This window comes from Pseudomonas simiae (assembly GCF_900111895.1).
Classification (GTDB): domain Bacteria; phylum Pseudomonadota; class Gammaproteobacteria; order Pseudomonadales; family Pseudomonadaceae; genus Aquipseudomonas; species Aquipseudomonas simiae.
This window is the reverse complement of the sequence record NZ_FOKB01000004.1, coordinates 683,482-740,389: the sequence shown is the minus strand read 5'-3', so window position 1 is coordinate 740,389 and position 56,908 is coordinate 683,482. Positions and strand designations below refer to the sequence as shown.

The 56,908-nt window shown below is 60.7% G+C and carries 51 protein-coding genes and 1 pseudogene (1 of these 52 cut by a window edge); 23 read left to right on the top strand and 29 right to left on the bottom strand.

Annotation, left to right across the window (positions count from 1 at the left end; translation table 11 throughout):
• A protein-coding gene (locus BMZ57_RS16795) for a DUF4174 domain-containing protein (RefSeq protein WP_010211560.1) crosses the window boundary here: on the top strand, positions 1-348 show its 3' portion. Its footprint begins 228 nt before the window's first position; only the last 348 of its 576 coding nucleotides appear in the window; its start codon lies off the left edge, out of view; it ends in the stop codon at positions 346-348.
• Between the two features lie 26 nt (positions 349-374).
• Here the strand turns inward: BMZ57_RS16795 and BMZ57_RS16790 are convergent, their stop codons facing one another.
• The 15 genes from BMZ57_RS16790 to BMZ57_RS16720 all read right to left on the bottom strand — a co-directional run bounded on the left by BMZ57_RS16790 (position 375) and on the right by BMZ57_RS16720 (position 20,283).
• Entirely contained in the window at positions 375-1,421 is a 1,047-nt protein-coding gene (locus BMZ57_RS16790) for an acyltransferase family protein (protein ID WP_074900561.1), read from the bottom strand.
• A gap of 85 nt (positions 1,422-1,506) precedes the next feature.
• Positions 1,507-2,916, bottom strand: coding sequence for a murein biosynthesis integral membrane protein MurJ (gene murJ / locus BMZ57_RS16785; protein ID WP_021492076.1), 1,410 nt, complete (start codon positions 2,914-2,916; stop codon positions 1,507-1,509).
• Positions 2,916-4,343, bottom strand: coding sequence for an O-antigen ligase family protein (locus tag BMZ57_RS16780; protein ID WP_010211556.1), 1,428 nt, complete (start codon positions 4,341-4,343; stop codon positions 2,916-2,918). Before BMZ57_RS16780 ends, murJ begins: the two co-directional genes overlap by 1 nt.
• A gap of 2 nt (positions 4,344-4,345) precedes the next feature.
• A complete protein-coding gene (locus BMZ57_RS16775; RefSeq protein WP_045792337.1) occupies positions 4,346-5,449 on the bottom strand; it encodes a glycosyltransferase family 4 protein in 1,104 nt (367 codons plus the stop codon).
• Positions 5,440-6,657: a glycosyltransferase family 4 protein gene (locus tag BMZ57_RS16770; protein WP_044286938.1), complete on the bottom strand. Its 1,218-nt coding sequence runs from the start codon at positions 6,655-6,657 to the stop codon at positions 5,440-5,442. The genes BMZ57_RS16775 and BMZ57_RS16770 overlap by 10 nt, the downstream gene beginning before the upstream one ends.
• Before the next feature lie 8 nt (positions 6,658-6,665).
• Complete coding sequence (locus tag BMZ57_RS16765) at positions 6,666-7,994, bottom strand: GH39 family glycosyl hydrolase (RefSeq protein ID WP_042571013.1); 1,329 nt, start codon at positions 7,992-7,994, stop codon at positions 6,666-6,668.
• Positions 7,984-9,174: a glycosyltransferase gene (locus BMZ57_RS16760; protein WP_045792335.1), complete on the bottom strand. Its 1,191-nt coding sequence runs from the start codon at positions 9,172-9,174 to the stop codon at positions 7,984-7,986. Before BMZ57_RS16760 ends, BMZ57_RS16765 begins: the two co-directional genes overlap by 11 nt.
• Positions 9,174-11,165 carry a GumC family protein gene (locus BMZ57_RS16755; RefSeq protein ID WP_069672729.1) on the bottom strand — a complete coding sequence of 664 codons (1,992 nt, stop codon included), beginning with the start codon at positions 11,163-11,165 and terminating at the stop codon, positions 9,174-9,176. Before BMZ57_RS16755 ends, BMZ57_RS16760 begins: the two co-directional genes overlap by 1 nt.
• Before the next feature lie 14 nt (positions 11,166-11,179).
• Positions 11,180-11,956 (bottom strand): polysaccharide biosynthesis/export family protein, encoded by a 777-nt coding sequence (locus BMZ57_RS16750; protein WP_010211550.1) that lies wholly within the window; start codon positions 11,954-11,956, stop codon positions 11,180-11,182.
• Positions 11,957-11,985: 29 nt separating this feature from the next.
• Positions 11,986-12,897 carry a glycosyltransferase family 2 protein gene (locus BMZ57_RS16745; RefSeq protein WP_010211549.1) on the bottom strand — a complete coding sequence of 304 codons (912 nt, stop codon included), beginning with the start codon at positions 12,895-12,897 and terminating at the stop codon, positions 11,986-11,988.
• Position 12,898: 1 nt separating this feature from the next.
• Entirely contained in the window at positions 12,899-14,359 is a 1,461-nt protein-coding gene (locus BMZ57_RS16740; protein ID WP_021492068.1) for a mannose-1-phosphate guanylyltransferase/mannose-6-phosphate isomerase, read from the bottom strand.
• Positions 14,359-15,798 carry an undecaprenyl-phosphate glucose phosphotransferase gene (locus tag BMZ57_RS16735; RefSeq protein ID WP_010211547.1) on the bottom strand — a complete coding sequence of 480 codons (1,440 nt, stop codon included), beginning with the start codon at positions 15,796-15,798 and terminating at the stop codon, positions 14,359-14,361. Before BMZ57_RS16735 ends, BMZ57_RS16740 begins: the two co-directional genes overlap by 1 nt.
• 443 nt (positions 15,799-16,241) lie before the next feature.
• A complete protein-coding gene (locus tag BMZ57_RS16730) occupies positions 16,242-18,725 on the bottom strand; it encodes a TonB-dependent siderophore receptor (RefSeq protein ID WP_069672728.1) in 2,484 nt (827 codons plus the stop codon).
• Between the two features lie 105 nt (positions 18,726-18,830).
• Positions 18,831-19,781 carry a FecR domain-containing protein gene (locus BMZ57_RS16725; RefSeq protein WP_069672727.1) on the bottom strand — a complete coding sequence of 317 codons (951 nt, stop codon included), beginning with the start codon at positions 19,779-19,781 and terminating at the stop codon, positions 18,831-18,833.
• Positions 19,768-20,283, bottom strand: a complete 516-nt coding sequence (locus tag BMZ57_RS16720; protein WP_010211544.1) for a sigma-70 family RNA polymerase sigma factor — start codon at positions 20,281-20,283, stop codon at positions 19,768-19,770. The genes BMZ57_RS16725 and BMZ57_RS16720 overlap by 14 nt, the downstream gene beginning before the upstream one ends.
• A 160-nt stretch (positions 20,284-20,443) precedes the next feature.
• On the opposite strand from BMZ57_RS16720, the gene BMZ57_RS16715 reads away from it, so the two are divergent.
• Positions 20,444-21,061 (top strand): LysE family translocator, encoded by a 618-nt coding sequence (locus tag BMZ57_RS16715; RefSeq protein WP_069672726.1) that lies wholly within the window; start codon positions 20,444-20,446, stop codon positions 21,059-21,061.
• A 362-nt stretch (positions 21,062-21,423) separates the two neighbouring features.
• Here BMZ57_RS16715 and inhA read toward each other — a convergent pair whose 3' ends face one another.
• Positions 21,424-22,104, bottom strand: coding sequence for an isonitrile hydratase (gene inhA / locus BMZ57_RS16710; protein ID WP_047542862.1), 681 nt, complete (start codon positions 22,102-22,104; stop codon positions 21,424-21,426).
• A 90-nt stretch (positions 22,105-22,194) separates the two neighbouring features.
• On the opposite strand from inhA, the gene BMZ57_RS16705 reads away from it, so the two are divergent.
• Positions 22,195-23,199, top strand: a complete 1,005-nt coding sequence (locus BMZ57_RS16705; protein ID WP_038453072.1) for a GlxA family transcriptional regulator — start codon at positions 22,195-22,197, stop codon at positions 23,197-23,199.
• On the opposite strand, the gene BMZ57_RS16700 is transcribed toward BMZ57_RS16705, so the two are convergent.
• From BMZ57_RS16700 to BMZ57_RS16685, 4 genes are all read right to left on the bottom strand, one after another.
• The gene (locus tag BMZ57_RS16700) at positions 23,133-24,047 is read right to left on the bottom strand and encodes an alpha/beta fold hydrolase (RefSeq protein WP_069672725.1); all 915 of its coding nucleotides are present in this window, start codon (positions 24,045-24,047) and stop codon (positions 23,133-23,135) included. The genes BMZ57_RS16705 and BMZ57_RS16700 overlap by 67 nt on opposite strands.
• Positions 24,048-24,121: 74 nt before the next feature.
• A complete protein-coding gene (locus BMZ57_RS16695) occupies positions 24,122-24,595 on the bottom strand; it encodes an isochorismatase family protein (RefSeq protein WP_021492061.1) in 474 nt (157 codons plus the stop codon).
• A gap of 48 nt (positions 24,596-24,643) precedes the next feature.
• Positions 24,644-26,470 carry a glycoside hydrolase family 15 protein gene (locus BMZ57_RS16690; RefSeq protein ID WP_010211538.1) on the bottom strand — a complete coding sequence of 609 codons (1,827 nt, stop codon included), beginning with the start codon at positions 26,468-26,470 and terminating at the stop codon, positions 24,644-24,646.
• Entirely contained in the window at positions 26,463-27,263 is an 801-nt protein-coding gene (locus BMZ57_RS16685) for a glucose 1-dehydrogenase (protein WP_045792329.1), read from the bottom strand. Before BMZ57_RS16685 ends, BMZ57_RS16690 begins: the two co-directional genes overlap by 8 nt.
• A gap of 253 nt (positions 27,264-27,516) precedes the next feature.
• On the opposite strand from BMZ57_RS16685, the gene BMZ57_RS16680 reads away from it, so the two are divergent.
• The 15 genes from BMZ57_RS16680 to BMZ57_RS16610 all read left to right on the top strand — a co-directional run bounded on the left by BMZ57_RS16680 (position 27,517) and on the right by BMZ57_RS16610 (position 42,105).
• Entirely contained in the window at positions 27,517-28,239 is a 723-nt protein-coding gene (locus BMZ57_RS16680; RefSeq protein ID WP_010211536.1) for an HAD family hydrolase, read from the top strand.
• A 25-nt stretch (positions 28,240-28,264) separates the two neighbouring features.
• Positions 28,265-29,488: a transaldolase family protein gene (locus BMZ57_RS16675; protein ID WP_010211535.1), complete on the top strand. Its 1,224-nt coding sequence runs from the start codon at positions 28,265-28,267 to the stop codon at positions 29,486-29,488.
• Positions 29,485-30,213: a sulfotransferase-like domain-containing protein gene (locus BMZ57_RS16670; protein WP_042571005.1), complete on the top strand. Its 729-nt coding sequence runs from the start codon at positions 29,485-29,487 to the stop codon at positions 30,211-30,213. The genes BMZ57_RS16675 and BMZ57_RS16670 overlap by 4 nt, the downstream gene beginning before the upstream one ends.
• Positions 30,214-30,223: 10 nt before the next feature.
• Positions 30,224-30,949: an SDR family oxidoreductase gene (locus BMZ57_RS16665; protein ID WP_010211533.1), complete on the top strand. Its 726-nt coding sequence runs from the start codon at positions 30,224-30,226 to the stop codon at positions 30,947-30,949.
• The gene (locus BMZ57_RS16660; RefSeq protein WP_021492059.1) at positions 30,946-32,082 is read left to right on the top strand and encodes a Rossmann-fold NAD(P)-binding domain-containing protein; all 1,137 of its coding nucleotides are present in this window, start codon (positions 30,946-30,948) and stop codon (positions 32,080-32,082) included. Before BMZ57_RS16665 ends, BMZ57_RS16660 begins: the two co-directional genes overlap by 4 nt.
• A gap of 7 nt (positions 32,083-32,089) precedes the next feature.
• Positions 32,090-32,860, top strand: coding sequence for a class I SAM-dependent methyltransferase (locus BMZ57_RS16655; protein WP_010211531.1), 771 nt, complete (start codon positions 32,090-32,092; stop codon positions 32,858-32,860).
• A gap of 10 nt (positions 32,861-32,870) precedes the next feature.
• Positions 32,871-34,100 (top strand): MFS transporter, encoded by a 1,230-nt coding sequence (locus BMZ57_RS16650; protein ID WP_010211530.1) that lies wholly within the window; start codon positions 32,871-32,873, stop codon positions 34,098-34,100.
• Positions 34,097-34,711: an adenylyl-sulfate kinase gene (gene cysC, locus BMZ57_RS16645; protein WP_010211528.1), complete on the top strand. Its 615-nt coding sequence runs from the start codon at positions 34,097-34,099 to the stop codon at positions 34,709-34,711. The genes BMZ57_RS16650 and cysC overlap by 4 nt, the downstream gene beginning before the upstream one ends.
• 96 nt (positions 34,712-34,807) lie before the next feature.
• A complete protein-coding gene (locus BMZ57_RS16640) occupies positions 34,808-35,491 on the top strand; it encodes a CGNR zinc finger domain-containing protein (protein WP_021492057.1) in 684 nt (227 codons plus the stop codon).
• A gap of 45 nt (positions 35,492-35,536) precedes the next feature.
• Entirely contained in the window at positions 35,537-36,037 is a 501-nt protein-coding gene (locus tag BMZ57_RS16635) for a sigma-70 family RNA polymerase sigma factor (protein WP_010211526.1), read from the top strand.
• A 17-nt stretch (positions 36,038-36,054) separates the two neighbouring features.
• Positions 36,055-37,005: a FecR family protein gene (locus tag BMZ57_RS16630; RefSeq protein WP_010211524.1), complete on the top strand. Its 951-nt coding sequence runs from the start codon at positions 36,055-36,057 to the stop codon at positions 37,003-37,005.
• 97 nt (positions 37,006-37,102) lie between these two features.
• Positions 37,103-39,508, top strand: a complete 2,406-nt coding sequence (locus tag BMZ57_RS16625; protein ID WP_069672724.1) for a TonB-dependent siderophore receptor — start codon at positions 37,103-37,105, stop codon at positions 39,506-39,508.
• 224 nt (positions 39,509-39,732) lie between these two features.
• Positions 39,733-40,542 (top strand): hypothetical protein, encoded by an 810-nt coding sequence (locus BMZ57_RS16620; protein ID WP_137206149.1) that lies wholly within the window; start codon positions 39,733-39,735, stop codon positions 40,540-40,542.
• Positions 40,499-40,699, top strand: coding sequence for a zinc finger domain-containing protein (locus BMZ57_RS30190; protein ID WP_420820064.1), 201 nt, complete (start codon positions 40,499-40,501; stop codon positions 40,697-40,699). Before BMZ57_RS16620 ends, BMZ57_RS30190 begins: the two co-directional genes overlap by 44 nt.
• 494 nt (positions 40,700-41,193) lie before the next feature.
• Positions 41,194-42,105, top strand: coding sequence for a hypothetical protein (locus BMZ57_RS16610; RefSeq protein ID WP_080662772.1), 912 nt, complete (start codon positions 41,194-41,196; stop codon positions 42,103-42,105).
• 58 nt (positions 42,106-42,163) lie between these two features.
• Here the strand turns inward: BMZ57_RS16610 and BMZ57_RS16605 are convergent, their stop codons facing one another.
• Positions 42,164-43,315, bottom strand: coding sequence for an MFS transporter (locus tag BMZ57_RS16605; RefSeq protein WP_021492053.1), 1,152 nt, complete (start codon positions 43,313-43,315; stop codon positions 42,164-42,166).
• A gap of 474 nt (positions 43,316-43,789) precedes the next feature.
• Between BMZ57_RS16605 and BMZ57_RS16600 the strand changes: the two genes are divergently transcribed.
• The 5 genes from BMZ57_RS16600 to BMZ57_RS16580 all read left to right on the top strand — a co-directional run bounded on the left by BMZ57_RS16600 (position 43,790) and on the right by BMZ57_RS16580 (position 50,858).
• Complete coding sequence (locus BMZ57_RS16600; RefSeq protein WP_038453077.1) at positions 43,790-44,764, top strand: diaminopimelate epimerase; 975 nt, start codon at positions 43,790-43,792, stop codon at positions 44,762-44,764.
• Between the two features lie 305 nt (positions 44,765-45,069).
• On the top strand, positions 45,070-47,088 hold the full coding sequence (gene tssI / locus BMZ57_RS16595; RefSeq protein ID WP_021492051.1) for a type VI secretion system tip protein TssI/VgrG: 2,019 nt from the start codon (positions 45,070-45,072) through the stop codon (positions 47,086-47,088).
• Positions 47,088-47,924, top strand: coding sequence for a DUF4123 domain-containing protein (locus tag BMZ57_RS16590; protein ID WP_044286951.1), 837 nt, complete (start codon positions 47,088-47,090; stop codon positions 47,922-47,924). The genes tssI and BMZ57_RS16590 overlap by 1 nt, the downstream gene beginning before the upstream one ends.
• Positions 47,917-48,693: a hypothetical protein gene (locus BMZ57_RS16585; RefSeq protein WP_044286952.1), complete on the top strand. Its 777-nt coding sequence runs from the start codon at positions 47,917-47,919 to the stop codon at positions 48,691-48,693. The genes BMZ57_RS16590 and BMZ57_RS16585 overlap by 8 nt, the downstream gene beginning before the upstream one ends.
• Before the next feature lie 14 nt (positions 48,694-48,707).
• Positions 48,708-50,858 (top strand): lipase family protein, encoded by a 2,151-nt coding sequence (locus BMZ57_RS16580; RefSeq protein ID WP_069672723.1) that lies wholly within the window; start codon positions 48,708-48,710, stop codon positions 50,856-50,858.
• Positions 50,859-50,866: 8 nt separating this feature from the next.
• On the opposite strand, the gene codA is transcribed toward BMZ57_RS16580, so the two are convergent.
• From codA to queD, 8 genes and pseudogenes are all read right to left on the bottom strand, one after another.
• Positions 50,867-52,102, bottom strand: a complete 1,236-nt coding sequence (gene codA, locus BMZ57_RS16575; protein ID WP_010211502.1) for a cytosine deaminase — start codon at positions 52,100-52,102, stop codon at positions 50,867-50,869.
• A gap of 27 nt (positions 52,103-52,129) precedes the next feature.
• A complete protein-coding gene (locus BMZ57_RS16570; RefSeq protein ID WP_042570997.1) occupies positions 52,130-53,335 on the bottom strand; it encodes a PucR family transcriptional regulator in 1,206 nt (401 codons plus the stop codon).
• Positions 53,332-54,600, bottom strand: a complete 1,269-nt coding sequence (codB, locus tag BMZ57_RS16565) for a cytosine permease (protein ID WP_047542825.1) — start codon at positions 54,598-54,600, stop codon at positions 53,332-53,334. The genes BMZ57_RS16570 and codB overlap by 4 nt, the downstream gene beginning before the upstream one ends.
• 191 nt (positions 54,601-54,791) lie before the next feature.
• Positions 54,792-55,415, bottom strand: coding sequence for an NUDIX hydrolase (locus BMZ57_RS16560; RefSeq protein ID WP_010211495.1), 624 nt, complete (start codon positions 55,413-55,415; stop codon positions 54,792-54,794).
• A gap of 3 nt (positions 55,416-55,418) precedes the next feature.
• Positions 55,419-55,592 (bottom strand): annotated as a pseudogene (locus tag BMZ57_RS16555) (N-acetyltransferase); the annotation flags it as partial.
• 25 nt (positions 55,593-55,617) lie between these two features.
• Positions 55,618-55,815 carry a helix-turn-helix transcriptional regulator gene (locus BMZ57_RS16550; protein ID WP_010211493.1) on the bottom strand — a complete coding sequence of 66 codons (198 nt, stop codon included), beginning with the start codon at positions 55,813-55,815 and terminating at the stop codon, positions 55,618-55,620.
• Positions 55,812-56,186 carry a hypothetical protein gene (locus tag BMZ57_RS16545; protein ID WP_021492045.1) on the bottom strand — a complete coding sequence of 125 codons (375 nt, stop codon included), beginning with the start codon at positions 56,184-56,186 and terminating at the stop codon, positions 55,812-55,814. Before BMZ57_RS16545 ends, BMZ57_RS16550 begins: the two co-directional genes overlap by 4 nt.
• A gap of 127 nt (positions 56,187-56,313) precedes the next feature.
• Complete coding sequence (gene queD / locus BMZ57_RS16540; protein ID WP_003190259.1) at positions 56,314-56,670, bottom strand: 6-carboxytetrahydropterin synthase QueD; 357 nt, start codon at positions 56,668-56,670, stop codon at positions 56,314-56,316.
• Positions 56,671-56,908 lie beyond the last annotated feature (238 nt).

Here is a 56,908-nt window from a genome sequence, read left to right as displayed (position 1 = left end):
TTTGGCAGCATCGGCGCCGAAGGCGAGAAGTTCGCCAAGGACCCCAAGGACAATAAAAAGCTCACGCCCCCGGAAACCAACGCACTGATCCGTGCCCTCAAACTGGGTGCCGGCAGTGGCACCAAAGTGATACTGGTGGGCAAGGACGGCGAGAAGAAAGTCGAGAAGACCGTGCCACCGGATACCCTCGACTTGAAGGAATTCTTCACTGCCATCGACCAGATGCCGATGGCCGAGAAAGAAACCGCCGCCGCCCCGGAGCCTGAACCTGCGGCCCCTGCGCCAGCCAAGGGCGCCAAGCCTGCCAAACATGGCAGCAAGCCTGCACCGCAACAGCTGGATGACTGAACCCAAGACCCTGTAGGCATGAGTGCCTACAGGGTTTTTTGTGGTTTTCGCACCGGAAACGGAAAGTAGAAAAAACGCAGGAACGCCACCCGCTTGATCACTTCCCCGATCAACAACGGCGCCACCACCGCCACCACAAAACCGATGCAGGCCGCGACAAACGCGTGCAGCCCCAGGCGCTCCATCAGGTCGAAGGTCTTGTGCTGGATTTCACCATGGAAGATCAGCAGGATCAGGGTGTTCTGGCCGATGTAGGTCATAGCCCGCGTGACCCAGGCCGAGACCATCAGCACCTTTGCCAGCGCCCAGCACGCGTATACACCGATCACGGCGGGCAGGGTGGTCCATAACCAGTGGTCGTAGCGCCGCTGCGCCAGGTCCATGGTGTCCCAGGTGAAGGTGAATACTGCGATAAACAGCGCGACGGAGACCACCAGCGTCAGCCAGGAGCCCGAGTGGGCGCGCAGCCAGTCGCGCAGCAGGTAGCCGACAATGAAGTAGGTGCTGCTGATCAGCGTGATATCCAGGCTGAACGGCAGGCCCGGCAGGACCCAGGTGTGCCCGCCCAGCGTGACCGGCAGTTGCCAGAACCAGGGCAGCATCCACACGCCCACGATCAATTGCAGCGTGACCAGTGCGCAACTCAGCAACAGCGACAGCTTCAGGCGCTGGATCAGCCGCAGCATCAGCCAACTGAACAGGATCGCCACCCAGAAGTGCGGCAGAAACCACAGCGCCTGCCATGGGATGGTGTCCACCGAGGCATACAGCACGCCGCCGATATCCGGCAGCAGCGGCTGGCCCCGCAGGAGGCTGCGCACGATCACGTAGATAAGCATGGTGAAGAAAAACGGCTTGAGCAGGCCGTCGGCCTTGCGCACCGCCATCTCCACGAAGGGCTGCTCAGGCTTGAAAAACACCCCGGACAAAAAGAAAAACAGCGGCAGGATGAACGACGCCAACACCGGATACAGCAGGTCCGGCGAGGTGGCGACGAACCAACTGTGGGCGAATACGATCACCAGGATGCCAATGCCCTTGGCAATGTCCATTTGAATCCAACGATGTTTCACCTGAACCCCTCCCTCTAAAAAAAACACCGCCCTTGTAGGAGCTGGCTTGCCAGCGAAAATCGTCAACGGGAATGCGCGGCATGAGTCATGCCTTGCGCCACGGCTTCAACCACAGCCCCATGCCCAGCAACACCACTGCACCGGCCAGGGTGCTCAGCCCCAGTTGCAGCCACACGCCTTCAATCCGAAACAGCGCCAACGCCGCCACACCCATCAGCACGGCACTGAGCAGCCAGCTCCGAGCCCAGGGCAGGGCGCTGAGCAAGGCCTGGCGTTGCATCAGCAGCAGCGCGGTGCAGATCACCCCGGCCAGCGCCGCCAACGGAATGCCTGCCAGGCCAAACACAAACGGCAGGACGCCCAGCAACAGCACATTGACCAGGCTGCCGAGCAGTTCGCAGCGCAGCGGCTGGCGCGTATCCCCGGCCGCGTAGGCATAACGCGCGAGCAAGGCGTTCCAGGCGCCGAATACCAGCGGCACGGCAAACCACGCCAGCAGCAGCGGCAACGGCGAGTCCAGCGATTGCGCGGGCAGCAGCAACGCCACCAGGCTCGGGGCCGCCGCCACCAGGCCGACACCGGCGGGCAGAGTCAGCACGCTGGCGGTTTCCAGGCCGCGCTTGAGCAGGGCCAGGCGCTCATCGCCCTGACGACGGCTCATCATGCCCAGCAACACCTGGTTGAGGCTCATCAGCGCAATCAGCGGCAGGTTCATCAGCTTGCGCGCCAGGTTGACCCAGGTCACCGCGCCTTCACCCAACAGCGATGCCACCAGCCGTTCAATCAGCGCCAGGCCCTGGCTGGCGCCGTTGCTCAGTAACAATGGACCGATGCGCTGCCCCAATTCCCGCAGCGGCGCCCACGGCAATTGCCAGCACCACGGCCGCCAGCCCTGGCGCCACATCGATGGCAGTAGCGCCAACGGCATCAACAAGCTGCCGGCCAGGCAGGCCAGGGCCAGGGCGTGCGGTTGGGTGGCGGTGCCGGCGAGGGCGAGGTAGGTCACCGGTGGCAAATTGAACAATAACGAACCCAAGCCAGCCAGCACGAAACGTTCACTGGCCTGCAACGGGATGCTAAACAGTGCGTGCAGCATCAACCCCGGCACGCACCAGGCGACGATCTGCAAGTTACTGCTGGCGAGCGCCGTGGCACTCGCCGCCAGGCCTGGCCCGAGCAGTTGCACCAGCCACGGCGCCAGCAGCGTCAGCAACAGGCTGGTGACCAGGGCGATCAGCAACAGTGCGGGGAACAACGCGGCCAACCAGCCCAACCGCTCGTCGTCCTTGCGCGCCAGATACAGCGGCAGCGCCGCGGCACTCAGCACGCCGCCGGCCAATGACATGCGCAGCGCCTCCGGCAAAAACAGTGCGATCAGGAATGCATCACTGCGTTCGCCCGCGCCCCAGGCCGCCACCAGCAGCCATTCACGGGCAAAGCCCAGGCACAGGCCCAGCAGCGTCGCCAGTGTCAGCCAGGCGGCGGAGCCCAGCATCAGGGCTGTGCGCCATCAAGCACGGGTTTGCCGAACACCACACGTTTCACCTGGGGCAGGCGTGCCGGAAACAGTCGACGTGCCTCCAATACGTTGATGCCGACCATCAGCCAGAACAGCGCGACCATCACCACCGCAAAGCTGAAGTAGTGGTCGAACAGGCCGCTGACCAGCGCCGAGAGAATTCCGGCTGTGGTGCCCAGCCACAGCGCGTTGTCCTTGGTCAGGCGGATCGGGCCGCTTTCCGGGCGGGCTTCACGCCACCAGCGCACGGTGACCGCGATAAAGAACAGCATGCCGACGATGCCGGTCTTGTAGATGTAGTTCAGCCACAGGTTGGAGATGCCCAGCAAGGGCGTGCCAGGCACGGGCGGATCGACCTTGAAGCCGATACCGAACGGGTACGACACCATCGCCTGCGGAAACATGCGGTACTCGTCGAAACGCACTTCGGTACTGGCGTTGCTCGAAGAAAAAATCGTCGCCAGGCGTTCCTGCAGCGGTGGATAAGCCATCACCAGCACGGCGGTCAGCGCCGCGCCGATCATCAGCAGACGTCCGGTGTAGGGCACCCGGCGCGTGGCCATCCATAGCAGCACCAGCGCCAGGCTGACCATTGCCCCACGGCTACTCGCCAACAGCAAGGCCGCCGCGCCCAGGCACGCCACGCCCAGTCCCAGTGCGCGTTTCCAGCCTTGTTCGGTCATGCCGAAACAAAACGCCAGGGGCAGCAGCAGCGCCATGATTCCGCCGATGGCATTCGGGTGCATCCACGGCGAGCCCATCCGCGAAGACATGGCTTCCAGGCCGAATTTCAGCATGTCGAAGTTGCCGTAATTGAACAGTGCCAGCACCGGCGCAATGCCGGCTCCGGAGCGTGTGCGCACGAACACCGCAATCGACAGCATCAGCATCGCCAGGCTGCCCAGCAGCAGGGCGATCACCAGGGACTCGCGGTGCTTGTGGTCCACCAGCAACTTGGCGCAGAGGAACACCCCCGACAAGTTCAGCAACCAACGCAGCCAGTTGGCCACGCCGCTGCTGTCGGCGTGGATGGTGACCTGACCGACAATGAAGGGGAACACGCTGAACACCATCAGCCACAACAGCATCTGGTCGGTCGGGCGCCGGGTGAGGCTCGGCGTATCCGGCAGGCGTACCAGGAAGTTTTGCCAGAGCACCGCGCCCCAGGTCATCGCCAGGATAGCTTCGCTGACGGTACTGCGAATGCCCAGGTTAACCGTGGAATAGGGCATGAACGTGGCAACCAGGGCAAACAGCAGCAGGCCCCAGAACGGAAAGCGTAGGATGGTCACCGCGCCGGCCAGGCCGATCACCGCGAGGAACGCCTTGGCCGGTGACAGCAGCAGGGCGGCGGCGCCAAACAGGAGGCCGAAGAGGATGGCGACGAGGCTGGGCAGGTTCACTCTCACTTCAATTCCTCGATCAGTTCGGCCAGGCGTCGGCGGTAGGCTTGATGGTTGAAGCGTTGCGCCCATTGCCGGCGTTGCTCGGGTGATTCTTCTTCCGCGCGATCGCCGAGGCTGAGCATCAATTGCGTCAGCGCCGGACCATCGGTGGGCGAAAAACGCGGTGCCGAGGGCGGGGTGATTTCATCCAACGAGGTACCGCTGGCCACCGCCACCGGGGTGCCGACGCTCAGCGCTTCGATCACTGGCAGGCCGAAGCCTTCGGCATAGGAAGGCTGCCATAGGCGCGAAGCCTGGCGATAAAGCGCATGCAACTCGGCATCCGACACACCGCTGAGCGCACGAATGCCCGGCAGGGTGCGCTGGGCCTCGGGCAAATGGTCGAGGCTGCCCACCAGTACCAACTCCGGCACGGCGGGGGACTGGCGTCGCGCCTGCTGCCAGGCGTCTACCAGGAACGGCACGTTCTTGCGCAACTCGCGGGTGCCCACCAGCAACCAATAGCGTTCAGGCAATTGGCGTGCACTGAGATCCGCTGCCTGTTCGGAAAAGGCATCGACCTGGTTGGGCAACACCCGAATCTTGCCCGCCGCCTTGGGAAACAACCGCGCGGTTTCATCGGCGCTGTACTGCGACGGCGTCCACACCCGATCGGCGCTGTGCACCGCGTAGGCAATCGACAGGCGATCACTGGTCTTGTAGATCAGCGCCTTCAGACGGTTGGCGTGATAGTTGTCGAGGGTGATTTGGAACAGGTCGTGCAACAGCACCACCGTACGCAGCCCCTTCGGGTGGGGCGGCAATGGCAGGCCCATGTTGAAGGTGCTGATGTACAGGTCGATATGCTGCTCACGCAACGCACGCGGCAAAAAGCCGGCCTCGAAACGCAGGCGATTGTGTGGCTGGTGCATGGCGGTTTTAGCGCAGCCCCAGGCCGGGCAATGGGCCCGCAAGCGGGTTTCATCGCCCAAGGGAGCCACAGTGAACCGCTCAAGCTCGATGCCCGGCAGGCCGTGCAGGGCACTTTCCAGTGCGTACACCTGGCGGCTGATGCCCGATTGCGGCGAGGTGCCGACGGTGCGGTAATCCAGGCCTACACGCATGCGGGCTCCTTTTGATTCAGGGGCGAAAGGCTGGCGTACACCTTTTCCAACTGGCTGGCGGCGACGCTCCAGTCGTGGGCGCGGCGCACATAGGCGCGGGCGGCTTCGCCCATGGCCGCGGCGGCATCGGGAAATTGCAGCAGGCGCACCACGGCGTCCGCCAGGCTCACAGCGGTCTGCCCGCCGAGGTAGTCCAGGCCTTCCACCAGGTCCAACCCGGACACGCCTTGTTCGGTACTTGCCAATGGCAGGCCCGCGGCCAACGCTTCCAGCACTTTGAGCTTGGAACCACCACCATGGCGCAACGGCGCCAGAAACACCGAGCAGCTCGACTGCAGTTTCAGCAGGTTGGGCACAAACCCTTGCCATTCAATGCGCGGGTCCGGCCAGCGCTCACGCCAACTGTCCGGCATGCCGAAGCCACACACACTCATTCGCGCCTGCGGGCAACGCTCCCAGACCTTGGGCAGGATTTCGTCCAGGGCCCATTCGATGGCGTCCACGTTGGGCGCGTATTCGTAGTTGCCGAGGAACAGCACGCGGTGGGTCGACGGGTCAGGTCGGGCGGCGGCGAAGTGATCGCAATCCACGCCATTGACCACCACTGACACCGGTTTGCCGGCGATGGGTTCCAGGACCTGGGCGTCGCTGTCGGTCACCGCCACCACTTGGGTGGCCTGGCGCATCACGCGCCGTTCCCAGCGGGTGTAACGCCATTGGTCATAGCGAATGAACGGCAGCGACCAACCCGGCAAGCGGTCGTAAGTGGCCGCGCCTAGGGCCGATTCGACGTTGTGTTCGGTCAGCACGAACGGCTGGGATTTGCGCGCCAGCGCCTCTTCATAGGGCTGGAAGCTATAGGTGTGCTCGATCTGCACCACATCCCAATGCTCGTTGAGCAGTTGGTTGAACCGGTCCTGCAACGCGCCCGACAAGCCATTCACGCTCGCCAGCAGCGGGTAGGGCGCAAACAGCCCGGCGAGCAGGGTCTTCACGCTGCGCAGAGGGCGACGCGGCAGGATGATCAGTTGTTCGAGAAACGCCTCCAGCACCTGGCGGTCGGTGAGCGACACCGGATGTTTGTCATGCAGCAGCAAGGTGATCCGATGCCCACGCGCGGACAGGCTGCGCAGCAGGTGGAACTGGCGCGTCTTGCCGCCGCTGGTGGCGGGCCAGGGTGAGTAGGGCAGGATCCATAAAATGCGCATGGCAGGCCTCACTCCCATAACAGAATTTGCAGGTTCGACTTGACCGGAACGGTCAGGCCATTGGTGCCGCTTACCGGGGTTTGTGTGCCGTGCAGCGGGTCGTACAGGGTGGCGCTGGCCAAGCCCGGCAGGTGCGCGTTGCCGCCCTTGGCGGACCAGAAGAACCACAGCTTGCGCCCATCGGTGCGGGTCCAGCCGATGCTGAACAGGCCATCGGGCAGCGCGTCGGCAGCAGGCGGATCACCCGGCGTGAGCTTCGGCCCGCTGACATCAAGGAAGTTCTTCAGTGCGGTGTAGACCGGCTTGGGGTTGGTGTCGATATCCAGCAAGCCATAGGAGCGGTCACGCACGCTGGCGCGCTGGTCGAGGTCGCTCAAGGTGAACAGGAAAATCTTGTCGTAATCCATCGCGCTCATCAGCGCCAGGCGACGAACCACGTAGTCGGCCTGGGCCTGAGGGGTGATGAGGTCCTGGGCGTCTTTTGGCCCCTTATACGTCGACCAGCCCCACTCGGTGCTCCACAAGGTTTGCACGCCACCGTTGCGCAGGGCCTGGTTGAGCTGGGTGGATTTGGCGATGAAGTCCAGGTTGGCCGGGTCGTTGCCTTCGGGCAATTGGGTGTAGGGGTGGTAGGAGATGATGGTGTTCAGACTGGCCACGCCCAGCGCGCCCAAGGCGTCGAACATGGTCTGGCCGTTGGGCATTTCACTGAAGAACGCCATGCCGGCGGCGACCACCGGTTTGTTCGGGTTCACGGCGCGTAACGCGTTGGTGGTAACGGTCAGAAGATTCGCGTAGCCGGCAGGATCCGCCACCGGGCGCCAGAAACCGATCAAGTTCGGTTCATTCCAGACTTGCCAGGCATCCACGCTGGGGTAGCGCTGTGAGAGCAGCGCCATGCGGTTGGCGAACACGTTGGGATCTTGCGGCGGGTACTGGTCCGGGTACTGCGACATCGGTGGCGCGCTGGTGATAAAGCGTGCCGACCCGACTAAGTAAAACACCGACTTGATCTGGTTCTGTTGCAGCTTGCCCACCAGCTCATCGAGGGTGGCGAGCTTGTACTGGTTCTGCGCGGTTTCCAGCTGATCCCAGTGCAGATCCAGGCGCACCCACTCCAGGCCCAGGGCCTTGAGGCGGTCGATCTGCTTCTGGTAGCGCTCGGGGCTGAACCACAGAAACTGCGCATTCACCCCCAGGAAATCCTTCCACACCACTTCCTTGGTGCCCTTGAGTACATGGCTTTCGGCATCCGCTTGGCGTCCCCACAAGAATGCGGTCAAGCCCAGGGCTGCAACCACCGCAAAGGTGGCGAGGTAAGTGCGTTTACGCGCCATAAGGGGCTCCGGTGATGGCCTGCTCGAAGAGCTGCTTGAACTTCTGCGCGGTCAACGGCCATAGGCGTTCGCGGCCGATTTCCCCGGCCCGCTCGGCCCAATCCCGCGCCAGCAGTGGCGTGCGTGCCAAGCGCAGTAGCTGTTCGCCGAGCGCGGCCACATCCCCTTCGGGGTAGATCGCGCCGTTGCCGCTGGCGACTTCCTCGGCAAACGCACGCGCGTCGGAGGTGATTGCGCCGCGCCCACAGGCGGTGGCCCAGGACAGCGCGCCACTGGTGCCGCGCTGGCGTCCGAGCAGGCCGAGTTTTTTCGATTCGCGATACGGCAGCACCATCACATGGTGGGCCTGAATGGTCTGGGCGATTTCATCGGCCGGCAGGTTCAGGCGCCAGTCGATTGCGTCGGTCAGCCCTAATTCCGCGATCTGGGCATTCAACTGCTCCAGGTAGTTGCCGCCCGCGCCGAACGCCATTTCCGCCGCAGTGCCGCCGGCCAAGGTCAGGCGCACGCGGTCGCGCAAGTGAGGGGCTTGCTTGAACACATTCGCCAGGGCCTGCACCAGGTCTTCAATACCTTTGCCGCGGTAGATAAAGCCGAAATACAGCAGGCGCAGGGTGTCCAGCGACGGCAATGCTGCCGGTGCAATCGCCAGGTTGGCATGGTTGATCACCGCGACTTTGCCGGCCGGCAGTTGCATGCGTTGGGTCAAGCAGTCGGCGCCCAGTCGGGTGAGGGTCACCAGCCGGGTCAGTCCCTTGGCCACCTGGCGTTCTTCGCGCAGGGTCAGCGGGTCGGCCAGCACCACCGCCGCCTGCGGCAATGGGCTGGGCAGACGCGCCATCAGGTTCAGTGGAAACGGCAACTGTTCACGTCGCCACACGATGCGCTCCGGGTCATGCACGGTGGCCGTCAGTGGCAACTGCGGGTAAGCCTTGCGCAGTTCACGCAAGGCCAGGAATTCCCCGAGCCGCCCGCCGCCCAGCTCAGCGTGCACCAAGTCGACGGATTGCCAGTCGAAAGCTGCGATGGCTTGCTTGATCGCCTCGGAGTTGCCCGCGACCCCGGCCAACGGCGTCAGCACCGTCACACCGAGGTGTTCCAGTGCCGTGCGGAAATGGTTCGCGTAGTCGGCGATCCCGTTCTTTTCCGGCGGCAAGGGCGCGAGCAGGGCGATACGCATCAGAACGCTCCCCGGTATTTACCGATGGTCTGCAACACCTTGCCCGGCACTTCGAACTTGCGACGGTTGATGATGATGCCGTCCACCTTGCCAAACGCCGTGTTGAGGATCGACAGCGCATGCTCCACCACCGGCACGGTACTTTTGCGGGCTTCCACCACCAGGCCGATCAGGTCGGCGCGGCGCAGGTTGATGAAGGCTTCGCGGTTATCCAGCAGGGCCGAGGCGTCGAGCAACACCACTTCACCCGGTGCGGCGGCTTCCACCCCGCCGACCCGCACATTGATGCCGTTTTCATGCAGCAGCTGGCGCAGTTGCTCCACCACAAAGGTCACCCCTTCGCCATGGCGCGCCGAGGTCAGGCCCAGGGTCACGCCGTGCTCGGCAATGCGGTCGGGCTGCAGCAGACTGTACAAGCGGTAGATGCTCGCATTGAACGCGTTGGTACTTTGCGCGGTGGAGGTGTCCAGCTCCGGCAGGGTGGTCCACAGTGGCAAGCCGAACTTGCGTTCCACCAGGCCACCGTCGTGAATCCGCTGGTCGAGCAGGTAGCACAAGTAGATCACCAGCAGGCCGACCACGATGGCAAACGGAATCGCCAACACCAGCATCACCAGGGTTTTCGGGAAGATGCGGCCCGGGTTCAGGGTGGCCTCTTCGATCACGGCGATGTTGCTGATCTGGCTATTATCCAGCTCGCGGTCGATGCGGGATTTTTCCAGGTTATCCACGTACAGCGCGTAGTTGCGCTCGGTGGTGTTCAGCTCGCGGGAGAGGCGGGCCAGCTCCGGCTCAATCTCCAGGGCCTCCTTGCGTTGGGCTTCCAGGGTCAGCAGTTGTTTCTGCTGTTGAACCAGCTGGGTTCGCAGCGCCTGGTTGTTGCTGGTTTCATCCAGCAACACGCGCTGCAAGTGAATTTCCAAGGTGTTTGGCGCACGGTTCTCTGACGCTTGCACCGTGTTGCTCTCGTTGTTGACCTGCATCTGCATTGCCCGAATCGACGCGTCCAGGGCTTTGACCGGCGGCGCGTTGTCGGTGTAGGTGCGCATCATGTCGGCCTTTTCCAGCAGCTTCTGGTTGAGCAGGCGACGCAAATCCTGCTGCTGCGGGTTCAGTGCGATCTGGCGCACTGTGGTGACTTCCTTGGGTTGGCCCTTGAGCTGAGTACGTGTGCTCTGGATCGCACTGTCGGACGAAGCGATCAGCCGCGTGGTGTTGAAGGTCTCGCCGCGCAGCACGTTGATGCGCTCGGACAAGTCTTCCAGGCGGTCGGTGATGCTCGCGGCGCCGATCTTGTTCAGGTGGGTGAGGATCTGTTCCTTGTAGCTCTTGATCTCGGTCGCGCTGTTGGCCACCTGGCCTTCATAGAACGCGTACAGGCTCTTGCGGCCCAGGGCCTCGGTGCGCTCGTTGATGTAGGTCTCGACCCAATCCTTGACCACCGCCTGGGCGATTTCCGGGTCGCTCCACTTGAAGCTGATGTCCATCACCGTGGAACCGGCAGCGTGGCTCACCTCGAAGTTCTTCTCCAGGCCGGCAGCCAGACGTTCGACCGGGGTGGTTTTTTCGACGATACCGACGGTTTCCATGATCACGCGCACGCCGTCTAACACCGCACCCACGCCGCTCTTGATGTAGTACTTGGTGCGCTTCCAGAAACCCTCCGGCGGCGGTGCGTTTTCGATCACTTCCAGGTAATGCTCAGCCACCGCGCGCACGATGGGCCGGCCGGTGAGCAGGCGCTCCTCGTCGACAATCGGGTCACGCTGGGTGCTGGGCATCACCAGCGCCTGGCGGTTGCTGATCTCGATGGGCAAGGTCGAATCGCGCCCAGGTTTCACCAACAGCCGCGCGGTGGACTCGTACTTGGCCGGCAGCAGGAACGCCCCCAGCAGGATGATCACCAGCGCGGCAATCGCCGCCAGTTTGAACTCACGCCGGAAGATGAAGAACAAGCGCAGAAGATCACGAAAAGAACGGATCTCGATCATGGGATGTCGCTCCTTTAGTTATTGCCGCCGCTGGTTCGGGTGTAGTTGTAGCCAACCCCAATGGACTTGGTGAACGGGATCAGTTGGTTCATGTAGGTATCGACCCCTTGGATGCGCTCGCCCACGTTGGATTTGGGCACGAACACCACATCGCCGCGTTGCAGGTGCACGGGTTTGCGGCCGTTGGGGCCGGTCTTGAGTAACTGGCTGAAGTCCAGGAAGTACGCGCGATATGCACCCTGGGCGTCTTCGCGCAGCAGGGCGACCATGCTCGCGTTGCCCGCCGGGCTGACCCCGCCGGCACCAATGATGGCTTGTTCCAGGGTGTTGGCCGTGCCGAGTTGCACCGCCGTCGGGTTGTTCACCGCGCCGCCGACGATGATCGAGCTGCCCGGCGCCTGGTTGATGTTCACGGTCACGCGCGGTTCGCGGTAGATGGGCGCGAGTTTGCTGGTCAACTCTGTGGCCAGTTCCGAAGGCTGGCGTCCGGCGACCTGGACCGGTCCCAGGAACGGGTAGTTGATCTTGCCGTCGGTCTGCACCGTGTACAGCGTCAGCTCATAGATGGTGCTGACGTTGAACGCCGACAGCGTCGGCATCTCGCCGGCATCGCGCACGATGCGCAACTGGTCGCCGATGCGGATGCGTTCCACCGCCGGCGGCAGTTGGGCAAGCTGGTCGAGGGCGCGTTTGCCTTCCTCGACGGTTTTGTCGTCGGGCGGGACGATGCGTGCCGGCGTATTGCAGGCGGCCAAGGCCATCATGGCCACGACAAGCAGGGTTCGTTTCATCAAGGGGGACTTCCTGTAGGGCATGATGCTCACCTCCAATAACCGGGAAACATGCTGATGCGCCGCTTGAGGGCGAGGGGGAGGCGACGCTCCAGATGGCCCAGCCGGTAGCCGAGCAGTTTGAACGCACTGCGTACCAATACTTCGGGGGCGCGGTACAAGGCACCGGCTTTGCGCAAGGCCGCGAGTTCGGCCAGCACATAGCGCTTGCCTTCGCCTCCCGCGTCGCCAAAGGCCTGCTTGATCCACGGTTCGCGACCGTAGAACACGCCAATATCGAAGTAACGGTGAAACTCATCCAAGAGCTTGTAATCGTGGGAGTGATGCACCAGCGCCGTGGCGGCGTAGCGCACCTTGTAGCCTTCGAGCAGCATGCGCGCCGCCACATAGGCGTCTTCGCTGCCGATCACATCCGCCGGAAAACCGCCCACCGCTTGCAGCACACTGCGCCGGTACACGGAAAACGAGTCGGAACTGAAGCAGGTCTTGATCCCCAGCTCCGGCGCATCGGCCAGGCTCTTGCTGCGGCTCTGTTCGGGGTAGTTGAAGTGCCGCGATTGTGCACCCAGCACACCCGCATCGGGGTGGGGTAACTGGCGGCCGTACGCCACGCCGTTGAGCGGGTCCTGCTGCAATTCGGCGAGCAGATTGGCGAAGGTCTCGGGGGTGGCGGGAATCGCGTCCTGGGTCATCACGATCAGCGCGTCGCCGGACACTTGTTCGCTGGCCCAGCGCCGCGTGCCGCCGTGGTTGAAGTCACGCGCGTCGATCACCTCGACCCGTGCGCCGAACTCGCGAAAGCGCGCCACCGTGTCATCGCTGGAGGCGCTGTCCACCACCAGCATCTCGTCAGGTTGCAGGGTTTGCATGCGCAGCGCCGGCAGTAGACGCGCCAAGTGGCTGGAGGCGTTGCGGGTCGGGATAATCAGTGACGTGCGCATGTTATTTCTTCACGTCTGCCGGGGCGCGCCCGTAGATGTCGTCGAAGCGCACAATGTCGTCCTCGCCGAGGTACTCGCCGCTCTGCACCTCAATCATCACTAGGTCAATGATGCCGGGGTTGGTCAGGCGGTGTTTGTGCCCGGCCGGAATGTAGGTGGACTCGTTGGCGTTGATCAGGAATTCGCGCTCGCCGTTAGTAATTTGCGCCGCGCCGCTGACCACCACCCAGTGTTCGCTGCGATGGTGGTGCATCTGCAGTGACAGCGATGCCTGAGGCTTGACCACGATGCGCTTGATCTTGAAACGGCTGCTTTCCTCCAGCACGGTGTAGGTGCCCCACGGCCGGGTGACGGTGCGGTGCAAGCTGTACGCCGGATGGTTTTGACGCTTGAGCTCGGCGACGATGTAGCGCACATCCTGGCTGCGGTGGGCGTCGGCGATCAGCAGGGCATCCGGGGTGTCGACGATAATCAGATCACGCACACCCACGGCGCCAAGTACACGCTTGGGCGAGTCGATGTAGCAGTTGTGCACGTCATGCAGAATCGCTTCGCCATTGACCTGATTGCCATGGGCGTCGCTCGGGGTGAGCTGGCGCAGGGCTTCCCAGGAACCGATATCGCTCCAGCCAATATCGCAGGGGACCACGGCGACTTGCGTGGACTTCTCCATCAGCGCCACGTCGATGGAAATATCCGGCGCACTGCCAAAGGCCTCCGAGTCCAGTTCACGCTGGCGCGAGGTCTTGTTCTGCAGACTCTGGCTGTGGTCCAGAGCGGCACGCGCAGCCTCCAGCACGTCAGGTGCATGAGTGGCGAGTTCGTCCACCAGGGTGCTGGCCTTGAAGCAGAACATGCCGGCGTTCCACAGGTGCTTGCCGCCATCCAGGTAGGCCTGGGCAGTGGCCAGGTCGGGTTTTTCCACAAAGCGTTTGACCCGGTTGCCCGTGCCCAGCCGTTCACCTTGTTCGATATAGCCAAAGCCGGTTTCCGGCTGGTCCGGCTGGATGCCGAAAGTCACCAGGTAGCCGGCTTCGGCCAGGTCCCGGGCCTGGGTCACGGCCTCGGCGAACGTCACTTCATTGAGGATCAAATGGTCGGCAGGCATCACCAGCAATTGCGCCTCACCCCCGAAATGTTCCTGCACATGCAGCGCCGCCACGGCGATCGCCGCCGCGGTGTTGCGACCGAACGGCTCCAGCAGCAGGTCCAGGGGCAGGTGGGCCTTGTTGACCAGGCGATAGTCATCCAGGGTGCGGAACAGCAGGTCACGGTTAGTCACTGTTAACACGCTTTCCACGCCGGGCAATTTGGCGGCGCGCTGGAAGGTTTTCTGCAGCAGGCTCTGGCCGTCGCGCATGCGCATGAACGGCTTGGGCATGTTCTGCCGAGACACCGGCCACAGCCGAGTGCCCGAACCACCGGAAATGATGCAGGGAATTAATCCGTTGAGTGTGTTCATCAATAGACTTCCTTGGTGGAAAGGACGGCCGGGACCGTCATGAAAACGATGTACAAGTCAAACCACACCGACCACTTGGAGATGTACTCCAAGTCGTACTCGACACGTTTCTGGATCTTGAACAGGGTGTCGGTCTCACCCCGGTAACCATTGATCTGCGCCCAGCCGGTAATGCCCGGCTTGACCCGGTGCCGGGAGCTGTACTCGCTCACCGCCACCTCGAAGGGAACCCCGGCCGCCTTGGTGGCGGTGGCATGCGGACGCGGGCCGACCATGGACATGTTGCCCAGCAGCACGTTGAACAGTTGCGGCAGCTCGTCGATGCTGGTCTTGCGGATGATGCGGCCCACGCGGGTGATGCGCGGGTCTTCGCGAGTGGTCTGGCGTTCGGCGGTGAAGTCGCTCTGGTCGGTGTACATCGAGCGGAACTTGAACACGCGAATTTCATTGTCGTTGTAGCCATAGCGGTTCTGGCGAAACAACACCGGGCCCTTGGAGTCGAGCTTGATGGCAATCGCCGTTGCCAGCATCACCGGCGACAGCGCCACCAACGCCAGGCTGGCCAGCAGCAAATCCTCACAGCGCTTGATCACCGGCGACCAGCCACGCAGCGGCAACTGCGAGGTGTTGAACATCAGGATGCCGCCCACGTCGGTGATTTTGCTGTGGCCGTAGCGCAGGGCGGCCATGTCCGGCACCAGCACGACGTTCACCGACAACTGCCGCAGGCGGTTGACCAGGCCGTGAATGCGTTGTTCGGCAGCCCAGGGCAGGCAGATCATCACCTGGTTGACCTGCTCGGCGCGGATCAGTTTTTCCAGGTCGCGGGTGTTGCCCAGCAGGGGCAGGTTGCTCAGCTCCTTGGGAATGCGTTCGGTGCGGTCATCGATGAAGCCGACCAGGCCGGAACGAATATCGCCGTTGCGCTGCAAATGATCGGCGACATGCACCGCGGTGTCGGTAAAGCCCAGGATCACCGTACGTTGCAGGTATTTGCCGGCACGCATCAGCCGGCGGTACAGGCGCAGCATTACCAGGCGTTCAAGACAAAACAGCCCCAGGCTGACGATGTACCACGTCACCAGGTTGCGTGGGGTCAATTGCGGGAAGAACTGCAGAATCTGGTACATGAACAGCAGGATGCAAAAAGCCGCCGTCCAGGCCTTGATCTTGGTTTTCAGGCGCAGCCGGTTGCTGAACAATTCTTCGGAATAGATGCCCAGGGCCTGGAACAGAATAATGGTCAGGACCGCGAAAAACACCAGCAGGCCCAGGAAGTGGGCGCGCAGCTCAGGGTCTATCGGGTCCAGGAAGAGTACCAGGACCAGTGGAGGCAAAATGGCCGTCAGGCCATGGATCAACTTGACGAAAACAACAAAGAACTCAACAAAACCGGCGCGCGTTAAAAACAAACTGTCGACAGACGACTTCTCTCGCATAAAAACATCCCTCATTGCACTCCAGACTTCGCTGTTTGATTGTTTGTTCAATAAAGCAGCAGGCTGCTTTAGCGCGCTGGACAAACTGGCTACTCTGGGTAATACGCAACTTTTCATTGCAAATGCAGCTATCCATTTGAATGGATTTTGCAGGGTAGTGACTGGGGTGGTGACTAAAGGCGTGTGTCCTTACTGAGTCTCGTCAATTAATTGACTGCCGTGCGGAAGTGGCGGGCTAGATAGGTTAATTAGTCTTTTTTGAGGCATTTTATTGACGTTCCTTGTCTGGACACTCGTTAATAAGGTGTGTTTTTGAGTGTAGGAACAAATGTCGGATTTTTCCTGCTTAAAGGAAAAACCTTTTTTGAGGCGAGGAAGGAAAGGGGGACAAATAGAGCGTGGCAGGGCGTACTTACTGCCCTGCCACCGGGGCGTTCGCCCGATCAGAAGTTGCCTTTTAAACTAACGGTGAAATTGCGTGGTTCGCCGTAGAAGTTACCCCAGGAGGCGGTACCGACTGTGTTGTAATAGCTTTTGTCGAACAAATTGTTGCCGTTGAGCGCCACGGTCCAGGTGTCGTCGAGGCGGTACGCCATGCGTGCGCTCCAGGTCGCATAACCGGCCTGTTCGAGCTTGATGGTTTGCACGCGGTAGTTGCTGCTTTGGGCATTGACCCCGGCGCCCACGCTCCATTTCGCCAGCGCGCCGTCGAGCTGGTAGTCACCCCACAATCGCAGCATGTGCCGAGGCACGTAAGTGTTGGATGAACCGCCTTCGACCTGGCTGTCGATGTTTTTCAGAGACTTGGTCTGGGTGTAGGTGTAGCCGCCGAAAAGCTGCAGGCGCTCGAGCAATTCACCGCTGATTTCGGTCTCCACGCCTTGGGCGCGCACTTTGCCGGTGTCGGTGTAGCAATAACCATCGGCGGAGGTCGGGCACATCGTGGTGTAGTCGGATTCGGCGCCGTTTTTCTCGATGGCGCGGAACAGTGCCACGGAGCTGTTGAGGCGTCCGTCGAACCATTCGCCTTTGATCCCCAGCTCGTAGTTGTCCCCGATCTTGGGCTTGAGTGCCGCGCCATCGACGGTGGCGTAAGAGCTCTGCGGCTGGAAGATATCCGCGTAGCTGGCGTACACCGACAGGTGCTCGTCGAGGTCATAGATCAGCGCGGCGAACGGCGTGACTTCACCGGTTTCCTTGGTGCGTGCGTCCTGCACTGCCCATTCACCCCAGGCCAGGTTGTTGGACTGGCGACGGTTCTCGTACCAGCTCACGCGGCTGCCGACGATAAACATCAAGGGCTCGGCCAGGCGCAAGCGCAAGGTCGCGTAGGTGCCGTATTGAGTGGCGGTTTCCTTGACCGTGCCGCCGCGATACATGTTCGGCCAGAAGGTGTTGTTATCCGGCTCAGGGAAGTGGTGGTCGGGCTGGTAGATGCTCTGGCGCTTGGGCAGGTTCTGGATCGCGTACACATCGTCCTGGGTGCCACGGCTGCCGTTGGCGCCGAGGATCAGCTCATGCTCCAGGCCAAAGGCTTCGAACTTGCCGTCCACATAGGCATCGAGGCCGAAGTCCTTGTGGTCGTAGTCCATCAACGCAGCATAGGAGTTGGCCGTGGGCGCCGGGTTGCCATAGTTGATGGTGCCTTCGCTGGCGGCATACTTGGTGTCTTGCAGGTTGCGGCTGTGGACCGCCGCGACCTTGAGTTTCCAATCATCGTTGAAGTGATGGGTTACATCAGCGAAGAACGTGGTGCGCCGGCTTTGCCAGTCGTTCCAGGATTGGCCCAGGCAGGTCGAGCGGCTCAGGTTGGCGCTTTTGCCGTCGGCATAGCGCGGCAGGCCGCCCCAGCACGGCGTGGCGTCGACATCTTCGTAGCTGGCGCCGACGCCCAGGGTGGTGTCCGGCGTGAGGTCGAAATCCAGCGCGCCGTAGAACGCCTGGTCCTGGCGCTTGGCGATGTCCATGTACGACCCACGCGTCTGCTGGCTCACCGCCGCGCGACCACGCAGGGTGCCGCTGTCATTCAACGGACCGCCGGTGTCGACATCGGCGCGGTAGTTGTCCCAGGTGCCGGCCGATAGCGACAAGCTGGTGGTGGGCTTGGCCTGTGGACGCTTGCGCACGAAGTTCACCGCACCGCTGGCGGTGCCGGCGCCCTTGAGCATGCCGGCGGCGCCCTTGAGGACTTCCACGCGGTCATAAATCGCCATGTTCGCGCTGAAACTGTCGGCCTGGACGTAGTCCTTGCCCATGTCCAGGGGCACGCCGTCGTACTGGTACTGGCCGAGCATCTTGAAGCCTCTGGAGTAGAAGTACTTGCCGCCCATGGGTGACTCGTAGGTGGTGATGCCGGGCGTGCGTTCCATCACGTCGTCGATGGTGGTGACGTTTTGGTCGTCCATGAATTGGCGAGTCATCACACTCACCGATTGCGGGGTTTCCCGCAGGCTGTGTTCGCCCTTGCCGATGGTGACCGCGCCGGTGGTGTAGGAGCCGGTGCCGTCGGTGGTGGCGCCCAGACGTTCGCCGTTGATCAGGGTGGCGCCCAGGTTCAGCGAACCGGTATCGGCCACTTGTGGCAGCAGCATCCAGGTGCTGTTGCCCTGGCGTTGGGCTTGCAGGCCCTGGCCGCGTAGCAGTTGTTCGAGGGCCTGCTGAGAATCAAAACGGCCACTCAAACCCTGGCTGGTTTTGCCGGCGACGCTGGTGGCGTCGTACGACAGGCTGATGCCGGCCTGGCGGGCGAACTGGTCCAGTGCTGTTGCCAGGGCAGCGGCAGCAATGTTCCAGTCGCGGGCCTGGGTGTCGCTGGCCGGGGTTTCGGCCATCACGGCCACGGGCAAGGCGCTGCTCAGGCAGAGGCCAAGCAAGGCGGCCTGTACCGCACGCTTGAGGGGGGAACGAGGGGAAGGGAACGCTTGCATGACCGCGGGATGCTCCTGAAGGAAGTGGATAAAACTGGCCTGTTGATCGGCCTTTCCTTACAGGTCGAGCGGCAATGAGAATTCACCTCATTTATTTTTGAAAATTTACACGCGCGGTGAAACGGTCACCCAATAGCGGCTGCGGTACGTGACATCGAGCTTGAGCGACTGCGCCACCAGGCCCAGCACCTGATCGGTGTCGTCCAACTGATAAGTCCCCGACACCCGCAACCCGGCCACTGCCTCGCTGCAGCGCAACAAGCCGTTGCGGTAGCGACCCAGTTCGGTGAGAAAATCGTCCAGGCGCATGTGGTGGGCGCTGATCACGCCATCGCTCCAGGCCCAGGGATCCAGGCCGTTGGCGACCGCCGGGCGAATGCCGCTGCGGTTGAACACCACCTGTTCGCCGGGCTTGAGGACCTGGCGTGCGCTGGCGGTCTGGCTGTCGGCAAACACCGCCACCGCGCCTTGCTGCACGGCGAGCAAAGTGCCGTAGGCGTCTTCGCGTACCAGGAATCGCGTGCCGAGGGCGCGTAGGTAACCGTCACGGGTCTGGACCCAGAAAGGGCGGTCGTCGGCCCCGGTATTCACCACGATTTCTCCCTGGCGCAACTGCACCAAGCGTCGGTCTGCGTTGAGCGACGCATCGATCGCGCTGGCGCTGTTGAGCTGGATCCGGCTGCCATCGTTCAATGCCACCCAGCGCCGTTCGCCGGTCGCGGTGCGATAGTCGGCCATCCAGGCGTGCAGGGGCGTGTAGTCGCGACCGAGCCAGGTCAAGCCGGCGGCGCCGGCCACCAGGCCCAGCAGTTTCAAGCCCTCACGGCGACTGATGCGTTGGCGCGCCCCGCGCAGGGCATGCCGGCCGACCTGGGCCGGTAGATGATTGAAATCGTCATTCATCGCTGTCACCCGCTGCCACACCCGCTGGTGTTCGGCGCTGGTGTGCAGCCAACGTTCGAAGGCGGCGGTGCTGGCATCGTCGGCGACATTGAAACGCAGGGTGATCATCCACTGGATCGCCTGGTCGACCAGCTGCGCGTCAGTTTTCGACATAACGCAACCGGTAACACGCGTGCAGCGCCTTGGACAGGTCCCGTTCCACCGTGGCCTTGGACACGCCGAGACGCAGGGCGATCTGTGCGCAAGTCAGGCCATCCAGTTGCGCCAGCAAAAAGGCTTCGCGCACGCGCGGCTTGAGCTGGTCGAGCAGACGGTCGATACGTTCCAGGCTGTCGAGGATCAACAGGCGGGTTTCTTCCGACGGCACCTCGACTTGCGGGAAGTGCGCGAGGCTTTCCAGGTAGGCGCGCTCCAGTTCGCGGCGGCGGTATTGGTCGATCATCAGGCTGCGGGCGATGCTGCTCAAGTACGCGCGCGGCTGCTGCAAGGTTTGCTGCCTGCGCGCATTAAGCAGGCGCACGAAGGTTTCCTGGGCCAGGTCGGCGGCGTGTTCGCGGCAGCCGGTGCGGCGGCTCAACCAGCCGCGCAGCCAGGCATGATGGGCATGGTAAAGCTGGCCGATGGCGGCATGGTCCAGTGGGTGATCGCTCGACATGGGCATCCTGGCGCAGCTGTCTTAATTGATAATGTTTCGCATTCTAATCGTTGCTCATGACGCTTCGCAATTGCCGCAGCGCAATGTATCCAGCACAATTTTTTGTCCGCCCTGGATGCACGGACTAATCTGCAGGCTTTTCCCGGTGGAAGGCTTGAGCATGATCGACCTGGCGACCCTGGCGGTATTTTCCGGTGCTGTGCTGTTGTTGCTGTTGTCCCCGGGGCCGAACATGGCCTTTGTGGTCAGTCATGGCGTCACCCACGGTTGGCGCGGGGGGATGGCATCGGCCCTGGGTATTGGCGTGGCCGACGTGCTGTTGACCGCCTTGACCGCTACCGGGGTGACGGCGTTGGTTGCCAGTTGGCCGCCATCCTTTGACGTGATCCGGTATGCGGGGGTGGTCTACCTGTTGTGGCTGGTGTTCAAGACCTTGCAGAAACGCCCCGTGCCGAATGCGGGGCACATCGACCGTGTGCCCTTGGGCCGGGTGTTTTTGCAGGCCATGCTCAATAGCTTGCTCAATCCCAAGGCGTTGCTGTTTTTTGTGGTGTTTTTGCCGCAGTTTGTACGGCCGGAAGCAGGGGACATTGCGGTGCAGTTGATGGTGCTTGGGGGGGTGTTGACCGTGATTGCAGCTGTATTTCATGGGCTGTTGGGCATTTTTGGTGGGGCGCTGAGTCGGTTTTTTGCCCGTCGCTCACAGGGGGCCTGGCTACAGAAATGGGGGTTGGCGACGGTGTTGACGGTGTTGGCGGTGATGTCTCGCCCAACCTGACTTGAAGAGAGTACGGCTGATCAATGTGGGAGCTGGCTTGCCTGCGAAGGCGGCCTGACAGCCGACCTGGATGTTGGATCAGGCCGGGTACCTATCCGTTATTTAGGTAACGGCTGCTATGGGTTTCGCCCTTACGGCGACTCACTTTGGAAAGGCCGGAATGCCGGCCCAGCCCAAAGTAAGCAAAGGACTCTTGCCCCAACACTCGGCACCTCGCCTAGGCTCGGTGTGCCCGTAATCCGACAAGGATTTGGGGGACCGCCTTAGATCAAGATCAAGAGCGGCTCCCTTCGCATCGTGGTTAGCGTTTAGATACCTACGACTATCGCCGACAAGCCGGCGCCTGCAGCTGCTTGGCAGAGTCAGCCCAACCGTGCCGCCGCGCGCGCGACGATCTCACCGCGCACTCTGCGCGATTCGACGGTGCGCTTGTTGGCTTCTTCCAGCACGTGCTGGGGCGCGGTGTCCGGGCGGCCGGAGTCGAAGGGTGGCGCGGGGGCGTATTCAATCTGCAACTGCACCAGTTGCGCCGCCGCCTCGCTGTACAACTCGGCCGCCAGGGTCAGGGCGAAGTCGATGCCGGCGGTGATGCCGCCGCCGGTCAGCAGGTTGCCGTCACGGACCACGCGTTCGTGTACGGGGATGGCGCCGAGCGGGGCGAGCAGGTCGTGGTAGGCCCAGTGTGTAGTCGCCTTGCGTCCCCGTAGCAAACCTGCCGCGCCCAGTACCAGCGAGCCGGTGCACACCGAGGTCACATAGCGCGCCGTCTGTGCCTGGGCCTTGAGGAAGTCCAGGGTCTGCGGGTCTTCCATCAGTGCGCCCACGCCGGAACCGCCGGGTACGCAGATCACATCCAGGCGCGGGCAGTCGGCGTAGGTCATGGTCGGGGTAAACACCAGGCCAGTGCTGGAGGTGATGGGTTCCAGGTCTTTCCACACCAGGTGCAGGTTCACCTCCGGCAGTGAACCCAGCACGTCGTAGGGGCCCGTGAGGTCCAGTTGCTGGATGCCGGGGAACAACAGAAAGCCGATCTGCAAGGTCATGAATGAAGCTCCGTGAAAGGGGTGGACGGCTTCACTCTAGAGGCCTAGGCTTTGGCGAATACGCCATTGAAGCCACGAATCACGCCAATCATGCCTCGAATCGTTCACGTCCTCGCTTTCGATAATGCCCAGGTGCTCGATGTGACCGGGCCGCTGCAGGTGTTCGCCTCCACCAATGACCTGGCGCGCCAGCGCGGCGAACCCTTGCCTTACGCGGTGTCGGTGATCGCCGCCCAATCGGAACCGGTGATGACCTCCGCCGGCCTGGCCCTGGTGGCCGAGCCGTTACCGGCTGCGGACGCGCCGTGCGATACGTTGGTGATCGCCGGCGGTTGGGGCGTGTACGGCGCTGCCGAAGACCCGGCCCTGGTGGATTGGGTGCGCGAGAAAGCCAAACACACCCGGCGCATGACGTCCGTCTGCACCGGCGCGTTCCTGCTGGCCGCCAGCGGCATGCTCGACGGTTGTCGCGTGGCCACTCATTGGACCCGTTGTGAAGAGCTGGCGCGCAAATTTCCTTCGTTGACGGTGGAGTCCAACCCGATTTTCATTCAGCAGGGTGCGGTCTGGACGTCCGCCGGTGTCACCGCTGGCATCGACCTGTGCCTGGCGCTGGTGGAGGAAGACCTGGGCCGCGCCATCGCCCTGGAAGTGGCGCGGCACCTGGTGGTGTTCCTCAAGCGCCCCGGTGGTCAGTCCCAATTCAGCGTGACCCTGTCCCTGCAAAAAGACGACAGCCGTTTCGCCGAACTCCACGCCTGGATGGCCGAAAACCTGACCCTCGACCTGAACATCCCCACCCTGGCCGCCCAGGCCGGCATGAGCGAGCGCAGCTTCGTGCGCCACTACCGTGCCGAAACCGGCCAGACCCCGGCACGCGCCGTCGAGTTGATCCGCGTCGAAACCGCGCGCCGCCAACTGGCGGACAGCACCGCATCGATCAAACGCATCGCTGTGCAGTGCGGGTTTGGCTGTGAAGAGACCTTGCGACGCAGCTTCCTTCGCGCCCTGTCGGTGACGCCCCAGGCCTACCGCGAGCGCTTTTCGCCAAGCAGTTCAAGCAGCGCATCAAGCGTGGCGTGTGGCGCTTCCTGAGGAATATTGTGGCCCACGCCCGGCAGCACCTGGCGTCGGTAAAACCCGCTGAAATGCTCGATGTCATTATCCTCGTCGGGCGGCGGGCCCACGCCATCATCGGCGCCGCACAACGAAATGCTCGGCACTGAAATTGTCGGTTGCAGGGCCAGCGCGGCTTCAATGGATTCCAACGCCGGGTCGCCGGGCGCGTACATGAAACGATGGCGATACGAGTGAATCACCACCTCGACGAAATCCGGGTTATCGAACGACGACGCGGTCTGCTCATAAAGGCCCGGCCCCTCGGCCCAGGACGGCGACCACAGTGCCCACAACAGCTTGCACAGTTCACGCCGGTTGGCGGTCAGGCCGTCCACGCCGCGCTGGGTGTGAAAGTAGAACTGATACCACAAGCGATGCTCCGTCACCGGCGCCCTGGGCTTCAGTGACTTGGCGATGTCCTGGATGTTGTAGCCATCCCCGGTCACCAACCCGCGCACCCGCTCGGGCCACAGCGCCGCGACGATACACGCGGCACGCCCACCCCAGTCATAGCCGGCGAGGGTCGCCTGGGGAATGCCCAGCGCATCCATGAAATCCAGCAGGTCCTTGGCCAACGCCGCTTGTTGCCCGGAACGCATCACCTGCTCGTTGATAAAACGCGTCGGGCCATAACCGCGCAGATACGGCACTAGCACCCGACACCCGCGCGCGGCGAGTACCGGCGCGATCTCGTCATAGCCGCGCGGGTCGTAGGGGAAGCCATGCAGCAGGATCACCGGCGTACCGTCGAGTGGGCCGTGGGCTTCATAAGCCACGTCGAGCAGGGTGGTGCGCACGGTGTGCAGGGGGAAGGCGATGGTCATGGCGGGCTCCTGTCAGGTGCTGGAACTCTAGCCGAAAGGCGTGACGGCAGGGTGCGGGACTGAAGGCTGGGGCGTTACGTGTCCAGGCCGAGGTCGGCGCGGCGCAGCACATGCTTGAAGTGATGCCGCCACAGGTCCACCCCCAACTGCCCCGACCGGTCCAGCGACGAACCCATCGTGAGATCGCTGATCAAGGTCGGCTGCAACCCCGCGTCAAATAGCGCAAACCCCGCCGCCAGCACACAGGTGTCGGTCTGGATGCCGCACACCAGTACGCGCTCTGGCCCGAGGCTTTTCAGGTAGGCAACGGTCTCGGGTGTCGGGGCGTAACCGTGCTTGATGAAGATGCGGTCGGCTGCAATCAGGCTCTGGTCATTCGGTGCCGGTTGCCAGCCGAGCTGCCGGGCGAAGGGCGTGATGCTTTCGTCATGGCGTTCCACGGTGGCGACTGACGGCATGCGCCCGAGCAGGGCGTTGATGCCGTCCACCAGCCACGTGGGCGGGTTGAAGGAAGGTTGCACGTCGATGATCAGCAGTACCTGGCGCATGGCGTTCCTGTCCGTGGTCGAGGGCCTGCCCATTGTGCACAGGCCACTTCAGGGTTGCCAGGTGGTTTTCTGCCCGCTGAGCTTACGGTCCAGAAACGATGCCGCACTGATCAACGCCAGGTGGCTCAAGGCCTGGGGTGTATTGCCCAGGTGCCGGGCCTGGTTGTCGAACTCTTCGGCGTAGAGGCCCAGGGGGTTGGCGTAACGCAGCAGTTGTTCGAATTCCAGGTGGGCCTTTTCCACTTGCCCGGCGCGGGCCAGGCATTCGACGTACCAGAACGAGCAGGCCGCAAACGCGCCTTCGGTGCCTTGCAGGCCATCGATCTGGCTGTCGTCGTTGCGGTAGCGGTAGACCATGCCGTCGCGCACCAGGCTTTTCTGAATGGCTTCCAGGGTCGAGAGCCAGCGTGGATCGGTCGCCGCGACAAACCTCACCAACGGCATCAATAGCATGGAACCGTCGAGCGCCGTGGTGCCGGTATGCTGCACGAAATGCCCGCGTTCTTCGTTCCAGAAGTTGCTCCAGATGTCGGCGTAGATCGCTTGGCGAGTCTGGTCCCAGCGTGCAAACGGCGCCGGCAATGAACGCTTGGAGGCCAGGCGGATGGCGCGGTCCAGCGCCACCCAGCACATCAGTCGTGAGTGCAGGAAGTGATGCTGCTCGCCACGCATTTCCCAGATGCCCACGTCTTTGGTGTTCCAGATTTCACAGACCTGATCGGCCACCTCCACGGTGTGTTTCCAGCCTTCATGGGAGATGGCCTCGCCGTACTTGTTGACCAGGTAGACGGCATCCATCAGTTCGCCATAGATGTCCAGTTGGATCTGGTCGAACGCCTCGTTGCCGATGCGTACGGGTTTGGCACCGCCGTGGCCGGCGAAATGATCGAGTTCGGCCTCCGGCAATTCCTGGCGGCCGTCGATGCCGTACAGGATATTGATCTTGGTCGGCTGGTTGCAGCAGTCGCTGACCCGGCCTTTGAGCCAGCGCATATAGGCATTGGCTTCTTCGACAAAGCCCAGGCGCATGAAGGCGTAGACGGTGAACGATGCATCGCGGATCCAGGTGTAGCGGTAGTCCCAGTTGCGCTCACCGCCGGGCGTCTCGGGCAGGCCAAAGGTGGCGGCGGCGATGATTGCGCCGTGTTTGCGCGAGGTCAAAAGCTTGAGGGCCAGGGCCGAGCGGTTGACCATTTCGCGCCAGCGCCCGCGGTAGTTCGATTGCGCGATCCAGCCGCGCCAGAACGTCAAGGTGTGGGCCAGGGCCAGGTCGGTGCAGCGGCTGTCCACCCGTTCATCCTCCTGGCCACCGAGGACGAACTCGGCGCCTTCTTCCTGGCCCAGGGTAAAGCTGGCCACGGCGGCACCGTCTTTGATCTGCAGCGGGTAGCTGCCGGACAATCGCAGACCGGGTTGGCCTTCGGCACTGAAGCACACCGTGCCATCGTCACGGGTGGCTTGGGTGGGCGTTCGCGCGTAGTCGTGGCGTACCGCACAGCGCAGATGAATGTCGGCCTTGCCACTGACCACACGCACCCGGCGGATCAGCAGCGGCAGGTCATCAACGTCCTCGCTGATGGCCAACAAGTCAGTGATCTCCACCACGGCCTCGTCGCTGAGCCAGCGCGTTTGCAGCACGTTGGTGTCGGGCAGGTAGATCTGTTCGCGACGGGCGTTGGGCAGGTCCGGGGTGAGTTGGAAAATGCCGGCGTCGGGACTGTCCAGCAGTGAACAGAAGATCGACGGGCTGTCGAATTCCGGCCAGCAGAAGAAGTCGATGCTGCCTTTGTCGTTAACCAGTGCGGCACTGCGCATATCGCCGATGATGCCGTGGGCATCGATGGGGCTTTGTTGTTCGTTCTTCAAATCAACCATTGCCACGGAACTCCGGATAAAGGCTCATGCCGCCATCAATAAAGAGCGTGCTGCCGACCACATAATCGGACGCATCGCTGGCCAGCCACACCACGGCGTTGGCCACGTCTTCCACGTCGCCGACTCGCCCGTAGGGGATCAGCTTCAACAGTTCCTTCTGCGCTGCGCCTTCGGTGGCCGCGCGATTGATCGCGGTGCGTATCGCCCCCGGCGCAATGCCGTTGATGCGGATGCGCTGTTCGCTGACTTCCTGGGCGAGGGTGCGCATCAGCATCTCCACGCCGCCCTTGGACGCTGCGTAATTCACATGCCCGGCCCAGGGGATCAGTTGGTGCACCGAACTCATGTGGATGATTTTGCCCGCCGCCCGCGATACGCCTTCGCGCACGCCCTGGCGGTTGAAGATGCGCACCGCCGCGCGGGCACACAGGAACTGGCCGGTGAGGTTGACGCCGATCACCGCGTTCCAGTCGTCCAGGCTCATGTCCACCAGGTTGGCGTCCTTCTGCATCCCGGAGTTGGCCACCAGGATGTCCAGGTGACCGAAGGCATCCAGGGTCTGGGCAAAAAGCCTCTCTACATCGTCTTCTTTTGAGACGTTGGCGCCGATGGCAATCGCCCGGCCCCCCTCGGCGTTGATCTGCTCTGCCAGGGCCTCGGCCGGTGCGGCCTGGCTGTTGTAATTGAGCACCACGGCCGCTCCGGCTTGCGCCAGCGCCTTGGCCGCGCCGGCACCGATTCCGGAGCTGGCACCGGTCACCAGCGCCACTTGTTGCTCCAACGAAATACGCATTGCTCACCGACCTTGAATTCGTGAGTTCAAGTAGCTGACTGATCGCGCGCAAAGGAAGTTCACCCGTGTGAAATTAGCGACTACAACCATGGTGAAAAATGGAATAACAGAACTATAAAAAATAACCATAAGATACTAAAAAACCGCTCAAAAGCGTTTGACAGGCTTTTTCGTCGCGTGTCTTATAGGCACACATCAACCCGCTCCGTTGGTAGTTCGGAAGTCATCGCGGGGCCACCTATAAGAGAAATCCATGTGCCATTCGGCCGATATAGGGGAACTACCCGTTCAGGTAAAAGCAGCGGCCTTAGTTGGCGTGCATAAGTTAGTTGGCGTGCCTAAGTTAGTCATCTTCGATTGCGATGGTGTCCTCGTCCAAAGTGAAGAAATAACCCTGTCTGTATTGATCTCCATGCTTAATGCTCTTGTTCAGGGCGACACGATGCTTGATGTGACACATTTCACCGAACACTTTCGTGGGCGGAAGATTGCTGAGTGTTTGCGCGAAGCCGAGCAGATATTAAATATCAGTGTGGACGAAGTGTTTGAACAACGCTTTCGCGAGCGAGCGCTGCACGCGCTGACACTCGGGTTGACAGCGACGGAAGGAATAGTCGAAGTGCTGGAAAGTTTGGAAGTGCCTTATTGCGTCGCCTCGAGTGCACCACGCAACAAGATAGAACACTGTTTGCGCCTGGCTGGACTGTTTTCTTATTTCGAAGGGCGGATATTCAGCTGTTATGAATTGGGTCGTTGGAAACCCGATCCGTTGGTGTTTCTGACGGCTTGTCGCACTTACAGTATTGATGTGAGTGATGCGCTGGTAGTTGAAGACAGTGTGACGGGTATCCAGGCAGCCGTTGCTGCCCAAATAAAAGTGCTGGGCTTTGGTCCACCGCATCGGCATGCGCAATTGGCCGCGGCGGGAGCATTGCCGATTGCCGACATGCGTGAAGTATTGACCATTTTCAATTGACTTATTAACTCAGGGAGGCGGCGTTGTGAACACACTTGGTTACCTGGAACGGCTCAAACGCAACGATCAATCTTCAGAAGTGTGGTGGGATTCGTCGCCTGCCGTGTACCTGCCGTACAAACAACACCTGCTGGAAAAATACCCGGCGGCCGCGGTTTATATAGAAGCGTTGATGCCGGATGAGTTTTCCCAACCTTGGGGCTTGTGCAGTGCGACCACCAACCCCCGGTTGGTGACGGCCGTGATCCTCGATAAGCGTGAGTATTGGTCCTCACGTTTCAACTTGGCCAACCTGTCTCCCAGTGAGTTGCGCAAGCAGTTGTACAACGAGGTCATTGTTGAAGGTGCCGCGACGCTGATGCCACGGTGGGTGCAATCGGCACAGGTCGAAGGTTGGATTTCCGCCCAGGTCGACCCGGTTGACGTGCGCTGTACTGAACGGATGACCACCCGAGGGTTGGAGTTGCAGCGCCTGGCGCCGAACGTGATGGTCAAGGTGCCCGGCAGTCTGGAAGGGCTGGTCACGGTCGAACACCTGGTGGCCCAGGGTGGGTCGGTGAATATCACCTTCTGCTTCACGGTTGCGCAGTTCCAGGCCGGTATCCAAGCCATCGAGCGCGGCTTGGCGACTGCGCGCAGCAACGGGATCGACACCGGGCGCTGCAAGTACGTGATCACCTTCATGATCGGGCGTTTCGCCTGCCAGCCCGAGTTCACGCTGCAGGCTGCCGAGCGTGGTCTGGCCTTGAGTGCCGAGGAACTGCGCTGGGCTGAGTTGTTGATCTACGAGCAGATCCAGGCGCTGGTGGCGGCCTCGAGCGTGCCGGTCAAGACCCTGCTTTCCAGCATAAAGGTCGATGTGGACGAACGTGGCAACAAGCATTGCTGGCATCTGGAGAAGACCGGGCAGACGGCGACCTGCTACACGCTGACACCGGAGGTGGTGGAGTTCCTGATCGAGCGCGAAAGCCATGGCAAACCCGTCGTACCCGCGCTGGAGCACCAGAAACCGCCCACGTCGACCTTTGCGAAGCTGATTCGCATCCCCTATTTCTACGAAGCCTACTTTGTCGACAGCATTGAACCGTACGACTTCGGTAACCATGAAGCCTTTATCAACGCCTGCAATGAAGCCAACAGCGCGCATCGGCGCCTGGCGGATTACTGCGTTCGGCTCTGCCCAGTGACCAGACCGTTCAAACGCGCACTCAACGCGTTGCTCGCCGCCGAATTTGGGGTGATTGCATGAACAGGATGATCGGGTTGTGGGCGCACCCACGTTCGCGCTCCACGGTGCTTGAGCGCGTATTTATCGAGCGGGGCGATTTCGAGGTCTTCCATGAGCCTTTTGCGCATATGGCATTTTCCGAGGACTCGGCGATCCCCTCTGATGAGTGGGATCACAGTTTGCCCACGACTTACCAAGGCATTAAAGAACATCTGCTTGATGCCCGTGAGCGTGCGAATGTCTTTCATAAAGACATGTGTTATCACTGTTTGGATGACTTGAAAATTGATATTGGCTTTCTCGCGCAACAGGACAATATCTTTCTTATTCGCGAACCCGCCAGCAGCATTATTTCCCATCATCGGGTGCATCCCGAAATGCCCTTGCAGGCCATCGGGCATAAAGCGCTGTACGACATATTTTGTGTCGTCACCAAACTGACGGGGAAAGTGCCTTATGTGATCAATGCCGATGATTTGGCCGCAGAACCGGAGCGGGTGATTCGCAAATTGTGTGATCACCTGAATATAGAGTTTCTGCCACACGCCATGACGTGGAAACGTGAGTGCCCACAACAATGGAAGACGTGGCGTAGTTGGCATGTCGAAGCGGAAAACAGTGAGCGGATTGTTTCGCCAGATAAGCAGGGCGTCGATATTGAAGCAGTCGAACAGTATCCGAAGTTAAAGGCGATGTATGAATACCATCGAACGTTTTACGCGCGCATGAATGAATTTTGCCAATAGGGATTGTTGTATGAAAAAGTTGATTGTTACTGGAGCGGCCAACGGAATTGGCCGAGCCACTGTGGAATTGGCGATTCAGCAGGGTTATTTCGTGATCGGTGCGGACAAGGATGCCGAGGGCCTTAACGTGCTGCAAGGTCTGTATGGTGCTGATGTATTCGAGGCGCACAGTGCTGATTTCTCGGATATGGCTGTTATCAAGGGGTTTATCCCAACGCTTTATGAGCGGCATGCAAGTATTGACGGCCTGGTCAATAACGCCGGTATTTATCACGGCAAAAGTGTCTATGCCTACTCCGATGAGCAGATAGACGAGATCCTCACCGTCAACCTCAAGGCACTGGTTTACCTCTCCAAGGACTTCGCCGAACGGGAAATGCAGCATGAAGCCCCGCGCAGCATCGTCAACATCGCTTCGGTGGCCGGTGAAGTGGGCAGCTGCGATGCGCTCTACGGCGCCACCAAGGCGGCGGTGATCGGCCTGACCAAGGCCAATGCCTGGAACTTTGCGCCGTTCGTACGGGTGAACGCGGTCTCCCCGGCACTGATCCATGAAACCGCCATCTACGGCACCATCCCCGAATACCGACGCGCCGAGTACGCCCGCCAGGAAGTGCTCAAGGAGCCGATCCTGCCCAGTGGCGTGGCCGAGGTCATCTTGCTGCTGGTGGGCGATGCGATGCGCCATATCACTGGCAGAGTGATTCCGGTCGACAATGGAGCCTACCCACGATGAGCCTTCCGGTACGCAAGAGGAAACTGTTGCTGGTGGGCGCTGGCAACCTGTGCCTGCAGATCCTGAAGATTCTGGGGCCGAAAAACGCGTTCGAGTTTGTGGTGTTGGGCCGCAATGAGGAGGCCACGATCCGGCTGTGCAACCTGGTGGCGTTGTCCTGTGCGCAACTGGGCCAGTTTATCGACATCAAACCGGTGATTGCCGACCTGACGGACATCGGCAAGGTCACGCGGCTGTTACGTGAAGAAGCCCCGGATATGCTGGTGAACTGCGCGTCGTTGCAGTCATGGCGGGTCATCACCGGGTTGCCCAAGCTGTCGTTCGAGAAGCTCGACCAGGCCCAGTTCGGTCCCTGGCTGCCCATGCACCTGACGTTGATGCATTGCTTGATGCAGGCGGTGAAAGCCTCCGGCATCGCTACCAAAACCGTGAATGCGGCGTTCCCCGATGCGGTCAACCCGATCCTGGCGCGCATCGGCCTGGCGCCGGACATTGGCGTCGGTAATGTGGCCAATCTGGTTCCGGCCGTGCGTCTTTCCATCGCACGCTTGCTTGAATGTGCACCCGCTGATGTGCAAGTGCAGCTGTATGCCCAGCACTACTTCAGCCACTACGTGCCGCGCGGTGGTTTGCCACCGCGTGCCAGCTACCGCCTGTTGTATGACGTGCGCAATCGGCCAGAGGTGGCGCGCCTGCCGGCCGAGGCGATTTTCTCAACGGTGAAGTCCGAGTTCCGTCGCCTGGGCGGGGTGGATGGGCAATTCCTCACCGCGTGCTCTGCGGTCACGGTCATCGAAGGGTTGTTCTCGTCCGTGCCGGTCCTGGTGCATGCGCCGGGTCCTCTCGGGCTTCCGGGCGGCTATCCAGTGTGGCTGCACGAAGGGCGGATCCAGGTGCAGTTCTCCGAGGCTTGTCCACAGGATGAGGCGGTGCGCATCAATAGCATCTGCCAGAGCCAGGACGGCATCGACGAAATCCACTGTGATGGTTCGGTCACTTACAACCCGCACTGCATGGCCGTCATGCAATCGATGCTGGGGTACTCCAGGAACACCATGTCCATCGAGCAGTCCGCCGAGTTTGCCCATGAGCTGGCGAGTAAATACCTGGCCTTCAAAAATTCAACCTGGTAGGTGTGTGATGAATCAGATATCGGGGCGCAAGCACAACGATGTACCCAGCTATGCCAGGCAATATTCGGCGGATTTCGTCGAGCGTTGGGATGAGCTGATCGATTGGGAAAAACGCAAGGCCGGGGAGGGAGGGTTCTTCGAAAACCTGCTGCGTAGCCACGGTGTGCGCTCGGTGATCGACGTGTCGACGGGCAGCGGTTTCCATGCCGTCCAACTCAAGCAGGCGGGCTTTGAGGTGGTTGCCACGGATGGCAGCAGCACCATGTTGACCAAGGCGCGGGCGAATTTTCGCAAACATGGCTTGGACATTCAGTCCCATTATCGCGACTGGCACTCACTGGATCCCCAGGAACTGGGCCAGTTCGACGCCGTGGTGTGCCTGGGCAGTTCGCTGTGCCATGTCTTCGCCGCCCACGATCGGTTGCGGGTGTTGGCGAGGTTCAGGGCTTTGCTCAAACCGGGTGGTTTGCTGATTGTGGATCAGCGCAATTTCTTCGCCATCCGTGCCGGCAACTACAAGGCCAGCGGAAATTACTATTACTGCGGTAAGAACGCGTCGGTCAGCCTGGGACAGGTCGATGAGCACCTGTGTGAGTTCATCTATTCCTTTGATAACGCGGAACTGTACCGGCTGCAGGTCTATCCCCTGTTGCCGGGCGAATTGAAGGGGGAGGTGCTCAAGTCCGGGTTCACCCACCATGAGAGTTACGGTGATTTCGAACTGGACTACGACATGATGGATTGTGATTTCGTCATCCACACTGCGCGCGCCGAATAAGGAGGGCTTGATGAGCACACTCGTACAGAGCAATGCGCGCCCCTTGGACAGCGTCGTGCTGGCGGTGGTCCTCACCGGGTTCGTGGCCAGCACTTATGGTTTTGGCGTTTACCTGTTCGCCAACCTGGTGGTAGACATGCGCCGCGACATCGGTTTCGACTACACCACCGTGGGCCTGATCACCGGCGGCGCGCAGATTGGTTTCCTGCTGTTTTCATCGGTTACCAGCTATATCAGCCGGTTTTTCGAGGGATGGAAAATCAGCCTGGTGTCTACGGTGATGACGTCCCTGGCGCTGCTGGGGTTAAGCGTCAGTAACAGCATCTGGTTGTCGGGGGCGCTGTTGATCTTGCTCGGTGGCTGTTCCGCTTCGGTGTATATCCCGTTGGCGGAGATCGTTACCAAGGGCTTCAGCCCGGGCAATCGCTCGCGGGTCATGGGGCTGATTTCCAGCGGCACCAGCTACGGCGTATTCATCAACGGTTTGCTGGTGTCGTTTCTGACACTCAATGGTGGCTGGCGCTCGATCTGGCTCACCGCCGGGCTGATCTCGGTGGCCCTGTGTGGGGTGGCGTGGTTTCTGTTGCGCAACCTGGCTGCGGGCCAGGACGCCGGGTTTTCCGGCGAGGACACCACCGCCTTTGACCGTCAGCAACCCTGGCTCGGTCGCTCGTTGTACCTGACCTGGGCCATTGCCTTTCTCAATGGCATGGCGTTGCTGCCGTTCCAGACTTACCTGGCGCCGTTCCTGCGCGATGAATTGGGTGTGTCGGTACGGGACGCCGGGTTTATCTGGACCACCCTTGGTGCCGTAGGCATGGCGTCGGGTTTTCTGGTGGGCTGGATCGCCGACAAGGTGGGCGTGCGCGCGTCGCTGGCAATGTGTTTCCTGAGCGCGGGGCTGGCCGCCAGCCTGGTGTTCAGTTTCAACAGCCTGCCGTTGTTCTATCTGGCGGCGTTTCTGTTTGCGCTGGCGTTCTATCCCATCTTCGGGCTGGTCCCCAGTTATATCGGGCAAATCGTCCCGGTCAGCCGTCTGACCCAGGCCTTCGGTATTGCCAACGTGTTGATCGGCCTGGGTGGCGTGTGTGGCAATTTCCTGGGCGGGTTTTCCAAGGATTTGACCGGGTCGTTTTCGACGGTCTACTGGGTGGTGGCGCTGTTGCTGTTCGTGCAATGCGTGATGGTGTTCCTGTTGGGTAAACGGCCCATTTCGGTCGGGGAGGGCGAGCAGTCATGAGTTATTTTCCAGACACTTCAAACCAGAACCTGCACGCCTTTGCGTTCAGCCGCCGGCGCGCCGGGCATCCGAGCATGAAACACAAACCCGTGGTCATCTGGATGACCGGCCTCTCCGCGTCCGGGAAGTCGACCATTGCTGATGCGTTGGATATCGCGCTGCAGGAGCAGGGGCGAATCACTGCCATTATCGACGGCGATTCGGTACGCGGCGGGCTGTGCCGGGACCTGGGGTTTACCGACAGCGACCGCGACGAGAACATCCGTCGCGTCGCCGAAGTGGCGCGGTTGATGCTGGAGGCGGGGTTGATCGTGATCGTGGCGCTGATTTCACCTTCGTCGGCCAGCCGGCACTTTGCGCGTTCGATCATCGGCAACGAGTTTTTCGTCGAAGTGCATGTGGATGCGCCGTTGGAAACCGCGGAAAAACGTGATCCCAAGGGTCTGTATAAAAAAGCCCGCGCCGGGTTGATCAAAAACTTCACGGGTATCGACTCCCGCTACGATGTACCGGTGTTTCCGGAAGTGCATTTGGATACCCAGGCGCTTTCAGTGGAACAGTCGGTCGCGACGATTCTTGATTGGGTGGCGCATAACGACGGTTGCACCTAGCCGTCTGTCTTTGCGCGAGGATGACACTGTCTGCATGCTGAAAAAACAAGGTAATCTGCGCCATCGCAGGGAGAACGCGTTTTTTCAGGAGTAGGCATGACACATTTTACGGGCACTGCAAAATCGATCCGTTTGATTGGTGGGGCCCGGGTGTTGGATTTTATCAATACCACCAACGGCCGTCGTCCTGGCACTTCGCTCAAGGTCATGGAAGAACGGCTCACCAGTCTCCAGTTCTTCTTCGAGTGGGCAGTGCACGCGTCGTTGATCTCGGCCCGAGAGTTTGACGACTACAAGCCGATGGTGTTCGAGTCTTCGATGGCCTACCAGCCGGACCTGGATGCGATCATCGCGTTCAGGGAATGCCTGTACGCGGCGTTCTATCCGTTGTCGTTACAAGGGGCCGCGCCCGATGACGCGTTGCAGCACATCAACCGGGCCTTCCAGCAAGGCGTTGCCTGGCGGGTGCTGTGTTCTGTCGATGGCAAACCTGCCTGGGCGTGGAAGCCCTGCACCACGACGCAGGAGCTGACGACCATGGTGCTCGGGCGCCTGGCCATCGAGGCCACGCAGTTACTGGTGTCCGGTGAACTGCACGCATTGCGCAGTTGCAGCGCCACTGATTGCGATTGGGTGTTCCTCGACATCTCCAAGAACAAGCAGCGCAAATGGTGTCAGATGAGCGTGTGCGGCAGCCGTGAAAAACTCAGTCGTCTGAGGCAGGTGGGCAGCACACACTCGTTTCGAGGTGATATGACGGGTAGCAATTGCTCCACTTAATAGGAAGCATTACTATTCACGCCCCGCCTCCCCAGTGCACCCGCGATGATCCCTCAGCCGCCCCGCAGAACAGGCTTTTTCGAACATTACGAAGAGTTGATCGGAACCTGGACGCGCCGCCTGAGAAACCGTCAACAGGCCGAAGACCTGGCCCATGACACCTTTGTGCGGGTGCTGGAGTCAAAATCCAGCGAGGTTGAGCAACCGCGCGCTTATCTGCATCAAACCGCGCGCAACATCGCAGTGGATGCCTATCGACGTGAAGACCGTCGCGAAGCTATCACGCTGGAAGCCTTTGATCAGCGTTCGCCCAACAGTGGCGACCCGGAGCATTTCATGCACGCGATCCAGTTGGCGGACTCTATCGAGCGGGCCTTGTCTGAGTTACCGCTCAACTGCCGCAAGATTTTCATCTGGCAGAAAATCGAGGGCCTGACCCAGCAGGAAATCGCCGAACGCCTGGGCCTGTCTAAAAACATGGTGGAAAAGTATATGATCCGCACCCTGCGGCATCTGCGCGACCGCCTGGACGCGATGGCGCCATGACCCAAGGATCTTCCACGATGGACAACCGTGCCCGAGACGAAGCCGCGCAATGGTTTGTGCGCCTGCAGGACGCCGAGTTGAGCATTGCCGAACGCCAGCGCTTCGACGCATGGCGTAATGAGCATCCCGATCACCAATATGAATTTGATGTGCTGCAAGGCCTTTGGAGTGCCACCGGCTTGCTGCCTAAAGCGCGCTTGCAGGCGTTGTGCGAAGCCCCGGTGGAGCGGCCCAAGCGGCGTGCCGTGTTGCGTTATGCGGTGGCCGCCGGTGTGATCGCGGTGGCCCTGGGCTTGGGTCTGTTCAGTGGGCTCGATCATCCGAAACCCTACAGCGCCGAGTTCAGTACAGGTGTGGGTGAACATCGCCAGGTGGCGTTGCCCGATGGCTCGGTGATGGACCTCAACAGCCGCACCGTGGTCGCGGTGCAGTATGAAAAAGGCCGGCGTGGCGTGGAACTCAAGCAGGGCGAAGCCATGTTCAGCGTCGAGCATGACACCAGCCGACCCTTTGTCGTGGCTGCCGGGGCAGGGCAGGTGACGGTGACCGGCACGCGCTTTGATGTGCGCCGTGATGAAGGCCAGACTCGCGTGATGGTCGAGGCCGGAACCGTGAAGGTACAGGGTGATTCACCGGACAACCTGGTGACGCTGACGGCTGGCCTGGGCACCCACGTCGACAACAAAGGATCGGTGGCAGCGGCCTACACGGTGAACACTGAAGAATTGACCGCCTGGCGCACGGGCAAGCTGGTCTTCAACAACGCTTTGCTGGGCGAAGTGGCACGCGAGGTTTCGCGCTACCGCGAGCGTCCGTTGCGGGTCAGTACGCCTGCGGTGGGTAACCTGCGCCTGACCAGCGTGTTCAAGGCCAACGACACTGACGCCTTGCTCAAGGCCTTGCCGCACATCCTGCCGGTGGCCTTGCGGACCTTGCCGGACGGCAGCCAGGAAATTATTTCACGCTGACATTCAGGTTTTTTTCGAGTTCTTCGTCTTCTCCTGCAACTGCAACTGGTTTGCATTAACAGCCGCATGCTCTTGCGATCACAGGATTAGGTTCGACGTGAAAAAACTCGCCATCCACAACAATAAAACTTCCCGCTGGGCGCCGCTCGTCCTGGCGCTAGCAGTCAGTGCCACGCTCCCTGCGGCCTACGCCGCCGACGCCATTCATATCCAGGCCCAGCCCCTGGGCGCGGCGCTGAGCCAACTGGGCCAGCAAACTTCCCTGCAAGTGTTCTTCAGCCCCGATCTGGTCGCGGGCAAGCAGGCGCCGGCGGTAGACGGCAACCTTTCCCCTGAACAAGCCCTGCGCCAATTGCTGCAAGGCAGCGGCCTGGACTACCAGATCGACGCCGGTTCCGTGACCCTGCGCCCGCTGAACAGCGGCACCGGTGAAGTCGGCTCGCCCCTGGAGCTGGGTGCCACTGATATCAAGGTGGTCGGCGACTGGCTCGGCGATGCCAACGCTGAAGTGGTGCAGAACCATGCTGGCGCCCGTACCGTGATCCGCCGCGAAACCATGGTGGAGCAGGGCGCAATGAACGTCGGCGACGTGCTGCGCCGTGTGCCAGGTGTACAGGTGCAGGAATCGAATGGCACCGGCGGCAGCGATATTTCCCTCAACGTCGGCGTACGTGGCTTGACGTCACGGCTGTCGCCACGCTCCACCGTGCTGATCGACGGTGTGCCGGCTGCGTTCGCACCCTACGGCCAACCACAACTGTCGATGGCACCGATTTCCGCCGGCAACCTGGACAGCATCGACGTGGTGCGCGGTGCTGGCTCCGTGCGTTATGGGCCACAAAACGTCGGTGGCGTGATCAACTTCGTGACCCGTGCCATCCCCGAGAAATTCTCCGGCGAAATCGGCACCACCCTGCAAACCTCTGCCCACGGCGGCTGGAAGCACGTGGACAACGCCTTTATCGGCGGTACCGCCGACAACGGCATCGGCGCCGCTTTGCTGTACTCCGGGGTCAATGGCAACGGTTACCGCAACAGCAATAACGCCAACGACATCGACGACGTCATCTTCAAGACGCACTGGGCACCGACCGATCAAGACGACTTCTCGCTGAACTTCCACTATTACGACGCCAGCGCCGATATGCCCGGCGGCCTGACCCAGAAGCAATTCGATGCCAACCCGTACCAATCGGTGCGTGATTGGGACAACTTCAGCGGGCGCCGCAAGGACGTGTCCTTCAAGTACATCCGCCAGATCGATGACCGTACCCAGGCCGAAGTGCTGACTTACTATTCCGACAGTTTCCGCGGCAGTAACATCGCCAACCGCGACCTCAGGACGATTGGCTCTTACCCGCGCACCTACTACACCTTTGGCATCGAGCCGCGGGTGTCCCATGTATTCGATGTGGGCCCGAGTACCCAGGAAGTCAGTGTGGGTTATCGCTACCTCAAGGAAGGCATGCATGAGCAGGCCACCAGCCTGAACCTGGTCAACAATGTGCCGACGCCGGGTGGACAGAGCGACGGTCACGTGTATCAGGACCGTACGGGGGGCACCGAGGCCAACGCGTTCTATATCGACAACAAGGTTGATATCGGCAAGTGGACCATCACGCCGGGCATCCGCTTCGAGGACATCCGTACCGAATGGCACGATCGCCCGGTGGTTGCATTGAATGGCACCCGTACCCAGGAAAAACGCCGCGAAGTCTACAACAACGAACCGCTGCCGGCCTTGAGCGTGATGTACCACGTATCCGACGCCTGGAAACTCTTCGCCAACTACGAGACCTCGTTTGGCAGCCTGCAATACTTCCAACTGGGTCAGGGCGGCACCGGCGACCAGACGGCCAATGGTCTGAACCCGGAAAAGGCCAAGACCTACGAAGTGGGGACGCGCTATAACGACAATGTGTGGGGCGGCGAGCTGACGTTCTTCTACATCGACTTCTCGGATGAGCTGCAATACGTCAGCAACGACGTGGGCTGGACCAACCTCGGCGCGACCAAGCACACCGGCATCGAAGCGTCGGCCCATTACGACTTGTCGAACCTGGACCCACGTCTGGACGGCCTGACCGCCAATGCCGGCTTCACCTTCACCAAGGCCACCTCGGAAGGCGACGTACCGTTCAAGGGGCGCGACCTGCCGCTGTACTCCCGTGAGGTCGCCACACTGGGCCTGCGCTATGACGTCAACCGCTGGACCCACAACCTGGATGTGTACGCCCAGTCCGGCCAGCGCGCCCCCGGCACGACCAGTACCTACATCACTCAAGGCACGGCTGACGGTCAGTACGGTGATATCCCAGGCTATGTCTCAGTCAACGTGCGCAGCGGTTACGACTTTGGCGAGCAGTTGTCCAACTTGAAACTGGGCGTGGGCGTGAAAAACGTCTTCGACCAGCAGCACTACACCCGCTCCAGCGACAACAACTCCGGGCTGTACCTGGGGGAGCCCCGCACGTTCTTCGTACAGGCCAGCGTCGGGTTCTGATCGACACATTGCCGCTCTTCCTGCTCAGGTCGAGCGGCGCTGCCTGCCGACAGACCGTCTTGTCTCTCACTCGATCAGATGCTCTTCCTACTTCGATTCTGGAAACTTTCAGCGGTCTCAGGAACCGGTTCCTACTGTTCTGCCACACAGAAGATGCCTGCCTTTGCTGGCTTCCTTGACGACTCAACGTCAGGCACCTGAATACACCGAACTGGAGAACTGGAATGTCGGTATCAGCATACAATCAGAGCGTCGCTCCTTCCCTCGATAACGCCTCCCTCGGAGATGCTAAGCCCGGTGCCGAGCGATCTGCTGCCGCATCAAGTGTCCAGCTTACGGTAGGCGTCAATTTCACTGCGCAGTCCAATCACGCCGGCCCGGTATTCGGTGGCCCGCCGCCGCGTCCACTGCCGGAAAACTTACGCCCGAATCCCGGCCCGCCACCACGTCCGAACCCCTCGTTGCCAGACCCCTATTACTCGAAACAAAGTAACGAGCAATTGGCACAAGGCCTTTTGAATAATTATGGCGCGTTCAAAGGGCGCTGGCCTTCACGTTATGTCACGGAACAAAGTCTGCAGAAAGTGGCCAAGCAGCCGTTGACTGGCAACCCTTACAAGGACCCGAATATTCGATTGGCGAACGAGGTGCTGCGGCGTCCCGGGTTGCTGCAATCGCTCGATCGCAACGGCAGCACCGGTGCGTTGGATGGCCGCTTGTCCAGGGACGATATCACCAGTTTTGTTCGTTCGGACAATCCGTTGAAACTGAGTGACGACAAGCAAATCGTTCAAGACATGCTGAATAATTTCAATGCGCTGAAGGGCGGGTACTTCAGCAGCACGATTAAGCTCAGGGAGCTCAATGCACGTGCAACGCAACCGTTGTCCGGCAATCCCTACAACGACCATCTCATCCAGCTTTCGCGGGAGGTCATGGCACGTTCTGATCTGAGATCAGCGATGGATAATATTTACAGCTGGCAGCGCGATGGCAGGATTTCTCGCCAGGAATTGTACACATTGCTGGGTTAGACCTGGGGCTCCCTGCCGTGCGCTAGGCGGCAGGGGGCGGCAAGCGCTTGACGTAACCCTGCACCCCAATCACATGGAACTGATTGCGAAGATCTACCACAAAGAAAATATCCAGCGGCCATTGAGTGCCGCTGGGGGCCTTCATCTACCGGATTAGGTCTGGACCATGAACTCGACATCATTTGAACCCCGTCACTCCCAGTACAACCCCTCGAATTTGGCGGCACTGACACAGGAGGCAAAAAATCCACGAGAGCCGCAGGGTCTCAACCTCACATCCTCGCCGAGGTTCAGCTTCAAGGCGCCCACCGCCGAAGACTTTGACAAAGGTTCTCGGGTGTTCACGGAGGAGTCGGCGCCCAGCGCTGTGACTTCCCTGTTAGCGAGTCTTTGGAACAAGTTGTCCCGCCGCTGAGTAATGCCGTTTTACACGGCAGGATTTTCCAACGCATGGATGCGCGGCAGGTGAGCTGGTTACAAGCGCTTAAGATTCCCCAGGGTCTATCCAGCGTTTTGGACGAGCTTCTTCGGAACCGTTGTTTCCTGCGGGCCACTCAATCGCTGCTTGTGCCATCTTGATTTCGAGGCCCTTTCGAGGATCAGGCAATCAAGGCCCAGGCTACGGAATCTAGATTAGGGTGGAGGTGAATCATGATTGGTCGTGTCAATAATCCGAGCTATACGCAAACGGCTGGGTCCAACGCACCAGGGCCAACGGGGAGTGGTCAGTCTCGCTATGAGGTCGATGCCCGCGCATTGGGTAAGCCGCTGCCGGCCGCGCAGCCAATCAACACCCGTTTCGCGAACGGCGCCGACCGGCACTTCGACGGCCAGAATCTGTACGGAGGCATGACGAAAGTTGGCAACCCCTTCGTCAGTTCCGACGACCATCTGCTGGCGACCGACTTGAAGAACAACCTGTCATTGCTGGACGCTTTCAAGAAAGATGGCCGGCTGACCCAGGGTTCTTTACAGGAGATCGCCAAAGAGGAACCCAGCAGCAGCAAAGTCTCGGAACGCACCATCATGTTGGCGCGAGAGATACTCAACCGACCCCGACTGAACGAAGCGATAATTGCGAAGGGCGGTGAAATCACGCATGACAGTTTGACCAGGGCTGGTGACTCAGAAATCGGCAATACGAACCCCAACACGCAAAGCGCGGATCCGTTCCATGCGAAAACCGACGCTCAGGTCGTCCAGGCATTCAGAGGCATGTTTGATGACTTGCGGGATAAGTCGGAAGACCGCTCATTCTTTTTCGAAAAACATCGGTACGTCAAAAAAGACACACTCATCGAGATCAGTAAGGATCCGAACCAGACGGATAAGAACGGCGAGCCTTTACGGGATGTGCGCACCGGGTTTCCGTTGAAAATGTACAGCGAACAACAGGTATACCTGGCCAAGAACCTGATGGAGCGGCCGGGTTTGATGGCCTCTCTGGACAGTTATAAAGCCAATGGCTACAACCTCTTTGGCAGTCATAACGATGATGGCTGGTTGAAGAACTACAGCATTGACCGCTGGCTGGAGAACGACAAGGAAGAGAAGGGGAAATAACGTAGGCAGGCGCGCATCAGCGGCTTGAAAGCATCAAGCCGGCGATGCCGCCCTGTGTTCAGACGCGCAGGATTTTTCCACTGACCGCCACCGCCGCAAGCAACCCTCCAATTAACAGAAAGGCAGTGGCCAGGCTGCTGCCATGGGCGATGAACCCGATCACGGCAGGCCCTGCCAAAATCCCCGCATAGCCCAAGGTGGTAATGGCCGGCACGGCAATGTGCTCTGGCATGACGTTCTGTTTGCCCACAGCGGTATAGAGTACCGGGACGATATTGGAGCACCCGGCGCCTACAAGCGCATAACCCAACAACGCCACTTCCCAGGCCGGGGACAATGTGGCGAGGAATGTACCGGCCGCAGCCAGTGCGCCACCGGCCACGATCACCCGGGTAGCCCCCAGCCGGCGCACGATGGCATCACCGGTCAAGCGCCCGGCCGTCATGGTCAAGGCAAAGGCTGCGTAACCCAGGCCAGCATAGGCTTCGTCCAGGCCGCGCTCGGCACTGAGGAACACCGCACTCCAGTCGAGCACCGCACCTTCGGCCAGGAACACGACAAAGCACAGGCAACCGATGAACAGCACCACGCCGTGGGGCACGGCAAACGCCGGACCGGAACTCTCACTGCCGTAAGGCAGCAAATGCGGTGCAGCCTTGAGCAGCGCCGCCAGCGTGATCACAATCACCACCAGCGTCGCCTGCAATGGCGACAGTCCCAGCCCCAGCAGCCCCGAAACGCCCGCTGCACCGACAATCCCGCCCAGGCTGAACAGCCCGTGAAAGCCCGACATCATGGTCTTGCCGCTGGCTCGCTCGACGATCACCGCCTGCAGGTTGACCGTAGAATCCACGGTGCCGAGGCCAGCGCCAAACAGGAACAACCCCGCCATCAATAGCGGAATCGAACTGACCGTCGCCAGCGTTGGCAACGCCAGGCAGATCATGATCGTTCCGGCACTCAGCACGCGTCGGCAGCCAAAGCGCGACGCCAACGCACCGGCGGCGGGCATGGCGATGATCGAACCGACGCCCAGGCACAACAGCAGCAGGCCCAGGGTGCCTTCGCTCAAATCGGCACGGGCCTTGGCATAGGGCACCAGCGGCGCCCAGGCTGCGATGCCGAAGCCAGCAATGAAGAAAGCGATACGGGTCGACATTTGCTCTAACCGCCCGGGAACCACGGGCGCTGAGGTGGGAATGGCAGTCATGAAAAATCCTTGGTTTTGCGTTCTACGAACGATGTCCGGCGTGACATCCTTGCACATCAGGTCGTGGTGCGCGAGCCGGGTTCCCTGGGGGAAGCCGTGGTCGTGAATTTTATTTTTACAAACCCGGAACGTCAGGAGGGTTCGTCGCCACACAAACGGTATCGAGTGTGTACGAGGCGGTCTGGAAGGTGCGTAATCCCTGTGGGGGCTTTTGAACCCCTGGGCCCTCGCGGCGGATTACCACCTTCCAGGCCGCCTCCGAAACCCTATCAGGCAGGCGTTTGCCTATCGACGCTGACTTCAACCTCCTCGGCGCACACTGTCGCAAAAGACCATGGCGACGGCGCGCGGACTTCGGCCTGATGAAAACGTCCGTTCAGGGGATTGAACGTGTAGTGCTTGCAGGATGGTGTGCAGCGTCGAGATCCCACACAATCTGCCCCTTCTTCAGCGCATGCACAGGTGGACGACCCCATGACCCTGTTCTACGACGCCCGCGGCAATATGTATGGCGTGGTCAGCCCGGCCTCGTTGAGAGACGCGGGCATTGCTGTACCCGAGAGCGCTGAGCTGGCTGCGCGTACGCGCAGCAACTGGACGTCGGCGGCCATCGCCTCCGAATGTAGTTGGGGCTCGCTGCCGCGTCCAGCCAGTGCCAAGTCTCATCGCTGCGATGGCTTGCTGGTCGGGCCGTTCCAGGCCGAGCCGCCCTTTGACTTGATGATTGTCAACACCGACGGTTCCTTGGCCGAGCGCAGTGGCAATGGCCTGACGATTTTTGCCCAGGCACTCACTGACCAGGGCCTGCTAAGCGGGGCCTGTGAGTTGAGGGTGCACCACGACAAATCGGACGCGGTATCACCCGTGTCGACATGGGTTGAACCGGCAATCCGTGAACAGGTTGCGGGGTTCTGGCTTGAGTTGGGGGTACCTGGTTTCGGGCCTGAGGTGGTGGGGGCGCAGATGGAGGTGGATGAAACTGAACTGAGTCATGTGAGCGAGTTGGCGGCGATCAACCCTCAGTGGGCGGCCAGCCAATTTGTGCGGGTGGGCAACCCCCATTGCGTGACACTGGTCGAGCAGGTGTCGGCATTGCCGGACAACACTCAGATGCAGCAACCCGCACTGTACGAGCCCTTGAAGACCATTGCGTTTGCTCCCCCGGCGGGTGGTGGTCGGCCCTGTCCGGCAGGGGTCAACTTGCAATGGGCGGCGCGCCAGCCCGGCAATCGAATCATCGCGCGCGTGTTCGAACGGGGGGAGGGGCCCACCGCGTCTTCCGGAACCAGCGCCAGTGCGGTGGCTTGTGCCGCTTGGCGGGCGGGCTGGGTGGAGAGTGGTGAGGTTGCAGTGGTGATGCCGGGTGGCATTGCGCCAGTTCGCTTGCACACCCAGGCCGAAACGTTGCTGAGCGTCAGTCTGTTCGGCACTGCGCAGTTGCAAGAATGAAGTTGTTTAACGGCTGACACTGTTAACCGGTGTCAGCCATTTCTATGTCAGTTAGTCATGCCGATGTAAGTCGGTGTAGGGCATTTCTTGTTATTAAGAAATGGCACGCTGGCTCGTTTTATTATTGTGTAAAAGACACTTCCAGCTTAGTTGTACGAAACTTCTTTTTTATTTGAAAACGGTCGATTCCTCCCCGAAATGACTAAGCTTTGAGACGTTCCAGCGCCTTTTCTCGATAACTAATTCTCTGTGTAGCGAGAGGGCCTGTCTCCGGGTGTTCATTTATTAACGGCGGGTAACAACGGATGGTTAACGCGTTTGTTTCGTCACGTTTCAATCTGGTTCTTCCACATGTAGATATCGACTTGCAAGTCCTGGCATTCAAAGGCAGTGAAGTCCTCGATCAACCGTTTTTCATTCACATACAGGTGGTCAGCGAAAACCCTTCCCTTGATCTGGAAGCGCTGCTCCACCAACCCGCCTACCTGGCTTTCGGCGAAGCGGACGACGGTTTGCATGGGCAGGTCTACGCCATTGGCCGGGATGACCCAGGTCGGCGCACCACGCGCTATCACCTGACCCTGGCGCCCCGCCTGGCTTACCTTGCGCACCGACGCGACCAGAGGATTTTCCAGCAGCGCAGCGTGCCCCAGATCATCGCCGAGGTCCTTGAGCAGCATGGCATCCTGGCGGATGCTTACGCCTTCGAACTTGGCCCCGTGGTTTATCCGCCGCGTACGTTCTGTGTTCAGTACGCTGAGAGTGATCTTCACTTCATCCAGCGGCTATGTGAAGAGGAGGGCATTCACTATCATTTCCGTCACAGCGTGGACGCCCACCTGCTGGTATTTGGCGATGACCAAACGGTGTTCCCGCGTTTGCCCGTGCAATGCTATAGCGCTCCTGGCGGGCCGCACGCCGATACGCCGGTTATCCAGCGTTTCGACGTGCGCCTGGGCATCCGCAGCCAGAAGACGGTGCGTCGTGATTACGACTTCGAACATCCTTCCGTGCACCTGCACGACAGCGCGGGGGCCGCGTCGACACTCCCACTTGAGGACTATCAGTATCCCGCAGGATTCACCGCTCATACCCGTGGCAAGCAGTTGGCACGGCGGAGTCTGGAGCTTCACCAGCGCGACCGGTATCGGGCATTGGGCAAGAGTGATCAGCCAGTGCTGCGCAGTGGGCACTTCCTTGAGATACGCGATCATCCCGACCCCTCCTGCAACGACCTGTGGCTGATCACGTCGGTGCGTCATGAGGGTTATCAACCCCAGGTGCTGGAGGAAGCGACGCCGGCAACCGACGTATTCCAGGGCTATCGCAATCGTTTTACCGCAACACCCTGGCAGGCCGTGCATCGACCCTCTCTCAGGCATACCAAGCCGACCATCAATGGCAGCCAGACCGCAACCGTGACCGGGCCCGCCGGTGAGGACGTGCATTGCGATGTGTATGGCCGAGTGAAGGTGCGCTTTCACTGGGACCGCCTGGACGAGGCGGATGATAAAAGCAGTTGTTGGTTGCGGGTGGCGTCCGGATGGGCCGGTGACGGGTTCGGTGCAACGATGATCCCGCGTGTGGGCATGGAAGTGCTGGTGACCTTCCTGGACGGGGATCCCGACCGCCCCCTGATCAACGGCTGCCTGCCGAATGCATTGCATCGGCCGACCTATCCCTTGCCACTGCACAAGACTCGCAGCGTTTTGCGCAGCAGCAGTTCCCTTGGCGGCGAAGGCTCCAACGAGCTGTACCTGGAAGATCGTCGGGGCGAGGAACTTGTCTACCTGCGTGCGCAGCGGGACCTGGAGCAACGGATCGGCCATGACAGTCGGCTGGAGGTCGCAGGGGAACGGCAAGAAGTCATCCACGGGATCAGCACGACTCACTTGAAAAGCGAAGAGCATCGTCAGGTCACCGGCGACCGCAAAGTGCTGCTCAAGGCGAGCGACTACCTTGATGTGCATGGCGATAGCCGGACCCACGTGGCACAGACGTTGGTCATTGAGGCAGGGCAGCAGCTCCACCTTAAATCGGGTGCCAGCCTGGTGATTGATGCCGGGGCAGAACTGAGCCTCAAGGCGGGTGGAGAGCATCTGGTCATCCAGGCGGGTGGCATTTTCAGCAGTCGTCCCATCGCGCTGGGCGGTTCGGCGTCTGTTACCCAATTGGCGGGCGCTTTCAGGGTGGCCGGTATGCCTGAGGTCTCCAAGGTACAAGGCACGATCATGAACTTGGCCAGGCAACTGGGAGCGGACTATTGCCCGGTGTGTGAGCATTGTCGCGAAGGCCTGTGTGATCTGCCAGGGAGGGCGGCCTGATGCAGAACTCGCCAAGTCAATGGATAAACCAACAGCAGCAGGCAGGGCGAAGCCTGTGTCTGATCCTCGATGGGCAGAATGCCGCGTGTCAGCCACTGCTGGCGGTGCGCAGTTTGTCAGACTATCGCAGCCTCTATGCCGAGACTGCGCTGGCGGATCTCATGAGGGAGGGCCCCGTGATCCTGCTGTTGAAACAGATGAGCGAGCCTGCATTACGAGACCTCTTGCTACAGCCTGAGAATAACTGGGGCTGGCTGGGCAGTTTGTCGTGCAAGGACCTGACTGGCGTGACTCGGCACTGGCGCGACCGTTTGCTGACGGGACCGGAGGGCGAGCAATCGCTGTACCGCTTTCACGACAACCGTACCCTGGCACGTGCGCTGGACTATCTGGGTGCGGACCACTGGCCGGTCTTTCTTGGCCCCTTGATCAGCGTGTGCTACTGGCACGAAGACCGCTGGCGCACGGCTGACAACCCGGCTGTCGGCGAGTATCCGCTGCCTGACCCGGTTCCTTGGCTGAACACGCCCAACCCGAACGCCGAAGCCATCCTGCACGCCAATATTCTGCGTTACCTGTTGGCTGTACACAGCGAAGAACTGGTCGCTTTGGTGGAATTCCAGGACCCGAGAATCTGGCTGGGCCAAGTCTTGGAGCTGGCGCGTGTCTGGCAATGGAGAGGGCCGGAACAATTGGAGTTTCTGGTGGTGCGACGGTTGGAGGAGGCCACACGCAACAGTCTCATTCGGTGGCAACCGCTGGTTGGGGAAGCGCCAGGTGATCATTTTGAACGGGTGGTGGAGCAGTGGCGATCAATGGAGGGAAAGGATGAATAGGCGAAGGCTTGGTGCGTGGGTTGTGGTGGGAATGCTGACGCTGACAGGCTGTGCGGGCAAGCCGGTTGACCACTTTACGCTGGAGGTGGATCTGCCGGCGGAGTTCCGCTTCATCGGGGGAGCCAACTACGGGCCTGCGACTGGGGAAACCTGCACGCTGCCAAGGCGTCGGGGCAAGAGGCCGGAGCGGAAGATTTTTATTGCACGTTACAAGCCTGTGGCCGAACGCGTGAGTGTTGAACTGCCGTTGAGTGAGGTGATTGAAGGTTGCCCTACGGTTTTGCGAAGTGTCGATTTTGATATGTATGCGAAGTGGGGTAAGCGAGATACGGATGTGGGAGGCGATCGTGCAGGCATCGCCATTCGAGATCGCTGGAATGATCAACCTGGCATGCCCGAGTCAGGTGTGCAGGAACTGATTGGGCAATGTCAGTGGCGCTTCAGGACGGTGGGGCCGTTTCATGCGATCAGGAAACTTCTGCAATGTCGTTCGAATAATGCAATAGGGCCGTTGCAGGAGTCCCTGGCCGGTGGTGCTGCTCAACGTGATCAGTTAGCGGGGAAAACGCTCAGGCTGGTGCTGACGGTCACGGACAAGGAAGAACCGGCTGTTGGTGATAACTGGGTGGTCGTTCCGGGTGGCTGGAAGCGTTGTAAAGGTAAAAGCTTTGAAGACCTTTATGCGTTTTGTAACGGCAACACCTCCGACTTTAAACCGATAAAAATGCCGGATGGTCGCGTTTGTGATGTTTATCCATCGTGTCAATAACAAGGAGCAAGGTCATGAAGCAGGATGCATGGAAGCAATCTTTTTTCAGTGATAGCAAGCCAGCCTGTTCACTGCGCGGGCATTGGGTGAGCTTTTGCCTGGTCGACGAACTGGGCGTGGGAGCGGCGTATGGGGGACTGCCATACACCGTCCACGATAGTGCAGGGCAGGAGTACAAAGGCAGGCTGAATGGAGAAGGGTTTGCCAAGCTAGACAATATTTTCTGTGGGCCTGTGGTACTTGTTCTCGACGATCTGTATTCAGGAACAGAGCCCCCCTATCTACAACTGATGTTGCGCCCCACCTACAAACTTCCTATCACCGAGCTTCAAGTTCGGGCTGAACAGACTCGGTTTGCCGCCTCTGATGGCCAGCGCCTCGACAGTAATCCTGCTCAGCACAAGGCCAACCGGTTCTATCAAGTGGAAGTGCGTGATTTGGTCCGCCATGTCGCCCATTTGCCACCGGTTGCGCAGCGGAGTCATCAACCCCTGCGACACGCGTTGAACATGATGGGTGAGCTGGGATTTGGACCACCTCAATCGAACTTGGTAGGAGTCGTGTTGTTTCCCAACAACCACACCGCTCTGGAAGTTCGACCACTCAGGGCCTTTCGCCCGATGCTTTCAACCGACGACGGTTTCTGCGCCTTGAACCTTTATCAGTTGGCATTGATGGCCACCTTGAGTTATTGCAACTTCGGCCAAGTGCCACCTGAAAAGCCCCACGACCACGTTCGCTTTCCCCTTGATCCCAGCATCGGGCATCTATTTGCCGAAGAGCTTTCGGGTTCCCATGAGGCTTGGCGATTTGATGCAGAACAAGTCGACCGTTTTTACCCCCTTTACGAAGAGGTCCCTTACTCCCAGCGTTTTGAGATTTTGCCCTTCGATCCAGAGCTATACCCACAAAACCAACCGGAGCTGCAGGAAAAGCAGGAACATCCAGCGAATGTGCACTTTTTCGATGATGAAGCGCTTGGTACGGATACTCAGGCGTTTATTACCCATCACGATGAAGTAATCCTGATCGCGGTGCGTGGTACCGCCAGTGGTGCGGACGGGATGCGAGATGCAAACGCTCATCAGGTCCCTTACACGGAAGGAGTCGGCAAGGCCCACCAAGGTTTTTATCAGGCTTACCGGGCAGTGCGCGATTTCGTATTGCACTACCTCGACCAATTCCATACCGGCCAACGAATTATCATCTGCGGCCACAGCCTGGGCGGCGCAATCGCTTTACTCCTCGCAGAAGGTCTGCGCAGGGCTCCGGAGTGCAACTACAACATCCTCCTCTACACCTACGGCGCCCCCCGCGCCGCCGACTCTGAATTCACCCAAGGTGCTTCAACCCTGGTCCACCACCGTATCGTCAACCACAACGATCCCGTCCCCAGCGTCCCGGCCCCTTGGATGAACACCACCGCCAAACTCTGGATCCCAGGCGCCGTCACACTGTTCAGCGCCCCTGCACCGGGCGGCCTGCTGTTCGCCGCCGGGTTGGTGCGTTTTGGCGCAAACCCTTACCAACACCACGGCGAACAGCACCATTTCATGCCGATCATGCTGCCGGATGGCACACAGTCTTCGGTGTTGTGGAAACCCGGTTGTGAATCCATCCAAGAGGCCGGTTGCAACCGAACCTTGCAACTGCGTGGCGACATGCCCGAGCGGGATAACCTGCTGAGACAGCTGTTCCAGGCCAACCAGCACTTCATGACTGCCAGCTACATTCCGGCGGCGTGGGCAACGCTACGTCGCTGGCAGCAAACCCAGGAAAGCAACGGCCCACTGGTCACGCCAAGCGAGTTCGAGCTGCTCGACCTGGCCCTGGAGACCATGCGCCAACAACTGCGCAACAAGCGCCGGGAACTGGCCCGCCTAAGGTCTGCCAACGACCGAGGCTATGAACACAACGAAGCCCTGAATAGCGAGATCGACCGCTTGCACACCAGCCGTGAGCGCCTTGCGACTCTGCGCTGGCGCCGCCTGGAAGCCCGTGATGTCTACGGCAGTCAAGCCCATAGCGCCAACGTGCAACCCAGCCTCAAGCGCTGGTTCAGCCACCGTGAAAACCGTGAGCCGTCGCAAGTCGCCAGCATCCCCCCCGCGCAGCTTCACGCATGGGGGAGGGCGCAAACGCTGGATATCGACTCAATTGTCTGAACCCGGTTTTACACAAACTCAACCTGCGCCGGCTGACGCCGCATCAGCACTTTGCCGTTGCGGATCGAGTACAGCGGCAAGCCCTGACTGCGGATGACCTCATAGTCGCTGTCCGCCGAAAGGATCAACAGGTTGGCGGGGCGTCCGGGTTCCAGACCGTAGCGGTCACCCAGGGCCATGGCCTTGGCACTGTTGTCGGTCACCAGGTCGAGGGCGCTTTGCAGGTTGCGGTAGCCGAGCATGTGGCAGATATGCAAACCGGCCTCCAGCACCCGCAGGATGTTGCCGTTGCCCAAGGGGTACCAAGGGTCGACGATGGAATCCTGGCCGAAACACACGTTCATGCCGGCCTCCAGCAGTTCATTGACCCGGGTGACGCCACGGCGTTTCGGGAAGCTGTCGAAGCGTCCTTGCAGGTGGATACTTTCGGTGGGGCAAGAGACGAAGCTGATCCCCGAATGCCCCAGCAGGCGGAAGAGTTTGGCGCAGTAGGCATTGTCGTAGGAGCCCATGGCCGTGGTGTGGCTGGCGGTGACGCGGGCACCCATATCGCGGCTGCGGGCTTCTTCGGCCAGCACTTCGAGAAAACGTGAATGGGGGTCGTCGGTTTCGTCGCAGTGCACGTCCACCAGGCAGCCGGTACGTTCGGCCAGGTCCATCAGGAACTTCACCGAACTCACGCCCTGGTCGCGGGTGTATTCAAAGTGAGGGATACCGCCGATTACGTCGGCCCCCAGGCGGATGGCTTCTTCCATCAGTTCGCGGCCGTTGCGGTACGACTCGATGCCTTCCTGGGGGAAGGCGACGATTTGCAGGTCGATCAGGTGCTTGCTCTCTTCGCGCACTTGCAGCATCGCCTTGAGCGCGGTGAGGTCCGGATCGGTGACGTCGACGTGGGTGCGCACGTGTTGGATACCGTGGGCGGCGAGGGCCTGGATCGTCTTCTTGGCGCGGGTCTTGGTGTCTTCCTGGGTGATGGTGGCTTTGCGCTCGCCCCAGCACTCGATGCCTTCGAACAGGGTGCCGCTCATGTTCCAGCGGGGCTCGCCGGCCGTCAGGGTGGCGTCCAGGTGGATATGCGGTTCAACGAAGGGTGGAATCACCAGGTTGCCGGCGGCGTCCAGGTCACCAGATGCCAGTACGGGCGCTGTCGTTTGTGGCGTGATGCTGGCGATCCGGCCATGTTCCAGGTGCAGATCATGCAGGCCTTCACGGTTGCGCAGGCGGGCGTTGATGATGTGCATGGGCAAGTTCCTCTTGGCTAAAAACAATCAGGCAGACAGTCGCCAGATCATCAGCGCTATACCGATGTCCAGGCGATCATAAGCGTTATCCAGCGTCAGCCCGCACAGGGCTTCGATGCGCTGGACACGGTGCGTTAATGTATTGCGGTGCACGGCCAGCCGCTGGGCGGCGGCCACAAGGTTACCATTCTCATGGAACCAGGCTTCCAGGGTGGGCATCAGGTTGGGGCCATGGTGCAAGTCGTGGCGCAGCAATGGGCCGAGGCGTTCATTCAGGAATTGATCGAGGAGGGCGCGATCACGCACGCCGCTGAGCAGCTTGAGCACGCCCAATTCGTCGTACACGCACAGCCCGGCACGCTCACTGAAGCGCCGCGCAGCCGCCAGTGCCTGGCGGGCTTCATCCTGCGCCTGGGCCAGGTGTGCCGGTGGGTGCGCTGCGGCGCTGAGGCCGATAAACAGTTTGAGCGGCGCCAAGCGTAGATTCAGCGGATTAAGCCAATGGGCTAGCTGTTGGCGGTTGGTCAACGCCGCCACGGCATCCGGCGCGGGCAGCAGGACTGTCCATTGGCCGGCTCGTCCCTGCACCGGCAAACCGGCCGAGAATTGCCGCAGTCGACGGCTGATAACGTCGTGTTGTCGCGCCAGTTGCGCTTCCACCGAAGCCGCATCACCCTGGGCAAACAGCAACTCGTTGCCTTCCAACTGCAGTTGCACCACTTGCCAATACCCGGCCAATGGCATGCCCAATTGCGTGGCCCGGTGCAGCAACAGTTCCAGGGATTGGTAGTCGCCGGTCAGCAAGCGCTCAAGCACATCATGCCGCGAGCGCCCCAGTTGTTCGGACTGGATCAGCGCCGAACCAATGGCCTGGGTTACCAGCACCATTTTCAGCGAGTAGGGCTGTTCGATCAACGGCATGCCGGCGGCTTCGGCGGCATCGAGTAAACGCTGGGGAATCGCCTGGATATACGCAGGCCCGGTCAGCACTACCAAGCCAGCCACTTGACGCTCGCAGGCTTCCTCAAGCAATTGCAACAGGTTGGTTTCGTCGCGCGGGTGATTGATCCCGGTGACGAACACGAGCTCGCCACCGAGCACCCATTCCGCAATCCCGCTGTTTTCCGCCACATAGGGCCAGCGCACACCGTTATCCAACCCGGTCTCGCCAGCGCGCAGGCGCATGGATTCCAGGCCCGGCAGCGCCAATACATCGGCAATGGTCAAGCTCATGCCTGGGCATCAGCCAGAGGCGCACGCACGCGTAGGACGGCGGTGAGCACGATGTAGGTCAGCGACGCTGCAACGATACCCACCAACGGCGCGACCCAGGGCGAATTGAACGCCAGCACGGTGCCAACGCCATAGGCCGCCAGCCCCGGCCAGTTGAATGCCGGCAGGCGCGCATCCGCCAGGCGCGGGTAGCGGCCGCGATAGCGATAGAAGAAGTCCGCCATGATCACCCCACCAATCGGTGGGATCACCGTGCCCAGCAGAATCAGGTAAGGCACCAGCATGTCGTACATGCCGAGCAACGCCAGCAGGGTGCCGATCACGGCGCCGGCCAGGGTGACTGTCTTGCGGCGTTTGGTGCGCAACAGGTTGCAGCCGGCCACAGCGAAGTTGTAGATCGTGTTGTCCTGGGTGCTCCAGATATTGAGCAGCAACATGGCCATCGCCGCCATGGCAAAGCCTTGCAGCAGCAACACTTCAACCACGTCCGGTTGCTGATAGACGATGGCACCGTAGGCGCCAATCAGCACCATCAATCCATTGCCGATGAAGAAGCCGATCAGGCTCGCCAGTACCGCCACTTTGGCCGAGCGCGAAAAACGCGTCCAGTTGGTGGCCTGGGTCGCGCCGCTGACAAAGGTGCCGAACACCAGGGTGATCGCGGTGGACAGGTCCAGCTCACCGCTCGGCACCACCGCCAGCAGCCCATCCAGCCCGCCGACTTTGACCGTGGCGACCCACATCGACAGAAACAGCAGGATGCCCATGGCCGGCACCGCGATGTAGGACAGGATTTCCAGCCCGCGATAACCAGCGTAGGCCGTGGCGCAGAACACCAGGCCGAACAGCACCATCAACGCCAGTACGCTGCCCTGGCCCAGCTCGAAATATTTGCCCAGCACCACGGCGGCAGTGGCGGTGCCCCAGGCGTACCAGCCGATCTGGGTGAAGCCGAGGATCAAGTCGCTGAGCTTGCTGCCCATTTCGCCGAAGCAGAAGCGTCCCATCAGCACCGAATTCAGCCCACTCTTGAAGGCGATGTAACCCAGGCCTGCGGCGTAGATACCCAGCAGCAGGTTACCCAGGGCGACGACGCCGAGCATGTCGGTAAAGCTGAACGCCACTCCCAGCTTGCCGCCGGCAAACATGGTCGCGGTAAAAAAGGTAAAACCCAGCAGCACCATGGCAGTAGACGCCAGGCCCTTGCGCGCATGCATCGGGACTTCGCTGAGGGGGTAATCGTTGCCCGGTTCTTGCTGCGTCATGTGCCTTGCTCCTGAATGAGTGACGCAGGCCTATTGCACCGCGCGTGCCACATCGGGCAGCAGTGACACACGCACGGTAGGGTTTGTGCACTGTGCACAGTATTTATAGCCAAAACGGGAAGGAGCGCGGGAAAGAGTGTTCGGCGTGCCCAATCGGGCACGAAAGCGGTGCAGCCGTGATACAAATTGGATCAGTCGAACAGCGTCTGGGTGATCTCGCCACGGTGGAAGGCAAATGCAGCCTCCAGATCACTTTCGATGGTGCGCCCGCGAGACAGTGGCGGCAGGTCATTTAGCCGGAAAAAGCCCACTTCGGTGGTCTCGAACCCTGCCATCGGAGCCGACTGATCTACCGGTTCACAGAGGAAGTACAGCTTATAGAAGTCGCGCACATCCGGCCGATACAAGCCCTTGGCCTTGTGCGTCACGCTGTATAGGGCGCGCGCCGTCACCGTCAGCCCGGCTTCCTCGCGAATCTCCTTGACGATATTTTCCGCCGCCGACAAACCGATATCCGCATAACCTCCCGGCAACGCCCAGCAGCCATCGGTCAACTCCCGTACCAACAGAATTCGATCGTCTTGGATGACCGCCCCGCGCACGTCGATCATCGGCGTCGAGTAGCGTTGGGCAAAATCCGTGACCAGCCCGGTGATGCGCTCCAAGGGCACATTGCCCAGCTGCGCGAGCATGCTGTGGGCAATCTCGGCAATTTCTTCCAGGCGCTCGCGCTCGAAATCATCGGTACAAAAGTGCAGCCCTGTGGACGCCAACGCCTGCAAGCGTTTGGCCTGGGCCAGCCAGGTGTTTTCCATGGGTTACTCCCGGAGTTTCTTGGTCATGTACACCCGCCGCAGGCCATGTTTTTCGGCCCGGTGGGTCTCGATACAGCCACGACGGGTGTACAGCGTGATGTTCTCGTGCATGGCTGCGTTGGTGTATAGACGAATGGCCGCGAAGCCGGCATCCAGCGCCTGGTGTTCGGCAAAATTGCAGCGGGCTCCTCTGGACAGTCGATCAGTCTGCCGGCGCTTCGAAGATGTCTTCGATAGGTCGTTCGAACACCTTGGCGATCTTGAACGCCAAGGGCAAGCTCGGATCGTAGCGGCCGGTCTCGATGGCGTTGACGGTTTGGCGTGACACACCCAGGCGTTCGGCGAGGTCGGCCTGGGACCAACCCAGTCCCGAGCGCAACTGGCGCATCAGGTTGTTCATTGGTAGCGCCTTGTGCCGATGATCGTGGCGACGCACCAGACGCCGCCCATGATCGGCCACACCATAAAGGCCGACAACCGTGGGAAGCCAGCGGTTTCCAGGAAGCCGTAACTGAAGGTCGTCAGGGCCGTGCACACAAAGGCCACGGCCAGTGCGTCCAACTGGATCTTGCGGCCCATTTCATCCATGGCGTTGAGCCGGCGGATGATCGCAATTGCCATCGCGATCATCGGAATGACCGGCAGCAAAGCCAGGGCAACTCGGGCGGCGCCGTTGGGCATGGACGACATGTAGGCGCTGGAAACCACCACGCACAGCATATACGCCAGCATTGTCACCGCGAATTCCACCAAGAAGCGTTTGACCGACATAGTCATCTCCGTAAGTAAAGGGTGCTTTACATTAAGTGTAGGCCATTGGGGTGTCAAGGTCGCTTTACATGGATAAATGCCAGGCGCAAAAAAACCACCCGAAGGTGGTTTTTATGGACGCAGTCGATTACTCGCCGCGATAGATGCAGCCGCTGGTGCAGGTCTCGTGGATGCGAATCGCACTGAGCTCAGGCAGCAGAGGTTTCAACTCATTCCAGATCCACTTGGCGAGCACTTCGCTGGTCGGGTTTTCCAGGCCAGGGATGTCGTTGAGGTAGTTGTGGTCGAGGCGTTCATAAAGCGGCTTGAAAATCGCCTTGATCTCCGAGAAGTCGCGAATCCAGCCGGTATGGGGATCCAGGTCGCCGCTCAGGTGGATCGCCACCTTGAACGAATGCCCATGCAGGCGCCCGCATTTATGGCCTTCCGGTACGTGGGGCAGGCGGTGTGCGGATTCGAATGTAAATTCCTTGAAGATTTCCACAGTGTTTTCAGCTCGGTCGGTGTCTGGCAGGCGGCGAGTTTAACAGCTTGATCCGTCGCTGCGCATACCGTCCCTCTGTAGGGCGCGGCTTGCGGGCGAAATGTAGAGTGCAGGTGGCGAGGGAGCTTGCTACCGATGGAGGCCTGACAGCCGGTCGCGATCTACCTGTTATCCCGCGATCCAAAATGTGGGAGCGGGCTTGCCTGCGAAGGCGGCCTGACAGACGACCACAATCTAA

What these genes read in the sequence shown, in the direction of transcription:
- murJ (WP_021492076.1), bottom strand. Translation starts at nt 2,916, where the DNA reads ATGCTGGGCTCCGCCGCCTGGCTGACACTGGCGACGCTGCTGGGCCTG.
- BMZ57_RS16775 (WP_045792337.1), bottom strand. Translation starts at nt 5,449, where the DNA reads ATGCGTGTAGGCCTGGATTACCGCACCGTCGGCACCTCGCCGCAATCG.
- BMZ57_RS16770 (WP_044286938.1), bottom strand. Translation starts at nt 6,657, where the DNA reads ATGCGCATTTTATGGATCCTGCCCTACTCACCCTGGCCCGCCACCAGC.
- BMZ57_RS16765 (WP_042571013.1), bottom strand. Translation starts at nt 7,994, where the DNA reads ATGGCGCGTAAACGCACTTACCTCGCCACCTTTGCGGTGGTTGCAGCC.
- BMZ57_RS16760 (WP_045792335.1), bottom strand. Translation starts at nt 9,174, where the DNA reads ATGCGTATCGCCCTGCTCGCGCCCTTGCCGCCGGAAAAGAACGGGATC.
- BMZ57_RS16755 (WP_069672729.1), bottom strand. Translation starts at nt 11,165, where the DNA reads ATGATCGAGATCCGTTCTTTTCGTGATCTTCTGCGCTTGTTCTTCATC.
- BMZ57_RS16750 (WP_010211550.1), bottom strand. Translation starts at nt 11,956, where the DNA reads ATGAAACGAACCCTGCTTGTCGTGGCCATGATGGCCTTGGCCGCCTGC.
- BMZ57_RS16745 (WP_010211549.1), bottom strand. Translation starts at nt 12,897, where the DNA reads ATGCGCACGTCACTGATTATCCCGACCCGCAACGCCTCCAGCCACTTG.
- BMZ57_RS16740 (WP_021492068.1), bottom strand. Translation starts at nt 14,359, where the DNA reads ATGAACACACTCAACGGATTAATTCCCTGCATCATTTCCGGTGGTTCG.
- BMZ57_RS16735 (WP_010211547.1), bottom strand. Translation starts at nt 15,798, where the DNA reads ATGCGAGAGAAGTCGTCTGTCGACAGTTTGTTTTTAACGCGCGCCGGT.
- BMZ57_RS16730 (WP_069672728.1), bottom strand. Translation starts at nt 18,725, where the DNA reads ATGCAAGCGTTCCCTTCCCCTCGTTCCCCCCTCAAGCGTGCGGTACAG.
- BMZ57_RS16725 (WP_069672727.1), bottom strand. Translation starts at nt 19,781, where the DNA reads ATGTCGAAAACTGACGCGCAGCTGGTCGACCAGGCGATCCAGTGGATG.
- BMZ57_RS16720 (WP_010211544.1), bottom strand. Translation starts at nt 20,283, where the DNA reads ATGTCGAGCGATCACCCACTGGACCATGCCGCCATCGGCCAGCTTTAC.
- BMZ57_RS16715 (WP_069672726.1), top strand. Translation starts at nt 20,444, where the DNA reads ATGATCGACCTGGCGACCCTGGCGGTATTTTCCGGTGCTGTGCTGTTG.
- inhA (WP_047542862.1), bottom strand. Translation starts at nt 22,104, where the DNA reads ATGACCTTGCAGATCGGCTTTCTGTTGTTCCCCGGCATCCAGCAACTG.
- BMZ57_RS16705 (WP_038453072.1), top strand. Translation starts at nt 22,195, where the DNA reads ATGCCTCGAATCGTTCACGTCCTCGCTTTCGATAATGCCCAGGTGCTC.
- BMZ57_RS16700 (WP_069672725.1), bottom strand. Translation starts at nt 24,047, where the DNA reads ATGACCATCGCCTTCCCCCTGCACACCGTGCGCACCACCCTGCTCGAC.
- BMZ57_RS16695 (WP_021492061.1), bottom strand. Translation starts at nt 24,595, where the DNA reads ATGCGCCAGGTACTGCTGATCATCGACGTGCAACCTTCCTTCAACCCG.
- BMZ57_RS16690 (WP_010211538.1), bottom strand. Translation starts at nt 26,470, where the DNA reads ATGGTTGATTTGAAGAACGAACAACAAAGCCCCATCGATGCCCACGGC.
- BMZ57_RS16685 (WP_045792329.1), bottom strand. Translation starts at nt 27,263, where the DNA reads ATGCGTATTTCGTTGGAGCAACAAGTGGCGCTGGTGACCGGTGCCAGC.
- BMZ57_RS16680 (WP_010211536.1), top strand. Translation starts at nt 27,517, where the DNA reads ATGTGCCATTCGGCCGATATAGGGGAACTACCCGTTCAGGTAAAAGCA.
- BMZ57_RS16670 (WP_042571005.1), top strand. Translation starts at nt 29,485, where the DNA reads ATGAACAGGATGATCGGGTTGTGGGCGCACCCACGTTCGCGCTCCACG.
- BMZ57_RS16665 (WP_010211533.1), top strand. Translation starts at nt 30,224, where the DNA reads ATGAAAAAGTTGATTGTTACTGGAGCGGCCAACGGAATTGGCCGAGCC.
- BMZ57_RS16660 (WP_021492059.1), top strand. Translation starts at nt 30,946, where the DNA reads ATGAGCCTTCCGGTACGCAAGAGGAAACTGTTGCTGGTGGGCGCTGGC.
- BMZ57_RS16655 (WP_010211531.1), top strand. Translation starts at nt 32,090, where the DNA reads ATGAATCAGATATCGGGGCGCAAGCACAACGATGTACCCAGCTATGCC.
- BMZ57_RS16650 (WP_010211530.1), top strand. Translation starts at nt 32,871, where the DNA reads ATGAGCACACTCGTACAGAGCAATGCGCGCCCCTTGGACAGCGTCGTG.
- cysC (WP_010211528.1), top strand. Translation starts at nt 34,097, where the DNA reads ATGAGTTATTTTCCAGACACTTCAAACCAGAACCTGCACGCCTTTGCG.
- BMZ57_RS16640 (WP_021492057.1), top strand. Translation starts at nt 34,808, where the DNA reads ATGACACATTTTACGGGCACTGCAAAATCGATCCGTTTGATTGGTGGG.
- BMZ57_RS16635 (WP_010211526.1), top strand. Translation starts at nt 35,537, where the DNA reads ATGATCCCTCAGCCGCCCCGCAGAACAGGCTTTTTCGAACATTACGAA.
- BMZ57_RS16630 (WP_010211524.1), top strand. Translation starts at nt 36,055, where the DNA reads ATGGACAACCGTGCCCGAGACGAAGCCGCGCAATGGTTTGTGCGCCTG.
- BMZ57_RS16620 (WP_137206149.1), top strand. Translation starts at nt 39,733, where the DNA reads ATGTCGGTATCAGCATACAATCAGAGCGTCGCTCCTTCCCTCGATAAC.
- BMZ57_RS30190 (WP_420820064.1), top strand. Translation starts at nt 40,499, where the DNA reads ATGGCAGGATTTCTCGCCAGGAATTGTACACATTGCTGGGTTAGACCT.
- BMZ57_RS16610 (WP_080662772.1), top strand. Translation starts at nt 41,194, where the DNA reads ATGATTGGTCGTGTCAATAATCCGAGCTATACGCAAACGGCTGGGTCC.
- BMZ57_RS16605 (WP_021492053.1), bottom strand. Translation starts at nt 43,315, where the DNA reads ATGACTGCCATTCCCACCTCAGCGCCCGTGGTTCCCGGGCGGTTAGAG.
- BMZ57_RS16600 (WP_038453077.1), top strand. Translation starts at nt 43,790, where the DNA reads ATGACCCTGTTCTACGACGCCCGCGGCAATATGTATGGCGTGGTCAGC.
- tssI (WP_021492051.1), top strand. Translation starts at nt 45,070, where the DNA reads ATGGTTAACGCGTTTGTTTCGTCACGTTTCAATCTGGTTCTTCCACAT.
- BMZ57_RS16590 (WP_044286951.1), top strand. Translation starts at nt 47,088, where the DNA reads ATGCAGAACTCGCCAAGTCAATGGATAAACCAACAGCAGCAGGCAGGG.
- BMZ57_RS16585 (WP_044286952.1), top strand. Translation starts at nt 47,917, where the DNA reads ATGAATAGGCGAAGGCTTGGTGCGTGGGTTGTGGTGGGAATGCTGACG.
- BMZ57_RS16580 (WP_069672723.1), top strand. Translation starts at nt 48,708, where the DNA reads ATGAAGCAGGATGCATGGAAGCAATCTTTTTTCAGTGATAGCAAGCCA.
- codA (WP_010211502.1), bottom strand. Translation starts at nt 52,102, where the DNA reads ATGCACATCATCAACGCCCGCCTGCGCAACCGTGAAGGCCTGCATGAT.
- BMZ57_RS16570 (WP_042570997.1), bottom strand. Translation starts at nt 53,335, where the DNA reads ATGAGCTTGACCATTGCCGATGTATTGGCGCTGCCGGGCCTGGAATCC.
- codB (WP_047542825.1), bottom strand. Translation starts at nt 54,600, where the DNA reads ATGACGCAGCAAGAACCGGGCAACGATTACCCCCTCAGCGAAGTCCCG.
- BMZ57_RS16560 (WP_010211495.1), bottom strand. Translation starts at nt 55,415, where the DNA reads ATGGAAAACACCTGGCTGGCCCAGGCCAAACGCTTGCAGGCGTTGGCG.
- BMZ57_RS16550 (WP_010211493.1), bottom strand. Translation starts at nt 55,815, where the DNA reads ATGAACAACCTGATGCGCCAGTTGCGCTCGGGACTGGGTTGGTCCCAG.
- BMZ57_RS16545 (WP_021492045.1), bottom strand. Translation starts at nt 56,186, where the DNA reads ATGTCGGTCAAACGCTTCTTGGTGGAATTCGCGGTGACAATGCTGGCG.